At 37.3% G+C, this 57,671-nt stretch carries 51 protein-coding genes, 3 pseudogenes and 1 riboswitch (1 of these 55 running past the window's edge); of the genes and pseudogenes, 31 read left to right on the top strand and 23 right to left on the bottom strand.

All coding sequences use genetic code 11. The annotated features are described in order from the left end of the window. From KNP94_RS14275 to KNP94_RS14255, 5 genes are all read right to left on the bottom strand, one after another. Nucleotides 1-16, bottom strand: the beginning of a protein-coding gene (locus tag KNP94_RS14275) for a hypothetical protein (RefSeq protein ID WP_215115879.1). 1,076 nt of this gene lie to the left of the window's left edge; only the first 16 of its 1,092 coding nucleotides appear in the window; its start codon is at nt 14-16; the stop codon falls past the left edge of the window. Nucleotides 17-108: 92 nt separating this feature from the next. Continuing rightward, nucleotides 109-333, bottom strand: coding sequence for a hypothetical protein (locus tag KNP94_RS14270; protein ID WP_050678812.1), 225 nt, complete (start codon nt 331-333; stop codon nt 109-111). A gap of 14 nt (nt 334-347) precedes the next feature. Continuing rightward, entirely contained in the window at nt 348-536 is a 189-nt protein-coding gene (locus KNP94_RS14265) for a hypothetical protein (protein WP_050678811.1), read from the bottom strand. 350 nt (nt 537-886) lie between these two features. Next, nucleotides 887-1,375 (bottom strand): helix-turn-helix domain-containing protein, encoded by a 489-nt coding sequence (locus KNP94_RS14260; protein WP_215115878.1) that lies wholly within the window; start codon nt 1,373-1,375, stop codon nt 887-889. A 608-nt stretch (nt 1,376-1,983) separates the two neighbouring features. Continuing rightward, a complete protein-coding gene (locus tag KNP94_RS14255; protein WP_215115877.1) occupies nt 1,984-5,499 on the bottom strand; it encodes a tetratricopeptide repeat protein in 3,516 nt (1,171 codons plus the stop codon). 1,095 nt (nt 5,500-6,594) lie between these two features. Here KNP94_RS14255 and KNP94_RS14250 point away from each other — a divergent pair. Continuing rightward, nucleotides 6,595-7,746: a hypothetical protein gene (locus tag KNP94_RS14250; protein ID WP_215115876.1), complete on the top strand. Its 1,152-nt coding sequence runs from the start codon at nt 6,595-6,597 to the stop codon at nt 7,744-7,746. Between the two features lie 353 nt (nt 7,747-8,099). Here the strand turns inward: KNP94_RS14250 and KNP94_RS14245 are convergent, their stop codons facing one another. Then, a complete protein-coding gene (locus tag KNP94_RS14245; protein WP_215115875.1) occupies nt 8,100-8,366 on the bottom strand; it encodes a hypothetical protein in 267 nt (88 codons plus the stop codon). Continuing rightward, nucleotides 8,363-8,695: a hypothetical protein gene (locus tag KNP94_RS14240; RefSeq protein ID WP_215115874.1), complete on the bottom strand. Its 333-nt coding sequence runs from the start codon at nt 8,693-8,695 to the stop codon at nt 8,363-8,365. Before KNP94_RS14240 ends, KNP94_RS14245 begins: the two co-directional genes overlap by 4 nt. Before the next feature lie 2,318 nt (nt 8,696-11,013). Between KNP94_RS14240 and KNP94_RS14235 the strand changes: the two genes are divergently transcribed. The 5 genes and pseudogenes from KNP94_RS14235 (at nt 11,014) to KNP94_RS16005 (ending at nt 15,647) form a co-directional block, all read left to right on the top strand. Further along, nucleotides 11,014-11,325: a YolD-like family protein gene (locus tag KNP94_RS14235; protein ID WP_215115873.1), complete on the top strand. Its 312-nt coding sequence runs from the start codon at nt 11,014-11,016 to the stop codon at nt 11,323-11,325. A 374-nt stretch (nt 11,326-11,699) separates the two neighbouring features. Further along, entirely contained in the window at nt 11,700-12,278 is a 579-nt protein-coding gene (locus KNP94_RS14230; RefSeq protein WP_215115872.1) for a PBECR4 domain-containing protein, read from the top strand. 1,130 nt (nt 12,279-13,408) lie between these two features. Continuing rightward, nucleotides 13,409-14,428, top strand: coding sequence for a tyrosine-type recombinase/integrase (locus KNP94_RS14225; protein WP_214892461.1), 1,020 nt, complete (start codon nt 13,409-13,411; stop codon nt 14,426-14,428). A 390-nt stretch (nt 14,429-14,818) separates the two neighbouring features. Continuing rightward, nucleotides 14,819-15,157: pseudogene (locus tag KNP94_RS14220) on the top strand (IS30 family transposase); the annotation flags it as partial. Further along, a pseudogene (locus KNP94_RS16005) lies at nt 15,129-15,647 on the top strand (transposase). The pseudogenes KNP94_RS14220 and KNP94_RS16005, both read left to right, overlap by 29 nt. A gap of 9 nt (nt 15,648-15,656) precedes the next feature. On the opposite strand, the gene KNP94_RS14205 reads toward KNP94_RS16005, so the two are convergent. From KNP94_RS14205 to KNP94_RS14195, 3 genes are all read right to left on the bottom strand, one after another. Beyond that, entirely contained in the window at nt 15,657-15,953 is a 297-nt protein-coding gene (locus KNP94_RS14205) for a hypothetical protein (RefSeq protein WP_055966374.1), read from the bottom strand. Nucleotides 15,954-16,283: 330 nt separating this feature from the next. Then, complete coding sequence (locus KNP94_RS14200) at nt 16,284-17,588, bottom strand: LLM class flavin-dependent oxidoreductase (RefSeq protein ID WP_215115871.1); 1,305 nt, start codon at nt 17,586-17,588, stop codon at nt 16,284-16,286. A gap of 55 nt (nt 17,589-17,643) precedes the next feature. Further along, the gene (locus KNP94_RS14195; protein ID WP_214892469.1) at nt 17,644-18,396 is read right to left on the bottom strand and encodes a 3-oxoacyl-ACP reductase; all 753 of its coding nucleotides are present in this window, start codon (nt 18,394-18,396) and stop codon (nt 17,644-17,646) included. Between the two features lie 134 nt (nt 18,397-18,530). Beyond that, nucleotides 18,531-18,631: riboswitch (TPP riboswitch) on the bottom strand. 811 nt (nt 18,632-19,442) lie between these two features. On the opposite strand from KNP94_RS14195, the gene KNP94_RS14190 reads away from it, so the two are divergent. Continuing rightward, entirely contained in the window at nt 19,443-20,207 is a 765-nt protein-coding gene (locus KNP94_RS14190; RefSeq protein ID WP_215115870.1) for a hypothetical protein, read from the top strand. Between the two features lie 751 nt (nt 20,208-20,958). Here KNP94_RS14190 and KNP94_RS14185 read toward each other — a convergent pair. Continuing rightward, on the bottom strand, nt 20,959-21,795 hold the full coding sequence (locus tag KNP94_RS14185) for a LysR family transcriptional regulator (RefSeq protein ID WP_215115869.1): 837 nt from the start codon (nt 21,793-21,795) through the stop codon (nt 20,959-20,961). Between the two features lie 138 nt (nt 21,796-21,933). Between KNP94_RS14185 and KNP94_RS14180 the strand changes: the two genes are divergently transcribed. The 7 genes from KNP94_RS14180 to KNP94_RS14150 all read left to right on the top strand — a co-directional run bounded on the left by KNP94_RS14180 (nt 21,934) and on the right by KNP94_RS14150 (nt 30,123). Then, on the top strand, nt 21,934-22,674 hold the full coding sequence (locus KNP94_RS14180) for an SDR family NAD(P)-dependent oxidoreductase (protein WP_214892477.1): 741 nt from the start codon (nt 21,934-21,936) through the stop codon (nt 22,672-22,674). 136 nt (nt 22,675-22,810) lie between these two features. After that, complete coding sequence (locus tag KNP94_RS14175) at nt 22,811-24,244, top strand: hypothetical protein (protein WP_215115868.1); 1,434 nt, start codon at nt 22,811-22,813, stop codon at nt 24,242-24,244. A gap of 1,125 nt (nt 24,245-25,369) precedes the next feature. After that, entirely contained in the window at nt 25,370-26,446 is a 1,077-nt protein-coding gene (locus tag KNP94_RS14170) for a hypothetical protein (RefSeq protein WP_215115867.1), read from the top strand. Between the two features lie 642 nt (nt 26,447-27,088). Beyond that, nucleotides 27,089-27,877, top strand: a complete 789-nt coding sequence (locus KNP94_RS14165) for a ParA family protein (protein WP_215115866.1) — start codon at nt 27,089-27,091, stop codon at nt 27,875-27,877. Then, on the top strand, nt 27,861-28,547 hold the full coding sequence (locus tag KNP94_RS14160) for a DUF3102 domain-containing protein (protein ID WP_214892483.1): 687 nt from the start codon (nt 27,861-27,863) through the stop codon (nt 28,545-28,547). The genes KNP94_RS14165 and KNP94_RS14160 overlap by 17 nt, the downstream gene beginning before the upstream one ends. Next, the gene (locus KNP94_RS14155) at nt 28,544-29,323 is read left to right on the top strand and encodes a ParA family protein (protein ID WP_214892484.1); all 780 of its coding nucleotides are present in this window, start codon (nt 28,544-28,546) and stop codon (nt 29,321-29,323) included. Before KNP94_RS14160 ends, KNP94_RS14155 begins: the two co-directional genes overlap by 4 nt. Beyond that, nucleotides 29,320-30,123 carry a hypothetical protein gene (locus tag KNP94_RS14150; protein WP_055966320.1) on the top strand — a complete coding sequence of 268 codons (804 nt, stop codon included), beginning with the start codon at nt 29,320-29,322 and terminating at the stop codon, nt 30,121-30,123. Before KNP94_RS14155 ends, KNP94_RS14150 begins: the two co-directional genes overlap by 4 nt. 64 nt (nt 30,124-30,187) lie before the next feature. Here the strand turns inward: KNP94_RS14150 and KNP94_RS14145 are convergent, their stop codons facing one another. Beyond that, a complete protein-coding gene (locus KNP94_RS14145) occupies nt 30,188-30,943 on the bottom strand; it encodes a coiled-coil domain-containing protein (RefSeq protein ID WP_055966318.1) in 756 nt (251 codons plus the stop codon). Between the two features lie 451 nt (nt 30,944-31,394). Between KNP94_RS14145 and KNP94_RS14140 the strand changes: the two genes are divergently transcribed. The 4 genes from KNP94_RS14140 (at nt 31,395) to KNP94_RS14125 (ending at nt 36,010) form a co-directional block, all read left to right on the top strand. Next, the gene (locus tag KNP94_RS14140) at nt 31,395-32,168 is read left to right on the top strand and encodes a hypothetical protein (protein WP_055966315.1); all 774 of its coding nucleotides are present in this window, start codon (nt 31,395-31,397) and stop codon (nt 32,166-32,168) included. A gap of 87 nt (nt 32,169-32,255) precedes the next feature. Then, nucleotides 32,256-33,476: an HNH endonuclease gene (locus KNP94_RS14135; RefSeq protein ID WP_055966311.1), complete on the top strand. Its 1,221-nt coding sequence runs from the start codon at nt 32,256-32,258 to the stop codon at nt 33,474-33,476. A gap of 87 nt (nt 33,477-33,563) precedes the next feature. Next, the gene (locus KNP94_RS14130; protein ID WP_055966306.1) at nt 33,564-34,232 is read left to right on the top strand and encodes a DUF1643 domain-containing protein; all 669 of its coding nucleotides are present in this window, start codon (nt 33,564-33,566) and stop codon (nt 34,230-34,232) included. 674 nt (nt 34,233-34,906) lie between these two features. Further along, entirely contained in the window at nt 34,907-36,010 is a 1,104-nt protein-coding gene (locus tag KNP94_RS14125) for an Abi family protein (protein ID WP_055966303.1), read from the top strand. 65 nt (nt 36,011-36,075) lie between these two features. On the opposite strand, the gene KNP94_RS14120 is transcribed toward KNP94_RS14125, so the two are convergent. Further along, entirely contained in the window at nt 36,076-36,315 is a 240-nt protein-coding gene (locus KNP94_RS14120; RefSeq protein ID WP_055966300.1) for a DUF1883 domain-containing protein, read from the bottom strand. A 234-nt stretch (nt 36,316-36,549) separates the two neighbouring features. Continuing rightward, a complete protein-coding gene (locus KNP94_RS14115; protein ID WP_215115865.1) occupies nt 36,550-36,921 on the bottom strand; it encodes a hypothetical protein in 372 nt (123 codons plus the stop codon). A 177-nt stretch (nt 36,922-37,098) separates the two neighbouring features. Between KNP94_RS14115 and KNP94_RS16210 the strand changes: the two genes are divergently transcribed. The 6 genes from KNP94_RS16210 to KNP94_RS14090 all read left to right on the top strand — a co-directional run bounded on the left by KNP94_RS16210 (nt 37,099) and on the right by KNP94_RS14090 (nt 42,991). Next, nucleotides 37,099-37,311, top strand: a complete 213-nt coding sequence (locus KNP94_RS16210) for a DUF6198 family protein (protein WP_479723700.1) — start codon at nt 37,099-37,101, stop codon at nt 37,309-37,311. A gap of 784 nt (nt 37,312-38,095) precedes the next feature. Next, nucleotides 38,096-38,827 carry a hypothetical protein gene (locus tag KNP94_RS14110; RefSeq protein WP_055966296.1) on the top strand — a complete coding sequence of 244 codons (732 nt, stop codon included), beginning with the start codon at nt 38,096-38,098 and terminating at the stop codon, nt 38,825-38,827. 117 nt (nt 38,828-38,944) lie between these two features. After that, the gene (locus tag KNP94_RS14105) at nt 38,945-39,337 is read left to right on the top strand and encodes a hypothetical protein (protein ID WP_055966292.1); all 393 of its coding nucleotides are present in this window, start codon (nt 38,945-38,947) and stop codon (nt 39,335-39,337) included. A gap of 252 nt (nt 39,338-39,589) precedes the next feature. Continuing rightward, entirely contained in the window at nt 39,590-41,482 is a 1,893-nt protein-coding gene (locus KNP94_RS14100) for a hypothetical protein (RefSeq protein ID WP_156357168.1), read from the top strand. Then, the gene (locus KNP94_RS14095; RefSeq protein ID WP_055966285.1) at nt 41,479-42,381 is read left to right on the top strand and encodes an ATP-binding cassette domain-containing protein; all 903 of its coding nucleotides are present in this window, start codon (nt 41,479-41,481) and stop codon (nt 42,379-42,381) included. The genes KNP94_RS14100 and KNP94_RS14095 overlap by 4 nt, the downstream gene beginning before the upstream one ends. Then, nucleotides 42,365-42,991, top strand: a complete 627-nt coding sequence (locus tag KNP94_RS14090) for a hypothetical protein (protein ID WP_055966281.1) — start codon at nt 42,365-42,367, stop codon at nt 42,989-42,991. The genes KNP94_RS14095 and KNP94_RS14090 overlap by 17 nt, the downstream gene beginning before the upstream one ends. Before the next feature lie 83 nt (nt 42,992-43,074). On the opposite strand, the pseudogene KNP94_RS14085 reads toward KNP94_RS14090, so the two are convergent. Beyond that, a pseudogene (locus KNP94_RS14085) lies at nt 43,075-44,398 on the bottom strand (IS3 family transposase). Between the two features lie 322 nt (nt 44,399-44,720). Here KNP94_RS14085 and KNP94_RS14080 point away from each other — a divergent pair. Both KNP94_RS14080 and KNP94_RS14075 read left to right on the top strand, forming a co-directional pair. After that, nucleotides 44,721-45,470, top strand: a complete 750-nt coding sequence (locus tag KNP94_RS14080; protein WP_055966276.1) for a phospholipase A2 family protein — start codon at nt 44,721-44,723, stop codon at nt 45,468-45,470. A gap of 27 nt (nt 45,471-45,497) precedes the next feature. Then, entirely contained in the window at nt 45,498-45,824 is a 327-nt protein-coding gene (locus KNP94_RS14075) for a hypothetical protein (protein ID WP_055966274.1), read from the top strand. 99 nt (nt 45,825-45,923) lie between these two features. Here the strand turns inward: KNP94_RS14075 and KNP94_RS14070 are convergent, their stop codons facing one another. Then, complete coding sequence (locus KNP94_RS14070) at nt 45,924-46,163, bottom strand: hypothetical protein (protein WP_055966271.1); 240 nt, start codon at nt 46,161-46,163, stop codon at nt 45,924-45,926. Between the two features lie 1,769 nt (nt 46,164-47,932). On the opposite strand from KNP94_RS14070, the gene KNP94_RS14065 reads away from it, so the two are divergent. From KNP94_RS14065 to KNP94_RS14045, 5 genes are all read left to right on the top strand, one after another. Continuing rightward, complete coding sequence (locus tag KNP94_RS14065) at nt 47,933-48,811, top strand: S8 family peptidase (RefSeq protein WP_055966269.1); 879 nt, start codon at nt 47,933-47,935, stop codon at nt 48,809-48,811. Between the two features lie 246 nt (nt 48,812-49,057). Beyond that, the gene (locus KNP94_RS14060; protein ID WP_055966266.1) at nt 49,058-49,678 is read left to right on the top strand and encodes a sigma-70 family RNA polymerase sigma factor; all 621 of its coding nucleotides are present in this window, start codon (nt 49,058-49,060) and stop codon (nt 49,676-49,678) included. Further along, complete coding sequence (locus KNP94_RS14055; RefSeq protein ID WP_075643114.1) at nt 49,675-49,839, top strand: YvrJ family protein; 165 nt, start codon at nt 49,675-49,677, stop codon at nt 49,837-49,839. The genes KNP94_RS14060 and KNP94_RS14055 overlap by 4 nt, the downstream gene beginning before the upstream one ends. A gap of 5 nt (nt 49,840-49,844) precedes the next feature. Then, complete coding sequence (locus KNP94_RS14050; protein ID WP_214892375.1) at nt 49,845-50,081, top strand: helix-turn-helix domain-containing protein; 237 nt, start codon at nt 49,845-49,847, stop codon at nt 50,079-50,081. Between the two features lie 21 nt (nt 50,082-50,102). Next, the gene (locus KNP94_RS14045; protein ID WP_215115864.1) at nt 50,103-50,357 is read left to right on the top strand and encodes a glutaredoxin family protein; all 255 of its coding nucleotides are present in this window, start codon (nt 50,103-50,105) and stop codon (nt 50,355-50,357) included. 999 nt (nt 50,358-51,356) lie between these two features. Here the strand turns inward: KNP94_RS14045 and KNP94_RS14040 are convergent. The 7 genes from KNP94_RS14040 to KNP94_RS14010 all read right to left on the bottom strand — a co-directional run bounded on the left by KNP94_RS14040 (nt 51,357) and on the right by KNP94_RS14010 (nt 57,452). Next, on the bottom strand, nt 51,357-53,099 hold the full coding sequence (locus KNP94_RS14040; protein ID WP_055966258.1) for a methyl-accepting chemotaxis protein: 1,743 nt from the start codon (nt 53,097-53,099) through the stop codon (nt 51,357-51,359). 708 nt (nt 53,100-53,807) lie between these two features. After that, complete coding sequence (locus KNP94_RS14035; RefSeq protein ID WP_055966256.1) at nt 53,808-54,017, bottom strand: hypothetical protein; 210 nt, start codon at nt 54,015-54,017, stop codon at nt 53,808-53,810. A gap of 498 nt (nt 54,018-54,515) precedes the next feature. Next, nucleotides 54,516-55,139, bottom strand: coding sequence for an HNH endonuclease family protein (locus tag KNP94_RS14030; RefSeq protein WP_251132675.1), 624 nt, complete (start codon nt 55,137-55,139; stop codon nt 54,516-54,518). 96 nt (nt 55,140-55,235) lie between these two features. After that, nucleotides 55,236-55,505, bottom strand: a complete 270-nt coding sequence (locus KNP94_RS14025; protein ID WP_058266059.1) for a type II toxin-antitoxin system RelE family toxin — start codon at nt 55,503-55,505, stop codon at nt 55,236-55,238. Further along, complete coding sequence (relB, locus tag KNP94_RS14020) at nt 55,502-55,726, bottom strand: type II toxin-antitoxin system RelB family antitoxin (protein WP_069940640.1); 225 nt, start codon at nt 55,724-55,726, stop codon at nt 55,502-55,504. The genes KNP94_RS14025 and relB overlap by 4 nt, the downstream gene beginning before the upstream one ends. A gap of 219 nt (nt 55,727-55,945) precedes the next feature. Next, nucleotides 55,946-56,281: a YolD-like family protein gene (locus KNP94_RS14015; protein ID WP_214892377.1), complete on the bottom strand. Its 336-nt coding sequence runs from the start codon at nt 56,279-56,281 to the stop codon at nt 55,946-55,948. A gap of 178 nt (nt 56,282-56,459) precedes the next feature. Continuing rightward, nucleotides 56,460-57,452 (bottom strand): DNA/RNA non-specific endonuclease, encoded by a 993-nt coding sequence (locus KNP94_RS14010; protein WP_214892379.1) that lies wholly within the window; start codon nt 57,450-57,452, stop codon nt 56,460-56,462. Nucleotides 57,453-57,671: the final 219 nt, after the last annotated feature.

The following is a 57,671-nucleotide window of genomic DNA, read 5'->3' as shown; positions in this document are numbered from 1 at the left end:
AACGGACGAAGAGCATACATTCTCCTCCTTTGAAGCGAGACATCGTAACGAGGGCAATAAAAAAAGCCATCCAATTTGGAATGACGGTCTGTGCAATCACTTGTTCAATTAGAATTTGATATTGTCGTTGACCATCTCCGCCAATGTAAAGGCACCCATGACGATGATCAGACCGACGGCACCACCGACGAGCCAACCGACGGCTTTCGAGCGCCCACGATCTCCCCCGAAGATGAAGTAGAAGCCTCCAACTGCGAAGGCGATGGCTGCCGCGATGACAGCGAGTCCTTGAAAGAACTGGAGTAAGCTGAGTCCTGTTTCATTCAACCCCATTTGTTTTCCTCCTCTCAATCCCGTGACGCGGATGCAGGCGATGTGAAGTTCAGTTTCGAGTCGAGTGCTTCTAAGATCAGTTCCTGGTTCTCTTGGATGACGAGTTGATGCTGGGTGTCGAGCCACTCCTCATAGTCTTTCCCTTGGATCCGGAGCAACTTCTCGGCAAAGGTCTTGTTCTGCTTCTGTTCACGTGTCGGCATAACGTACACTCCTTCCTTGAGGTCGATGCGCAGCAGCACATCCTTAAGGACAGTCGGAGTCGATCAGGGCGGTGGGTTTGGAGCACGTTCCCCCACGAACTCTGACATCCGATATTGGACGTCTGTTTAGGGTTTCTCGATGACCCTCAACGAATGCGTGACCTGTGGGCGAGTTTTAGGCGACTCTCGCCAAACCATTTCTGCGTATATCCCGCTCACCCGGTCACTCGTGAGGGACACGCCAATATGTGTTTGGAAGGACTGTCCTTAGCGATATGCTGCTACGGTCATTAATTTCTTTTATCATTGCTTCATGTTATTTCATAAGTAAATACGTAATCATAGATGGTTTACTGATGAACGAGTTTACGGCGTGAGACATGAATTAATTCGTCATCCGGATGCTTCCGTTTTGCGATGACTTGATTTTCTCCAACAACGGTCCGAATACGGTAATAGAGTTGCGAAATTTCTCTCGTCTCCTTACTCTCTTGTTCGATGGCAATACGACCATGTAGTTGATAGATCTTACCGTCAAACGTGCGAACGGAATCCGCAAGCGGAAGTTCAGCCAAATCGAAGCGTTCTTGCTTCAGGTTCGACCAATTTCGTTTCTTTTCCGTCCTCAAGTCGAACTCATCCCAAGGGATGGATCCAAGCGTCTGTTCACAGGCTGTCGCAAGGATTTGGACATCGAGGATGGAAGGAAGTGAACGATTCCGCTCATAGGCGCTGATTGCCGCCTGTGAGATTTCTCCATCTGTCTTTTCAGCCAACTCTACTTGACTCCAACCATGCTCTAGACGTTCACGTCGTAGCCATTCTCCGAATAGGTACATAGTATATGCTCCTTTCCTTAGATAAACACTATATGACAATGTCTTCCTGGTGATAGTTAGAATATAGCAGATTATTCTGTTAATTCAACTTATATTTTAATATGTCAACTTTATTACATATGTCGAATAATGACGACTTTAACTACATCAAGGTCGCTATTATAAAAAGATATAAGATATAGTGGTTATGTATTGAAATTGTAAAATAGTCTAAGTAAGAAAATGTATTAATTATGATTTTTCATCACACATACGAAAAGGCATTATGAGTGTTCACTCATAATGCCTGAGGAATAGCATGCAAGATTGATTAAAGATTCATTTAATTCAAAAACAAATCGATTATTATCATAATTGATGATTTTCTATTTTAACTTAATTAGATCATTAGTGGAAAAAATCAATCAAATGAGGGTACTACTACTTAAATCATAGTATTGTAACAAAAACTACTGAATGACCTGAATCCAGTTAAAAACCATACCTAATCTGTAAATGTTTTTTTGGTACAGATTTTTAGTTTAACATTTTTCATTCAAATATTGGATTTATAAAGTGAAAACTTGTAGTTATTGGTCTTATGAAATTAAATATCATATCTTATTTAGTTACTCTTCTTTTATAAAATGTAAAATAAATTCTTTCATTTTTACCCATTGTTTTTCAGAAGTATTATCAAAGTAAGATTTACTTTGATATATTAATTTTTGTAAACAATTTATGTCTTTGTTTTTTAGTGAGTCAATAATAAATTTTGTCAAAGTGTGCTTTTTTGGAGTAGATATGTCTTTAATAATCCAAACCTCGTACAGTAGTTCTCCAAATAATTTATTTAAATAATTTTCATTAATTCCATCTAATTTAAAGTAATTAAAAAGAGTAGAGATTTCTTGAGATATTTCAAAATCATTTTTGTTCAAAAAATGAATAAGTACTTCTGCTTTAACAGGAATAAAAGCGTAGCCCATCATTAAAAATTTCCCCAGATATTCGTTTTTTCTTTCATTATCAATTTTATTGGTTATCGAGAGAAAATTAACAAAATCTAATGAAGAAAAACAGTTTAATCCAAACTCTTGTTCAGCGTATTCTTGTGTAAGCAAGCTATCAACTAGCATAGTTAGATTTTTTTCTTTACATATTTTAAGCGGATTATTTAAGAAGTTTAAATTATCGCTTAAAAGATTTTCATTGTAATGATCATCAATTTCATTTCCTATAAATGTACAGTTATTTTTAATCCAATTCATTAACTGTTCTTGATATTTTAAAGTATCTTTTATCTGATCAGATGTGTATTCAATTAGTTTTAATCCTTCGTTGTTACGAGATAATAATTTTAAGCCTTTTTCTAAATAAGTTTTGTTTTTTGTATACTCCTGAAAAGCTAAATCAAATTGTTGCTGATGTATAAATAAATGGAAATTTTCATTTAAAGTCTCAAGTAAACTTAGATTTTGCAGAGTAAGTAAAGTAGTAAAATCACATAAGATATCACCAGAAAACAATGCGGTTGCAGTCCCTTTCTTTAAATGATTGACAGTACCATCAGTTATCCATAAATAAGTACTATTTTCGTTTACTACATGCCCCCAACTTTCAAAAGGTCCTTTATTCATTAAATTAACAATAACACTAATAGGAAATCTTTGTTTTGTAAGTGTGGTTTTTATATGCGAAATTAAATCATCGCTTTTTAATACTTCTGCCAATAATTCATCAGGTAATGTACCTTCTTCTGATAATGTAAATGATTTAAAAAACGACTGTTCATTAGGAAATTTCTTTTGAAAGTTACTAGTAACATTTTTATATTCATCCATCCACTCTTTTTCCGGATTATCAACTAGTTCAATTAGCTCAGTCATTCTTATAAAAAAGAATTTCCAAATTTCCGGATTGTCGTTTTCATACAAAAAGGCTAAAAAGGCAAATTCCATTGATTTTCGATATTCTTTAGCATCGAAAAAAGCTGAGCTTAATAACTGATAATCTTCAATCTCACCAGATTTTTTAACTTTTAATTCTGCCGAAAATAGTATCTCTACACACTCATTAATATCTCCTGAGCGATACAAACAATTTGCATAGCGTAATAAATGATCTAAAGATCCTGAACGTTGATATAAGGATAAGTAACGCTTTTGTGCAGTCTCATACCAATGAGTTCTATAATAAATTAAAGCTACAATATTTAAGAAAAATATTGACTTGGAAGATATTTTTTTTTCAAGTTCAATAATTGATTTATATTCCCCTAATTTATATAATGCTTCTACATATCTATCGGATAAGAATTCAAATTGGACCCAATGAGTAATGCTTAAAATTATTTTTTTCAATTTAACTAGATTTTCTTTGGTACCTAAATTGATATAAGCGGTAGTTAAACAATTTTGACATTCTAACAACTCATCTTTTTCTAATCTCTCAATAGTAGGTTCCATGTATTTTACTACATTATCCCACTCATGATTTTTATACGAATAAAATCCCTTTAATATATTTAATGATTCAGTACTAATTTCTTTTTCCTCTAAATCTTTAAATAAAGATTTAATTTCTTGATGTTTTAAAAGTGAAATAAGAGCATTGATATAAGAAAAATAATAATTATAAGGAAATTTTATTTTTTCATAAAAAGAAGGCTCATTAGCTTCTAAAAGTTCTATAGCTTTTTCTCCTTTTCCTGTTCGAATGTAAACATCAGCTAATGTAAGAATATCAAATTGTGAAAGCTCTTCTGTTAACTGTTTTTCTTGTAACAAATTGATTGCTTTTCCCCAGTCATTACTGTATAAGCAATTTAATAGAAGATTATTAAAAAGAGTACTTGAAAAATTCTTTTTTGATTTAAAAATTTCCTCTAAAAGGACTTTAGCCTCTGAATATTGAGAATTTCTGAATAACAAGCTCGCTTTTAATTCTTTTACTCTATCTGTAATAGCACTATTTTCACTTTCAATTTTTTCGAGTATAGGCATAACAATATTTATATTTTTTTCGGAATTAAAAATGTTGTTAGATTCTATATCATATTCAAATTTCAAAATAAATGCCTCAGCTTTAGTAATCAACCACTCGACATTTAGTGGATCTGTTTTTAACATCTTATTAGCCATTTCAATAGTTTCATCAAAATTATTTAAATTAAGCAGTACGTTAGCTCTCAACAAATTAAATTCGACTTTTGGATTATTTACTAACAATTGATGTGCTTCATTTATTTTACCTTGTTCAATAAATATATTGATTTGTATATTTAAACTTTCATTAGAAAATCCATCAACTTTAATAGCTTCTTTAATAAATTTATTAGCCTGTTCGAAGTTTTTTTGAAATAAATATATTACAGCTTTTAGTCTATTTCGTTTAGGTTCACTATCGCAATTTGTAATTGCGGTATATAAATACTCTACAGCATATTCATTATTTCTACTTTCAATATAAGTATTTGCTATTATTAAATTTAACTGCATAATCTCGCTGCGTTTTAAATTAGGCTTTTTTAGTCTTTCAAGAGCTTTTTCCCGTGTAGAAACTACTTTTCCTAATTTCATTAAGTCATTCAAGTCACTAAATTCGACCGGTGTTAAAATTTCTTGTAAAAGTAAATTATTTTCTTTTGTAACGTCTAGTGTCATTTTTTGAGTAAAATTTATTGTTTCAAGTTTTTCTTCTAAACCGTCAATTTTGTTGATTATTTCCAAAAACTCTGGGTCCCAATGTTTTTCTTTATAGTCATATAAACTTAAAAATATAACCTCAAAAAAAGGCTTTATTAAATCCTGATATCTAGGAAAATTCTCTATATAGGGTTCGAAATTTAGATTTTTTTCGTCAAAATCATCAGATGTATTCTTTAGGATCCATCGGAATACTTCTTCTCTATTAATTGGATCATCTAATAATCGAAACACTAACTCATCAGGTAATTCAATCGAAGATTTCGCATCGTCAACAGCAGCTTTAAACATCATTGTTGTTTTTTCAGCATAATTATCTCTTCTCCACTTTTCTTGTAAATCTCGAAAATATTTTGAATTTTTTACTTTAGGTAACATGAAAGAAAAAAACCTACTTCCAAACATTTTTATTAAAGTACTCAACTCAATTGTTCCCATCAAAAGTCACCTGCTCGCTATATTATCGTTAAAGCTAATTTAAAAATAAAACCATAGATAGTGCTACATCTATGATTTTATCACACCTATAAGTTACATCTTGAGTACTTAATTTATAGAATTTTCTTCAACTAAAAATAAGATACTTGAACAACACTAATCTTTTAGTTGATTAAAAAATATTAATAAGTTAATCTGAAGTCTTATTATTTTTGAAATTATAAAATCACTTTAGTAATTTATGATAGGTAACTCAGTGACTTGAAGATACGTAATTTATAATCACTGAAGTTGATCTGGTGTCCCAGGATGTTTTTCCAACACTCAGACCTACGACTTATTGATTGCTCTGGTACATACGTACAGAGACGAACCCGGTTATAGGCAAACCTTCAGCGCATTGTTCGCGAGGTGATTGCATAAGATGGAAGCCTTCGCGAGGTGCTTCTTTTTATTTAAGGAGACCTTCTTGTCAAGTGTTTTTAGATACATTTTAAAAATATGTCCAAAGTACGTAATAGAATATACACGATATAAAAAAAGACCATAATTATAGAATATGTAGGGCGATTATGGGTGTCATTGTCTTATTTAGGGGAGAGAGGGTTGATTTGGATGACGGATTTAAGTCGGAGAGTGACTTGAAAGATTTGGGGTAAGATGATTGAATAGTCCGATAGAGATAAAACGGGGGAAGACGTGTCGTTTTGAACGAAGGTGGTACGGCTCGTGGTTGATTCAATCGATGGAATTAAGAAGGTCGTCGATTAGAATAAAAATATTATGAGTAATCTACAACGCGAAGAGATGTTTATCACCTGGTCGTTGAGTACGGAGATTTCGCCGAAGATTGTAAAGACGTTGTTCTACGTTAGACTTGCTATGACGATGGGGATCTTCGTAACGACGCATTAAGAAAACATGGGTACGATCTCATCATGTACGAACGAGTGGGATGGAAGTAAGTACGGAAATTCAAATTAAGAGAAGGCAGTAATTAAATTAGAGAAAAAATGAAACGATGGCACCCGTCATCTTTTTTATGGGAATTTTCGGTCGTTTGGTATGATTAGTAAAAAAACAGAGGTGTCTTATTTGGAAAAAGATCAAAACATGAACAACTCATTCAACATTTCCATTGTCGTTCTCAGTATTATTATCATCATTGCGACAGCAATGCTTCTTTATATGTTCCCGTCAAACTTCGAGCTTATTTTCGGGAGCGGGACCGTTTTATTTGTTTCGGTCGGTATTTATGTCAGTTTGCAGTCCTTGAGCACGGCGAAGTCCGCACGAGAAGATTCTCAGCGATCTGCTACATCGGCCGAAGAGTCTGTTGTGGTAGCGCGCGACGCTTTAGAAATCGCCAAAACAGAAGCCGAGGCGAACATCTTAAGGTACCGAGTGGAAAAAGGTTCTTTTTTGACTTTGAAAAAAAGGGACTTTTATGTCCCGTTGTTTGGTCCACTTTCCTATAATGCAAAATTTCATACGACGGAAGACTTGAACGCAAGGCACAATCCGAGCAGTTTTCTTTTAGTGAACAAAGGGATGGGTACGGCAACGAACGTCGCCTTTAGCTTCCAACTTTTAAATGCACGTGACTATCACAACTTGAAATTCGAATCAGATGAGGACGCCGATTTCTCTACACTGGACGAAAGCTTTTACAATTCGCACCATAGGGGATTCCCAAGGTATTCTTTAACTAGCAAGATAATCACGCACAATCCGAGCAGACGAGATGGCCTGTTACTGATGTGTATAGACAATCATGGGAAGCTAGCGGAAGAACCTGGACCTAAAGAAAAACGTGCAATACAAAGACCGCTCTCAACCCAAGCGACTCATATAGGTTATCTGGACAAAGAAGAAGATGCATGGATCCGCTTGCCGGAAATCTTCCGAGTCTTGAGTCATCAGTTCTTCCTAGAACGAAGTATGTTGAAAGAAGAGAATTGGAAAACCAACAATCCTGAGCTATTGGTGCGGGTCGAGTACACAGAAGAAGTTTCGGAACACATGAATCGATTTGATGAGGCAAAACGTGTGAAGGAATTCAGGGTCACTTGTTCAAATAACATAACCGTTGTCCATGAACCTTCCGATACGCCCCACTTTCGTACGAGAAAACTCTTACTTTGCCAGTACGTAATCGAGGCGTTAAGGGACAAACCACTTACGAATGGAGAGATTGCAGATACTGAAGTGACGACCGATGGAAGCGTTGGATCGATTGAAGGATGACCTGGCGATCAGTACCGATTGGAACGTGACGATCACTGTCAGCAAGAAAGACCTGGAGAAGCTCGTTGCAACCTACGAAACATTGCGAGATGAAAAGGACGAAAAAAGAAATAAGAGGAAACGCCCTCCGATTATGAACTGCCCCATAAAAGTTGGACATAAAAATCCAATTTTTATGGGGTGTTTTTTATGGTCAAATATACAAAGTCGTTGAAAGTCCAGGTTGCTGAGCGTTATCTGACGGGACGAGATGGATACCGAGGTGTGGCGAAAGAATTCGGAATAGCGCGTAACCTGGTCCGTGAGTGGTCACGTCTCTATGAGCGTTGGGGGAAAACGATCTTCGATCCTTCCTATACAACACACTCACTGACATTTAAACTGGAGGTATTAATCGACATGGCGACCAATAAGCTGTCCAATAGAGAGACGGCCGTAAAATTCCGAATTGCCTCCTCGGGAATGATCTCGAGATGGCGATCGACGTCTGATAAGAAGACACGCGGATGTTCATCGTCGATGACCGTGTTCGACGTGATGAAGGCACCGTATCTCCACTTTCTGGTCTTGACACATTTGCCACGCAACGGCAACACGCTCGGGTGATGGACGGTTTTCATGCATGCACCTCGGCGTAATGTGGCGTATAGATCTTGAACATCATGTCGTATCGATCGGCGAACGCGAAGCCGGCCATCTCATCGGATACCTCGTTTCCTTCATATAAGGTCAGCTCGTTCGGATGGACGAGACTCGTCAAATTGTCCGGTCCGAAATAGACGACGAAATGATTGATGAACAGGTTGTAACCAACGACCTTGCCGATTTCCTCGATCTCCGTCTCCTCGGACGAGTTCAGCTGGTAGATCATCATCTTGTAGGAGACAAAGTCCTCATGTTGAATCGGGCTGCGAACGAGTGCCGGAAAACTGCGGAGTGATTCGATCATGTCGGCGCGGATTTTCTCGACCGCTTCCTTTGCCGCGGGAGTGGAGCTTTGCCTTGAGTGCTTCGAGCAGACAATTGCTGTGCTTCGTGTTGTTCATGATGCTTCCTCCTTTTAGTGTGATTCACATTTCCAATCACAGTTAACGAGACGAATCACGGAACGGTCACAAAGTCTATCCGAGTGTCGCGAACACCAAGGGACGTACGACGAAAAATCGGGCATCGAACAAAAGATATCGCTCCCAATACATTATTTCGTCAACGAATGTCCTTTTTATCGCGTTTTTCGCAAGTACGGGTGTAGGGGGAGAAACACGCTCGCCGTTTAAATCGTTCAGCATCGGCATCAATTTCTCTAGTAATATCAACGTTTCATTTTTCGGCATCTCTCCTAATGAAGTAGCGCTTTTTCGAATATCATGACACAATGACGTACACGAGGAGAGCATGCTTCAAAAAAGTCGACGCTCCCGTTGCATCTGCTCATTTTCCCAAAAATAGATATCATATAAGAGGAATTTTTTCAGGGTGGCGATGTATAGAATACAGGGAGAAAAGGGAGTGCTCTTTTGGGAAATCACCAGACACCTTTTCCCAACTGCTCGAACGTCTGAGCGGAATTTTCATAAAGTTTGCGAAGTATATTGACTTTGAAACTTCTAATGGTTTCGATGAGGTAGTATCGGGGGTGACAAGCCATTTTGGTCACGCGGCGGCCTTTTGTTTCGAGTTCCCAGTCCAGCATCTGCATACGTTTCGAAACACAATTCGCACCTGACCGGCTGACGAACAAGCAACGAATACCGCTAAATGGGTTCGTTAAAGCCGCAGAACCACTTTGCTACAAATCGGGAGATTCTTCGATTTCGTCACAATCATACAACTCTTACACTGTGAATCGCATTTCGAGCCGTTCGCGGTCACAGTTCTCATATATGCTCTAAATGTTTCTTGTGGAGGCGCCATCGGTTCAGCTGACCGGTAGCGGATTCTTCCACATCATGATACTGATTTTTTGGGTTTCTTTTATATGGTGATATATGAAGTAAACGGGTTAAACAACAACGGATTCCAGGTAAAGAACTCATAGATAAGACGAACTGGAAAGCCAAGTACTTGTTCCAATTCGGATACCATATTTCCTTGCCATACCAACGAATTCATCGTTTTTGATCTCGGCGCCAAAACAGAATGTTCGAGCTGAATTTTAGACCCTGTGACACAATAAGAGTCATGAAGGGCACACGGCAAGCGATAACTCGTGTTGAGGATGTTCGGTCAAGCCGGTTACTTCGTTTTTTCGATGATGTCAGCAATACCAACGAAACGCAATGCGGATCACCTCTTCTTTACTCGACGTCGTTCATCAATGAGTCGAACTCCGGTCGCGAACCTGTCATAATTCAATCTATGATGTACACATGATGGATTCTTCAGGGGAACGGTTAATGGATTGCGTTAACTCGACTTGGTTGGAGTATTTGTTTTACTTCGAGACGGATCAATTCGTCCGTACGATGACCGTTGAAAGATGTCTTTTTTTGAACATAAGAGGACGTAATTCCGCCATTTGATGCATTCCGTTATCTATTCGCAAGACATTGTCCGACATCCACAAAATTATTGTATGTAGTACAATAAAAAACATGTTCCAACTGGAGTGATTTTTTCAGAATTTAAGGATGGCATGACGTCGTCATCCGCTGTCTGAAATGTGAGACCTTTTTGTCGGATAAGCAGTACGTTTTGAAATCGAAGTAGTACAACACTGTTTCAGGCAATTTGCTTCATGTCGTCTGAAATGAACACATCATTCGTTACAGAGGTGAAACGTCTGGATCGGCCATCCGTCGAATCACCGCAAGATCTACTTTCAAAGTAGATCTTGCGACAACCGAGCTCACCCCTCATGCTTAAATATAAGGTGAACTCACTTAAAAAATCGTATCTTTTACTATATGTTACGGTGTAGCGGCGAAACGCCGATACGCAACACTCGGACCATCCTGATCAAATGGTCCGAGTCATCCTATTCGAACGAAGTTCGTTCGGAACAGACGCAAAAAACGAAAAAATCAATAAAATGTGACGCTGGGAGCATCAAACCGTATGCAGAGCCTTGTTAGCAGTCTCTTGAAAACGTTCTAGTCATTAGCTTTCACTTTTTTAATCCTTCATAATGTAAGTACAAGGTAACGCAGTGCTGACGCCATTCCCGACGAGGTACCCGTTGTGAAGAGCGAGATTGCGGATCATGAATCCAGGGCATGAAATAGGAACGTAAGTTCCTTTTTTCAAAACCCAGAGGAGTGATTCATAATGACGCGATACGTCGACCGCGGCAACTTAAAATGGATACCGTTTCTCACGCTTGAACACAAGACGATACTCAAACAGTATTACCGGGAAGTACATCAATTGGATGTCCCGAATTACGACGAGCGATTAGATCCACAAATTGAGAATGTGTTGAATGATGCCATCTTTAATAGAGGGCTCCTCCGGATCGTCGCGCATCACAACGGAATCGAATTCAAATTCGATGCCTATGTTGAGAAACTCGACTACAAGACGGATACCATCACGCTACGCAAGACTAACTACCAAGAAGAAAAAGTAAGGTTCGATTAGATGATCGGAGTATCGAAAGTATTCTGAGTATATGTCCGTCACGCACGGTGATTTCCGCACAACGCGCGGATTCGTCGAAAGCGAATACGACACGAAAACGTCCGATTTAGACAGAAAATTGTCGAAAATGGACAGAAAATGAGCGAATTCGCTTGTTTTGATGTTCGTATTCGGGGTAATATACTTGTAGAAGGATACAGGTACTATCCGGACCCGCCCAGGGGCAGCACGTCTAACGCGCTGATAAAACATACTGAGGACCATCCCGGCTGGTGATTGTCCAGTCGTACCTTACGTTTAATTCTCGGGAGTGACTCTGCTGATGCGGAGTCACTCTTTTTGCGTAGAATTTAAATGAATTGAGGTCATTGATCATGACTAATGATAAATATTCGACGTTCAAAACGGACGTCACATTGCAAGAGCTGACGCAGATGTTCCGCGATATGCTCGTTAAAAAAATCTTGCATCTCGACGTGGCACATAAAGGCACGCCGATTCGCATCAAGTTCGACGAAGGTCATCTGAAGCATCTGCTTGGTCTGCAACACATCATCAAGTCGAAAGATAAGAAGTATCGAGCGGAGAACTTGTACCGCAGCATGCTCGATGGCAGCTTCACGATGGAGATGCTCGAAGAAATGAACCCGCAAGAATTTCGTAAACGATGGATGCGGATCCAGTGCTTCCAGCTCTTACCGGAGTTGCTGGAGAACGGGAAGTGCGGTGAAGGTACTGCTCAGGGTGACATGCGCAACATTAAGTTCTTCATTTATGATGAAGCGCTTGGTCGATACATTTACATTGGTATCGTGAAAGAAAAGACATCTGATTTTTACGTACCCGTGACGTTTGTCGAGGATGATAGCAACTATCCTCGATATGCGAACCGGAAACAGGCACCGATCAAAGGAGTTACAATCTATGATCAAAACTCGGTGCTCGATCAATAGACACGCAATGAGGGACGTCGTCATGACGTCCTTTTACTTAACGATGGAGCGATACTATCAAATACATTGTGCCTCTGTTATTGTGAAGTGGGAACTATCCAATTATAAAAGTTGAACGACAAATCTTACGTCTGAACATTATGCAGATGTCTTTGAACGGAATAATCATCGTCATTTTACCAAATATCGGCGAATTCTTTCTCCCGCATATGGATGGAAGACGGTCTGACACAAATTTGACTAACCATACATAAATGAAAAGAGGATGACAATACATCTTCTCCCCATTCAGCCTTAGATTCAGTGATTCTTAGCCCTGATTTTCCGGTTAAATGATTTTGTTCAGAGGTCTTGAAGACCGTCGTGAATCACGTCCATGAACGAATCTAGGCATGCCTTAGTCGGTGTCGATTGACAATAAGTTCGTCGCATATAGATAGACGGATTCCTTCAATATCTTACTACTGTCAATAGCACCTTACACATATCGATGGCATTAAAAAGGATAATCAAAACACATACGCTAGGAAGATATAGAACAAGAGGATACAAGACAAGAAGCTGGAAACTTTTTTAGAGCAAAAGAAATCTTGACATTATTACATCTCTAGTTCGTAAGTTCAATCACTTCAGAAGCAGGCGAGAGACCCCTTCTTTTCTTGAGAAGGAAAGGTCATCTGTATATCCCCTCCCCTATACGTCTGCCTCGTTTATCCAAAGGATCAGTCATGTCTATACTATACATCCATCTCAATAAAAGAAGAAATCTATAAATTATGAGACAATAAATACATCAGGACGGGAATAGTAGCTGAGGGAATGAAGTCACCCTATCTCGCCCTCCTGAAGTACTCTCCCACTACATCTGACCAATAAACGTGTTATGTCACCTTAAAATATTCTTTCTAATTCACTTGTGATAATTACCTGTTATCACAAGTAGTTATTTGTTATACTGAATATGGATAAATAATGTAATACAATTACTAATTACTCGATTACATTTTAAATACGCATGTATATCAGTCATAATTGAATGTAATACGTAAATAATCGGTGTTTTACTTAGCAAATGAACAAAAAAGGTGTCAAAAGAGGAAGCGTTGAGCAGAGAGATCGGAGGATAGTTGATGAACGAAGAAGAAATGAACGAAATCGTGATTAAAGAAGAAGCAGCACTGGCATTTGCCGATAGCCGGGAAAAGCTACTCGCAGTGCTTGAGAACGATCATTTAAATATGGAAGCACTGAGCGATCTTGAGATCTTCGAACTGTTCTGGGCGACGGAGTTGTTTCCGATTTATAGTCAAAAAAGCCCGCATACGAAGCGGGCCTACAAACAAGATCTCGATTATATTCTCCGCTTCTTTGTGACGAAGACACAGGGCGTCAAGCAGCTGACGATCCTCAACCTGCACGAGTACTTAAAAGACGTCCATGACCAATATGCACCGCGGACCGTCAAACGACGCAACGCCATGTTGCGGCGTTTCCTGCGCTTTCTACACGTTAATGATTATCACGCGCGTGATCTGTCAGTACAGGTGAAGGACCAGATGAAGCCGGAGCCGCTCCGTCGCGAGATCGATTTCGATGAGATGGAAGCGATCGCTCTCGCCTTCCGTCACACGGTAAAACAGAAAAAGCATCGCGAGCTTTTGCAGCTGCGGAATGAGACAATGGGCTATCTGTTGTTGACGACAGGGATGCGTGCCAGTGAATTACTAGCACTGCAATTCAGCCAGGTTCAAGAACACTCCACTAATAACTACATTGAATTTAAGGGGAAGCGTGGTAAGTGGCGACGCATCCCGTTATCCCAAAAATCAATCCATCTCATCGACCGGCTAAGGAAATTAATGCAAATTGAAGGAGTAATGAATCCTTATATTTGTTTTAATATTCGTTCTAAAGATTCTTCTATCTCGTACGAAGCATTAAGACTTATTGCCCAGTTATCCTCAACACAATTGACATCACAAAAAAATTCACCGCACTGGTTTCGACGTTCTTTTATCACAAATCTGTTAACGAATGGTATTCCTTTATATGAAGTCATGAACCTTTCCGGTCACGAATCTATCACGACTACGAATGCGTATCTTCAACAGTTAAAAAAAGCTGACGTTAAAGCATTACCATACGATTGAAGTTTTGAAAACTGTACAGATTTATTTTAAGGTAATGCAATCAATCCCAGTCCTCTTTTATCAGCATTCTTTGAAACACTGTTGATAAAAATAGGTATGAGCAAATATTGAAAAAAGATATTAATAGAACCAATTGAACAAAGATGTAATAGCTGATAGTCGAATACACCTTCATAACATGTATTATAAAAAAATTATCTTTAGGTTCATAATTCGCTCGATGCTTGCATATGTTCAAACTAAGTCTGCTACCGAATACGTAATTCAATCAAGAATTTGCACATACCACAAAATTAACTCCATAAATCAGTAAGAACAACATCATCACTATTAGGTCTTAGATTTATTTCTTTAGGTATTTTAACAAACACAGGAACTTGCATCGAACTCCCATCGGGGACGTTCTTAACCATGACGACGGACGGGGGTAAGGAGTTCAGCTGTCATGAAAGGATACGGGATTTTCTGGGAATCCCGATGTACTTCGCGGATCCCTATTCTTCATGGAAACGTGGCAGCAACGAGAATGACAATGGTCTTCTCTGTGAGTCCTTCTCAAAGGGAAGCAACTTCGGAATGATCAACAAGACAGAATTAAATCACGCACTTTCTAGAATTAACAATCGACTAAGAAAATGTTTGGATTGCTCATCATCTTCTCAAACAAGTTATTTATACGCGCCCCAGAGGGGTGAAAGGAATGTTAAAAACAAAAGACTTTTACTATGACGAACATTATGACTGTTATTTATGTGAAAACAATCAAGTTCTCCGTTACCGAACGACGTCGCGAGACGGGTACCGTGAATATGTCTCGAATCCTTTTGTATACGAGACATGTCCTCTTCTCTCCAAATGTACACAGTGTCGCGACCACAGAAAAGTCATCCATCGCCATCTCTGGCAAGAGGCGATGGATGAAGTGGAGCACCTCAGACATACAGTTGTGAATCGTGAGTTGTATCGAAAACGCTAGGAAACAATTGAACGTGTATTCACAGACACCCAAGAGAAGCATGGCATGCGTTGGAGCCGCTATCGAGGGCTGAAAAAAACGACGCTTCAAGCGATGCTTACTTTCATTGCCTTGAACCTCAAAAAGCTTGCGAATTGGTCCTGGGATTCCCTTGGGAATCCATGTCTTCAATACGTTTTAATAGGGAGTACATACAACAAACCCTCATTCCGATCACGAAATGAGGGTTTGTCTACAATCTGAGCGAAGAACTTAAGAGTTCTTCACTTTTTTGTTTTTAAGACCTAATGGAATTGCAATAATAACAAGAATTCCAATGATAATAGTTAAATAAAATGGCACGCTTGATCCATCTTTATTTAGATCATCAGTTAAAGAACCCGCTTTGAAAAACAACATGATTGAAATGACGGCGAGGACTACTGTATTAAATGATATGTATACAAAAGACGAAATTTTAGATGGAATAACCAAGAAGATTACATTTAATAAAACCAGAAAAACTAACAAGTAAAAAATTGAATTCAAAGAGTCAAAAGTACCAGCCAAACAAAACTCCCCCTTTAATTAGTATAAGAAAAATATAGCATTTTAATTTTAAAAATTGTGATTATCATATTACAAATGTCGCTTTTTAACATTTAAATCAGTGTGATTATATTTTTACAGCGCGATAATCGCGCCTCTGAGATTTCACGATATAATTCAATATCCTCTGGATGCTGAGCTTCCCATTTGAGATTTTGCAACACTGAGATTTGTATCGTTCCTTTCATCTAAATCTTAAAGTTCGTAAATCTTAAGTCACGCCGATTCATATTTGATCTTCAAGGCTTTCTTCGAAATCTTTTCGGAATTTAACTAAACTTTTCATCTAATTTAATCGATTAAACCTAGATGCTCTCTAAATGTAGTACTTTGATAGGACACTTTAAACAATCCTCTTTTTTGTAATTCAGGAATGATCATGTCTACAAAATCTTCTAAACTTGACGGTAGTGACGGCGGCATCAAGTTGAAGCCATCTGCTACTCCCTCGTTAAACCAAAATTCCAACTGATCCACAATTTCTTCCGGAGTACCAATCAATGTCAGGTGTCCTCCTCCTGCTGCTAAATAGCCTAATAGTTCTTTGAGCGTCGGATCTGTATCATCGATAATCTCTAGAATCGTTCGGTAGCGTCCGATGGGTCCGGAAAATTCCTCGATCGATGGTAAGGTCGGAATCTTTGCTTCGAGATCCCATGTGGAGCAATCTTGCTGCAAAAAGAAACTCAATTGTTTCAACGCATTTTCAACCGGTAATTTTTCATCTAGTTCGGCTTTTTTGGCTAGTGCCTCTTCTCTTGTTTTACCAACATACGTTACTAAGCCTGGGTATATCTTAATCTTTCGATCTGGTGATTCAGTTTGTGTAATTTTCTTATGGAGTTTTTCACGAAAAGCATGGGCTTGTCTAAAATTCCATGACACAGAATATACGGCATCCGCATGTTTGGCTGCAAGGGCAATCCCTTCTTCAGAAGCCCCCGCTTGCATCGCTACTGGCTTTCCTTGGGGACTACGCGGCGTAGACAAAGGACCTTTTACGCTGAAATAGGCTTCAGAATGATCGATAACTTGTATACGTTCAGGATCAATCAATTGGTTATCTGATCGATTCGCAAGAAAAGCCGCTTGATCCCAAGATAAAAATAGCTTCTCCATCAATGCTGCGAATTCGTTCGCCTTGTTATACCGTTCCTCCCTCGGTGGAAGTGCATCCATCCCGTGGTTTAACGCTTCCCAATCCGTCATCGAGGTCACTAAGTTCCAGCCTACCCTCCCCTTCGTCACGTGATCTAGGCTTAGAAGTTGCCTTGCTGCTGTATACGGATTGGAGAACGTGCTCGATACCGTAGAAACTAATCCGATATGATCCGTCACTTGAGAAATAGCCGTTAGATTAATTAAAGGATCCAACCAAAAGGCAGGTAAATCAGTTGCATTATTAGCCGGAAAAGATTGATTATCCGCAAAAAATACTGCATCTAAACATCCAGCTTCCGCTATTTGAGACAAACGCTGATAATAGCGGCTCTCTCCGATCTCTTTAATCGCAGAATCAGGCATTAACCATGCGGCTTGATGATGACCACAACCATATAACAAAACGCCGATATTTAACTGATTTCTATTCGTCATCTTCTATTCACGAATCCCTTCTCTTACAAGCTGAGAATTTTTTAAAACGCTCGCTTTAATTCATCGTTAACCCACCATCGACTGTTACGTTTTGACCGGTAATCCCAGATGCTGCTTCTGATGCCAAAAAGGCAACCAGTTGAGCCACTTCTTCTGGGCTCGTCACTTTTTTCAATGGTGTCGATTGAGCAATAAGATTAAATACTTCAGCGGATGTCACAGCACTCGCATCTGTGACTTTCAATAACCCACCGGAGACGACATTCACGTTTATACCGTATTGACCTAGTTCTGCGGCCAGGTTGCGTGTGAAACCAATTAAACCTGCTTTTGCTGTTGTGTATTCATGATAAGGAACGACGGGGTTTTGATAGAGGTTTGTTCCAATGCTGATGATACTACCGCTCTTTCGTTCCATAAATTGTGGTAGGACACTTTGGATGGTGTGAAAAGCAGCTTTTAGCGTTCCATCCAGTTGCTTTTGATAATCTTCCCACTCTAAATCGATGAACGATTTTTGAGCAACCGGATCAAATTTAAAATCTACTAATGCATTATTGACGACAACATCGATTTGACCGTAATGTGCTGTTGCGGATTGCATCATGCTCTCAACATCTTCCCGCTTCGTAACATCGGCATACAAGGCAAGTGCATTCTCTGCTCCTAGTTCGCTCACAAGTTTTTCTGCCGCCTCTTTGCTTTTGTAGTAATTAATCACCACTTTAAATCCATTGTTCACTAACACCCTTGCAATCGTCGCCCCAAGTCCTCGGCTACTTCCTGTCACTAATACTGTTCTGCTCATTCTTGTCCACTCCCTCATCCATTTTTGCAACTTAAATAGCGAAGTAGTAAACAAAAAACGCAACTCTCCAAAAGGAAAGTTGCGCACGTCTAAATAACCACATAGCAAAGAGCGACATCATCGTCTCCGCTTGTTCATCAGAGTTTACACTTTCCTACGCTAGTACGACCTAGTTCAGGTTCAAAGGGTTTGAGTAGCTACTCATCTCAGTTTAATAACACCCCTAGTGATTCTATTTAAGTTACCTTCACTTTAGTAGTCTTGTGAACACCTGTCAATGATGATGAAAGCGATTCGTTAATAGTATTTCTTTAAAGATCGAGCGTAAAAATAGGATTATTATCTAATTCGGATTACTTTGTTACGGTCACATCTTATACTAGGCAATATTAATTATCATTTTTTCTTTCTTTAATGATGTCTTAATATACGAGCGATTCGATATTTCTGATCAATTACGTGATCTAGTAGTCCGAATCATTTATGTTTGCAATGTATAAAGCTTATCTTGCGTAATCATCTTATGAGGGCCATTAAGTAGTAAGTATGTCGTCTTCTCTCTTCAGTTTATATTTAATTTTTTTCGTCTTAAAGTATACGCACTCTATTTTACGTTTTTACTACTTTTTGAATAAAAACGTACCAATTCAATCAACGATTCATCTTCTTTCCCATACAAGCATTGGAGTTCTGCACAATTACGTAAGAGTTAAGTTCTTTGATAAGTTAGATGCCTTTCTCATTATCTAAGTTATGAATCATTTTTTCCTCTACCGAGTCATTCACAATTTCCTGATAGACAGTCCTTTGTGTATCGACTGCGAAATACAGCCTATTCTGATTACTTTTAAGTCACTTAGATTGATGTAAGTTTATTCTCTTAAAAGCTATCAACTATGTTTGATCAGTAATTGCTTATACTTTATTCAAGTTAGTATTCGAGCTTTACAAGCTTTTATTTTAGAAAAGAACTATAAATTCCTAATCTATTTTCCCTTGTAAATATGTACAATAAAACTACAAATATTCTTAAAGGAGCTGAACTTATGAATATCCGAAAAGTATTATTGCTCGTCGTGATTGCTATTGTCTATCTTTTACTCTTCACTATCACCTTTTGGAGTCTCATTGGCTTATTCATCTCAGCAATTGGTCTATACTTTTACTTTAAACCAAGGCTTCGAAATCCAGTGAAGTACCCAACCTTTATCGTTTGGCTAGGTGTATTCATTGCTTTTTCAATTTCTATCTATATGGTAGACCGAATAAATGAACCACGAAAAATTGAAGCCGGGTCTTCTACCAAGGAAACAAAGATGTTGGAATCAATAAAAATAGAGTCAAAAGAGTTAGAAACATCTTTAAAGGACACGCAACTTAAACTAAAAGAGCAGCAACAAGAAACGAAAAAATTGAAAGAGGAGTTAAAACGAGAAAAAGAATTACGTTTGCAAACCGTTGAAAGCTACAAGGAAGAAGCAGACAAACGTACTGCTTTAGAGAGTAAACTCAAAGAAGAAGAGGCGAAACACAGTGCTGCAAAAGAGAAAATCGACGAACTCGAAGCCTCTTTAGCAAGCAGCGAAATGATAAATGAAGATGAGAGTATATCTGATGAGGAATACGTTGATGAAACAGATACAGAAGTAGCAACTGATCTTGAATACGATCCTTCTGGAGCAGATCGCGACTGTGGTGATTTTTCCAGCGCCCAAGCCGCTCAAGATTTTTATCTAGCTGCCGGTGGTCCGGCAGTTGATCCCCATGATTTAGACCGCGATAACGATGGAAATGCATGTGATTGGAACTGACGTCAGTAACAAACTCTCCTTCGTATTTGAACTTCACAAATGCCTTTTTATTCTAATTTAACTTTATTTATGTACACAATTTAAAATTGATATACGATGAATAAAACCACAAAAGATATCAATCATACGTTCTCTATTGAAGAGGTTTCAGATCAAATCTCTACCTCTTTATCTCTATCAATTTGTTGTCTTATTCATTCCAAAAAGTGTGCGCCGGCGCACACTTTTTTATTACATAATTTATGGTAATTCTGAAAGACTCATGAATTATGTCTCAAGTAGCTAATCGGAGGACCCTTTCATTCACCTTCCATCAATCCACTTCGTTCTTCAAACGATCAAATCATCTCATTAAAAAATGTGTATTAGAGTTAATATTATCTTGTTTCACGTGAAACCTCTTTATCCATTCAAGGTTTTTGATTCATATGTACCGTCCTTGAACTTTTCTCATCATATTTTATGAACATCGTGATGATGATCTTTAACCTCTTCACTCCAGTCAATTAAAGAATAAATGATATATTAATGACTATTCGTTTCTTTTCGAAGGTTAAATTAAACATCAGCTATTCCTCGTGGTAAATCAATTTTTTATGTTTAATATGGTACGTGAAATAACAAAAAGTATGCGCCGGCGCATACTTTTTGTTATTTCACTTTCACTTTTGAGGAAGACTTACCTTTCTTATGCTTAGTTTTGAATTTCAATTTTAAATTGTTCTCTATGTTACATGATCATACCTTAGTCTCATACGTTCAGAGATAATGATTTTATAAAGCGAATGAACTTCTGCAGACTTTTGCTACGTTTCCTTTTCAGGCTAACTATAGATTCTATTCGAACAGGCGTAGATAAATCAGATTGGATGATTCCCTGTATCGTTTTTCGATTATCTAAAATCCGCTTCGGTACGACACTCATGCCCATTCCTGACTCTACAGCATTTAAAATGGATTCGAGTGTATCGAACTCTATTATTCTAGGATCTGTATATCCCTTGTCCTTCGCGACTTCAATTGTTTTGTTCCGGTACGTACACGTAGTATCACTATTGACGATGCGCGTCGGGCATCCATCTTCTTCAAATTTGAAGTCTTGATGTGACAAGATTACTATATCTTCAGTTAAACTATGTACGGACTCAAAGCGCTCTTCGTCGAATAATCCGTTGACAAACATGCCGTCAATTTCACCATAGAAGAGCATTTCTTGCAATTGTTGCTTATCTTGTGTCTTCATCGACATACCAATGTCATTGTTCTCTTTCATGAAGAGCAAAAAGAGTTTTGGAAGCAACGCCGCCGATACAGTCTGTGTTGCACCTATGACCAAGTATTCTCTCCATTTATTTTTATCGATTGCGGATTTCGCATCCTGCATCAACTTCAGGATATCCTCAGCATATTTGTACAGCGTAGTTCCTTCTTCTGTTAATTTCACTCCACGATTACTCCGAATCAGTAAACGAGCACCTAGCTCGTCTTCAAGAATCTTTATCCGCTGACTGACGTTCGATTGAACATAACCCAACTTCTCAGCTGCTTTCGAAATCGAATGTAGATCTGCTACATGCTTGAAAATCAATAAATCCTAGGTATTCAATAGCATCATTCCTTTCTGATATCACTCGTAGTGATATCCCGTTCATTATCAAGAATTATACTCTCGTCTCGAATAGAAGCATAATGATATCAATCACATAGGATGAGAGGAAGATTGTCAATGAATTTGAAAGATAAAGTAGCTATAGTGACAGGAGCTGGATCCGGTATAGGGCGTGCAACAGCGCTCCGTTTAGCCGCCGAAGGAGTAAATGTTATCGTCAATTACAGTCAGTCTGAAGAAGGGGCATTAGAGGTCGTAAAAAAAATTATGAACGATGGTGATGTGGCAATTCCTTATCGAGCAGATGTCTCATTAGAACACGAAGTTCAGGATATGGTCACTCATACCCTCATGGTGTTTGGAAAGATTGATTTTTTGGTGAACAATGCAAGCATCACGTCACAGATTCCAATGAATGAACTGGATGAAGTGACGGGAGAGGTATGGGATTCTCTCTTTGCTGTTAATGTAAAGGGCATGTTCCACTGTGTGAAAGCAGTCGTACCACATATGAAAAGACAATCCACAGGTGTAATCGTCAACCTTGGGAGCGTAGCGGGAGTGAACGGTATCGGTTCTTCCATTCCTTATGCAGCCACTAAGTCAGCCATTCATACGATGACACGCTCACTTGCTATCTCACTTGCACCTGACATTCGCGTTAATTGTATCTCTCCGGGAGCTGTCGCCACGCGTTGGTGGGCTGGGAATGAGGAACGGATGCATGGTTTAGCGGGTCAACTTCCATTGAAAAGAATTTCTACACTGGAGGATATCACAGATACTTTCTTATTTCAGTTAATACAATCGTTCATAACGGAAAAAGTCTTCGTGATGGATAACGACCAAACGCTCTAAAGTTTAAACACTGTAAGATAGATCTAAATCGATGTCTACTTTTAAAAAGTGTGCGCCGGCGCACACTTTTATCTAATTTCCCCACTCCTCTTCAGACATGCTATGCTAGCTATATCGAATTAAGGGGGCGTGCATTATGGACTCTACCTCATCCGTCCAACATAGACAACTTGTTGTCTCTCAAGCAGCAAAGACACTGCTCGAGAACGATGTTACCGAACAACTGATTTCCATCGATATCATTGATGTCGAATGCTATGTCAATCAACTTTATGAAGAATTTTATGAATTTCAAAATGAAGAAGATGTTTACAAAAAGCTACGTTATTATTCCTTTAAGAAATTAAAACGGCGCTGGGTACGGGCAGCCGTAAAAAACTATGTTGAGAACAAAGGTCCGATGAAAGAACTACGTGGCCTTCATAAAATGTACCTTGAGTATTGGGACATTGCGGGAAAAGAAGGCTTTCAAAGAAAGTTCTCCGCTGATAGTGTTGAGAAGTTGATGCAAGAACACATACAGGAACTTGAAGAATGGGCTGAAAATAATAACTTGCTGATTCATACGTATCCACATTGGAGACAAAAAACGAAGAACCAGCAAACGACAACGATGCGGACTGATATTCTAATGGTCATCGGAGAGGTTGCGAAAGAATTGAAACGTGCGCAGCCAAAGGCACATGTTGCCACTTCTACCTCGATTACGGTACCGTTCTTTGGAATCGCTGATCGCATGAAAAATACGACAGAAAAGTTTCATCAAGGAGAAGGTATGTTGACGGACTTATCTCTTGATCTCCACGACTTCTCTGCTGTCGTTCCTAAATACAAACAAGGTATCCCGGCGAATTTATCGGTTCTCGTCAGTAACGAGTTTCTTGCAGAACTCGACGGAAAAGTCCCGGATCTTGATGCTCGTGATTTTGAGGCCTTTAACGAGATTCTGTCATATCGCGATGTGACGTTTCAAACGAGTCGAAAGATCGTCTTCCCAATCTCAAAACTTGTTAAAAAGATTTATGGGAACGATAGCGGAAAAAGCTATACCCTCACAACCCAACGTCTTGTAAAACTCGGTTATTATCGCGTAGCTGTTAGAAATGAGGAAGGGGATCTCTCGATCTTCGGTCTCTTCTCCTCTGTTAAAATTAGTAATGCTTCTTCTGTTAAACGGGACACGCAAATTACTGTCACTGTCTCAGAGGAAGTCTATGATGATTTGTTAAAACAACAGATCATCAGTATCTATGGAGAACAGATTGAGCGATTAAAAGGAACGTTCGCTTATCATTTATCCTTTGTACTTCAAAAGGAACGACTTAACTCGTATCAGTTAAACGAAGCAATGCCCGCGAAACGGCATTGGCGCCAGTTTACACACTCGATTCGATTTAATAAGAGTCGAAAAGCAGAAAACTTGAAAGAGCTTGAAACTAACTTGGATCGTATCAAAGAACTTGATTTTATCATTCAAGATTGGCATCGGTCCGGTGACTACTATTTCTTATACTTCCATCCCTTGGAACGCTGGGAACATGATGATCGCCGCAATGCCCTTCTCCTATAAGGAATATCGAACAGATCAATAGAAAGTAGTCTTCTTCCATTCTTCATAAATTCAAATAAAAGAGCGTATGAGATCATGAATCTCGTACGCTCTTTTAAATACTAGTTATGATTTTCCTTGAAACTATATGATAGTAATAAGCGTTTTTTCTCATATGCCTAGCCTACATTGTCTTTGTCCTATTAAATCGAGATTAGCAATCGTGTCATGTTGCCATTGAAAAATATGGTCGCTTTATGATCGCTTTAACAGCAATACACTAATCAAAAATAAGTAGCATCAAGCACTCAGCCATGCTCATGTAAACTTCGACAATCACAATCATATATTTATACAAACGATCATTTCAAAAGATCTGTAATGTAGTACCAACATAGATGGTAGTATATGAAGTAGCAAACACAAAATAAGAACATTTGTTCTTATTAATTTTTCTACATTTTTCCTTGTTGTAAGAACTCACTTATTAATTGGATGTCTTATTCTCCAGAATATCTATTGATCGTACATGTCGAATCGTGTCGTAAAACGACCATTTTTCAAATTCAGAGGTTATTCACCGTACTGAAACAGCACTTTTTCTTATATTTTTAGCATTTTTGTCGGATTTGACCGTACTGAAACAACACTTTATGTATTTAGGTCGCCGATCACCGTACCAAAACAACAGTTTTGTAATTTTGGTCGTTGTTCCCCGTACCAGAATGACACTTCTGCACTTTAGAAGAATTTTTAAAAATTATTTTAAAGCGGTTATCTGATCCATTTGGTCGTCATATACCGTACTCAAACGACACTTTTGAACATTTTAGTCTCTTTATCCCGTACTGAAATGACACTTTTAATCATTTGGTCGTTATGTACCGTACCAGAATGACATATTGCATCGCTTCATGTATGAATTTACCCAAGAAAAACCTCTAGAAAGCGCATCATATAAGGATTTCAGAGATTCTGGTCGTTTTTGACCGTACTGAAATGACATCTTTTTTATACTTGAAAACGGCTTTATATCAACGTTTTTAGCACATTGGTCGTTTTTGACCGTACCGAAACCGCGTTTTGACAGTTCCTTTTCTGAACAGGATACTAGTAATAATAGTTCAGAGTAGGGGAGGTGTAGGTATGTCATTTCAACATGAAAATCGTCATGTATTGGTCGCTAATAAATTACTGATCGCGATGAGCGGTTTAACACGTTGGACAAAACGTCAAGACAGTTTCTTATATGAACAGCATCACTATAACATTCCAGGACCTTTCTTAGCATTGAAGTGGACAAAATCTCGTATTCGTCATTTATTGACGCTTTTATCTCATTGCGATGATCAAGGTGTTCTCTCATTAATGGAAAGTGAAGCATTGGCTCACTATGCGCGTACGTCAGTTCGATCGTTACACAATAACCTACGCCTTTTTGAATCAGTTGGACTTATTCGCTACTCGATTCATTTCTCTGGAGTCGTCACCATTGAACTCGTAGATTATCTCGAAAACTACCGTGATCTTTTTGAAGAAGGTGGTACGTATACATCGAAGACCGGTTATACGTCTCTTTGGTGTGAAATGGTGCGCCAACTGATGGATATTGAGCATGTGAATATCCTTCGCGTCGCGTTACGTGCTCTTGTACAAGTAGAGCGGGACGTGAATGTCCAGTCTCAGGAGAAAGCAACTTTAACCTATGATGAAGTACGCGGATTCCTACCGCGTTACTGTGGACATCGCTTGGCTGTAAAAGGGCTGCTCGATCAACTATCGCAGTTCTTTAATGTGCATTTGGTTGAGAACACGAAAGATTTCTTATCTGCTGTTAAAGAGAATGTCTCGCTTAAAAAGCGCATACATACCGTAACACGTCCTTTAATGTTTCACGTGAAACTCGAAGACCAGATCAACAGTAAGCGTATCCGGGAAGCGGAACGGGCGCGTACGTTGATCAGTTGGTTCGATCTTCGAGAAGTCGCTCGTGACTACGTAAATTTTGATGCACTGGAAGTTCCGCAAACATCGCTGCAGTCGTTGAGTGATACGTACGGATTTGCTGCCTGTGATGCAGTCATTCGTTCGATTCGAAACGATTTCTACCAATACGGGGACCGTCTTGAAGATGCAGAACTCTATCGCCTCTTCTTTGAATCACCAATTCTCTATCTAAATGAACGACTCCGAGTCGTATCGGAAAAATTGGCCATTGCATGATGGTCTATTTGTCATGCTTTTTTTTGAAAATAGTCGTGAAAAGATAACAAAACCGCGCCATTTTAAGTCTTTTTGATCGAATTCATCGTCATGCTACTCATTGTATTGATCCATCCAAGGACAATATCAATATGCCATACGATTTAGGAAAAAAAACAAATTCTATTGTTATAAAAACAGGTTGTTGAGTTGCTTATTCAATAGATTCTGAACGAAATCATTAAATGAATGCTTAAAAAACAATACTCTTTGAATTTCTACAAATTGTGCTGTTCGTTTCCCAAATTGCAAAATGTCTTGTTTTTGTTGGTATTAAAGGCTTGAGGTAGTGAAGTCTTTTTCTAATTCTTATTAATTCTTTATTAATCTTTTTAATCTCTTCCAATGTGTTGAATGATAATAATATGGTAGATCACGGATTATTATGATGAAGAATAAAACAGGGAGAAGCATTTTAAAAACATATATAAAAACATCTAAGTAGGAAAACTTAAATAAGCTGTAAACATTTCGATGTCGAAATGTTTACAGCTTATTTAATAATGTATACATAGGATTGCATTCATATTATCTTTTGATCATCGATAATCATTGAAATTATGATATTCATGTGCCATGATTAATGAAGAAAGGGGAGAGACGATGAATATTATGACGTTTTACATATCAAAAGGAGGATCCGGTAAGACAACCTGTTCGCTCAATATGGGTCATGCGCTTGGTGAACTAGGATATCGGACGCTTCTCGTTGACTTAGATCCGCAGGGATCATTAAGTAAGCTAATGCTGAAAGAGTCGGACACGATTCAATACATGACGCTGTACGACGTCCAAGCAAAAGGATTAGCGATTGAAGAAATCTTATTTGATGATGAAAAACACAACATTAGTCTTCTTCCCTCCAATGAACGAAATGCACGTTTAATCAATTTAATTTCTGAACAAGATAAGATTTTTCTATTAAAAGATTTACTATCTCCTCTTGCCCATGAGTTTGATTGGATCATTCTTGATTCAGTTCCTTCAATCAATGAATTATCTAAAGTCGTCTTATCATGCGCAGACGAGGTCGTTATCCCATTTATGCCGAAAAAGCTCGTTTTTGATCAGTTAGGAAGTACGGTTCGAACCATTCGACAAGTGAAGAAATATTATAATGCTTCGCTAGAGCTAACAGGCATTATGCCAGTCGCAATCGATCTTGGTTTAAAAGGGGATCGCGAATACGCAGAGGCGATGGAGCAGTTGGCAACAACAGAACAATTACATGTGCTGCCTTCTGTACGACGTGCTGCTTTTATTGAGAAGGCAGCAGATAGCGGAAAGAGTGTTTTACAGTACAAGTCGAAAGAAGGCATGGAACTGGCACAGCCGTTTCGTGAGCTAGCACTTTTGATGACAGGAGGTCCGAAACATGAAAGCGCGGAATAAACAAATTCATAAAGTAAGACCACAAGACCAACATCCTTATCGGAGTGGATTGACTGATCTGAGTTCTGTCGTTCAGAAGTTACCGGTTTCCCGCGATTTAGAAAATCTCGCAGTCGAGATTAAAGAATTAGCGAAGATTCAAACGATCTCTGTTTTCGAGATTGGTAAGCGCTTGTCGATTGCTAAATCTGAAATGCACGATCAACAAGAATGGCGCACGTTTTTAGAAGTCGTTAACATGTCAAATTCACTTGCCTCCCGATATGTTAAAGCGTTTGACACCCTAGAACCATTTGAAGAACAACTCCAAACGTTACCGGCTTCCAAAGTATTCGAACTGATGTATGTCGATGATCCAGAAGACGTTGTTTTAAATGGTTTACCTGTAGAAGAAGGTCGAAAGTCTTTAGAGAGTGCGACAGTACGAGAAATTCGTGCTACTCGATCAAAGGCAGCGAAAGTAAAAGTAAAATCATTTCACTCACTTGAAGCGACTTCGACTGTTCTTTCTACACGAGTCCCGACAGAAACATCAGAACAGATTCATGTGCTAGCGCGTGCTAAAGGACTTAGCATTAGTGAATACATTTCAAAAATGATTGAAGAGACCATTCAGCGGGATATTATAGAGGATCATAGTGAAATCGTGGAAGGAGAGAAGGAACAGTGAAGAAAATTGCCTTATATAATCGAAAAGGTGGCGTCGGTAAATCAACGACCACGATTAACCTCGCCCATGCGTATGCTCGACAAGGATTACGCGTTCTGGTCATTGATGCGGATGACCAAGCTTCGACAACGAATGGACTTGGCTTAACCGATGATTACGATGGGAAAGTATTGCTCGATTGTTTGATTGAAGAGCACGATCCCTCATATGCACCGATTGAACAAGTCATTGTCACTTGTGAATATGAACTAGGTATCATTCACCTCGTACCCACGCGCCGTTCTGCTTCTCCTACAGGACTGACGAGTCAGATGGGGTACGAATACCGCTTGATTGAAGAACTAACGCGACTGGAGGACTTATTTGATATTTGTTTAATTGACTGCCCGGGATCAACATCCGCTTTAAACCCGTACGCTCGTTGTGCTCTTGTTGCGCAGGACCGGATCGTCATGCCGGTACAGATGCAGAAGTTTTCGATGGATGCTGTGTACACAGCTCCAGAAGAATTGGAAGAAATGAGACACGGATACAAGGAAGATATTCATATCTCAGCGTTTATTCCAACAATGGTGAATGCGCGCTCTAAAGGAGATATGACGACTGTGGACGAGTTAAAGGAGTTAGGGGAAGAAGTTGGAATTCCTGTACTAACGACAATCCCATACATCGTAAAAATTCAATCCTTACAACGAGAAGCACGTCCTGTCCTTGACCATAAGAGTCCAGCGACAGATGCTTACTTACAGTTAGCAGAGGAGGTACTTGCCCTATGAGCAGTCGACGTAAAAAAGGACAAGCAACATTCAAAAGCTTTCAGAGCACAGTAGCTGAAACAACGGTTCAAGAACAGGGAACAGAAGCGTTACGGGAAGAGCAAGTCGAAGCGGTGAAGAAATTTGCTGCGCCTGCGATGTCAAATCCGTATCAGTCGCTTCCAGCTATCGGCTTATCACGCGTGCTATCAAAACGTCTTCCGGAAGACATGGAAGGTATTATTCAGTACTACAATCATATTGATACGATTCAAGCGACAAGTTTTGTTGAAAAGTGTCGTATTTTAGCACATGCGAATGAAGTATTCCGTGACGCTGACACTAAAGAAGCGTTTCAGCAGGAACAAGGAAGTTGGAAAGAATTTTTAAATCGAATCGGAATGTCTCATCCTCAAGTCAATCGCTTTATTTCATTTTGGAATGTATTTGGACCAACTATCTTAGACAAGGCGATTCAACAGGACTTTAGTGCTTCTAAATTAGCTGAACTATTAACATGGCCAGAGGATCCAAAAGTCGCCTTACTAGAAGAACGAAAGTATACGACGAACGATGGGGAGTTCACGGTCTATGAAATGACACGTGAGCAATTACGTGAAGTGAAAAAAATGCTGAATGAGCGTAAAGAACAAAGCGTGATTGATGCAACTCCTATACAGCCAAAACCAGCACGCGTACACGTAGATTTCTCCGATAAAAATGATCCATTGTACCAAACGCTAAAAAAGCGAGCGCAAGATCAAGGCATGAAACCGGATCAAATCATACGAGCAGCTTTAGAACAATACTTACGCACGTAATTAGATGAAAAAGACCGTCCTACATCTCAGTAGAACGGTCTTTTGATAATTTCAGCTTAATCGATTACTCATTTTCACTATCGAGAGATGATTGTGTACGCTCTCGTAATACAGCTAGCTCAACTTGTTCGTGAAGGCGTCGTTCGAATGATTCTTGATCCCGTTGCGCAATGGTTAGCGCTAACGACAGTTTTCGGTTTTCTTCTTCTAACTGTTCGGAACGCTCGGTACGTGCTTTTAATTCATCAATTCGATCAGTTAATGCTTTGTTCTGACGATACAATTGATCGCGTTCTTCTTCGAGTTTAGTAAGATTACCTTCTAAGTGAAATACTTCTCGTTTTAATGATGTGATTTCTTCTTTTTTAGATACTTCTATTTTTTCTTGTTGATCTCTTGCCTGAACTAATTCATTTTCTGTCTGTTCCAGTTTTGTTTTCATGTCTTGAAGTTCTTGATGATGATTAGAGACTTTTTCTACGTATTCTGCTTCTAAGTTTTCTTTTGCTTGGAGTACTTCTGACTCTAACTTAGTGACTGTCTCTAGATGACGAGATTGAATGCGTTGATTTTCGTGTTGGAACGCTTCAAGACGTGCTGCACGTTCTTGAAAGAGAAGCGTAATCTGTTTGAGCGATGCTTCTAATACAGCATCCTCTTCAGTGAGCTTTGGATCAATTTTCTTTTGTTCAGCGAGTACAATAAACTCTTCGAATAACTGATTGGTTGTAATTTGGCGTCCTTTTATTAATTCACCAATTTTGTCAGTAACGTCTTCAGAAAGACGGAACGATTTATTTTTCATTTCATTGGATGACATATGTATACCTCTTTCAACTTAAATGTTTATAGACAGTATATCATGTGCTAATTCAACATATTAACCTAAAAGAAATTATCATAAGAACGAGCTAAAAACTGACTATAAGAATAAGTAGCTGCATTTTGATTACTAAGGGCAGATTACATAAGTTCGTGTAATTAGTAGGTGTTATGTTCAATGGCGTTTCGAAATCGAACGTATACAAATCAATTTATTTTAAATGCGGAGCATCTACAGTTTAGAAGTAATTTCTTTGTTTATCGTAGAAATTACTTCTAGCACATTTTCATCGTGTTCTGAGCATTAATAAAACACAGCCTATAGCCAAAAAAGGCGAGGTGGAAGGATTATCCATACAAATTGCATAGTAATCGGTATACTAATGATTAAGAGATGAATTAGATAAATAATAATAAATTGTCTCTATATTTAAATTGAGGTGATATATATGGTATCCGTCACACAACGCATTAAAGATATAAAAAAAATTAACTCTGCTAAGCAACCCAGAGGTGGTTATATTCCTCCAAAAACATTTAATAGAAGATGTTTTGATGATGGAATTGAGCTGTCTTTAAATGAGAACATCCATCCATCACTGATTGGCATTGTCGTAGATTATTTGACTCGCTTTTGTCAAGGTGATCATAAAGCCTTTGCTTCCCCTATATCTGGAGCGTTGATGATAAAAGAGCTTGAATACGCAGGAGAACTACGATCGGAGATACACGGGTTAGATGAAGAATCGATTTTTAATGCGTGTAGATTATGTGGGTATGAGAGCGTAGCACGTGCTGGAAAACATACGTATGTACCTGTCCAAACGATTAATCCAGACGATGCAACGATTCAGAATATCAAAACAATGGTAGCGAGAAGCCTTCATTTTTTTGAAGAGTATGGACCGGTGAACCAAGAAAGAATTAGTTTTGAGGGTGGTTATACAGATATTATTACTAATGGGGATGCAGACTATTTAACTCCGCATGCTCTATGGGAAATGAAAGTTTTAAAAAGTAGCCCTACTACTGACCATACACTACAATTATTGATCTATTACTTAATGGGATGTCGTTCAAAACTTAAAGACCGCTTTGATGGACTATCCAAATTAGGAATATTTAATCCAAGACTAAATACAATGTACATTTTAGATATTGATTTAATTGACTTGGAAACGATTGAAGATGTGTCTAAGCATGTCATCGGTTATTCAAGCTAAGGTAGATGTCTAAGTTATCAATTTATTTTAATCTATATGGGTATTATAAGTGTATTAAAATACACGGTAAGTTGAGGTGAATAAGAATTGTCGAATGTAGACACACTGTTTCAATTGTTTTTGAGTAGTATTAAAGAAGACAAGCGATTATGGAAAAATGAATACCTAGTTTCAGAAATTGGAGAAAAACTTTTTGATTTAACTAGAGGGAGTTATAAGACCGCTTCTTTTAACTATGCAATGACTAGCTTATTTAGTAGACAAAAAAGTCAGAATTACTTTATTTTAAAGAATAAAAACCTGCATTCCGAATTTACACGTTTAGCTAACGATGCTAATAGAAATAACTCAAGTTGGAAAACCGTTTATGGAACAGAAAAAGTAAGGATTAATCCATACTATTTAATAAATCTTTTCCCGTATTCAAAAGGCGATAGCATTCGAATATTACCAATGTCTAATAAAGACTTAACATTTAGAGATAAAACTACTGCAGAAGTTCAAATATGGTTTCAACATACACTCCCTTCTGAACTGTATCAATTTAAAACTGGAATGAATATAGAACGGGGATCGCTTGTATTATTTCAGTGGAACTCTCACTTAATTGCTTCTGCCGTTTTAGAAGAAGTAATTAAATATTCTTCTCCAACCCAAAACGGTTATACGGGTAGCTATAGATTTTTCCCTTCTTCAATAGCTACATTTATTCCTATTAACCTTCAGGAGGTTCAACAATCTGGCATTCATCTAAACAAATTTAGTAATGCTAAAAGAATAATTAACACTTTGTATTTTTACAATATGATGTGCTTACTTTTATCCAAAGAAATCACATTTACATCCCTAGGCAAATTAGAGGATCAAGAGGCAATGGAACGTATTGAACTGCCACATCGTGATCCTGAAGATGAAGATATTCCAGTTCAACGGATCAGAATAAATAATATGAAATCAAATCAAAAGTGGGTCAGAAGTAAATCTATTGTCAAAAAGGCTTTAACTGCTTCCGACTATACTTGTGAATACGATGCATTACACCAGAACTTTATTTCTAAAGTGACAAATAAAAATTATGTCGAAGCACATCATCTAATACCAATGGAGTTTCAAGACGAATTCGAGTATAGCTTAGATGTAACTGCTAATATTGTAATGCTTTGCCCAGTTTGTCATAAACGAATTCATCACGAAAGCATTACTCAAAGCAAAGAAATAATAAAAAAACTATATGATCAAAGAATTGGCAGAATGAAGCAATGCGGAATTTCCATACCGTTAAAAAAGCTTCTTTTGTATTATAGGTAATCTCAAAGGGATTATTTAATCAAAAAATTCTTAAGGCAACTGAAATATTAATATATTATGATAGTTCGTAATCAAAGGAGAAAAATGATGAATCGGCTGCTATTAGAGGGTTCTGTTCGATTATCTAATAATATGACAGAAGCTAAATTTTACGAAGAGTTACAAAAATGGATTCATGAACAAGGAAGTACATTTGAAATAGACTTGCAAAGCAAGGATCAGGAGTTAAGCATTCAAAATGCGCAACATAAGGCTATTTTTAGTAAAGACGGGATAAAAAGATATAGTTTACATATTAAGTGGAAGACGAATGAGGAGTGTCAGAAAGTTAGCGTAGTTATGATGAATCCTAGTCATGCTAATGAAAGATTTAGCGATCCAACAGTAACATTTATGACAAAATATGCGCAAAAGTATTTTAAGGCGGGTAGTCTTACAATTGTCAATATGAGCCCAATTATCAATCCCGACTCTCAAGCTCTTAATGAAGATCACTTTATCAATGATACTATTAATGAGAAGGCAATCGAAGAAGCGATAGAGTGGGCTGATACTGTGTTTTTAGCTTGGGGCGATCTAGGTAGATATGGCGTTGAAGCAATGGGGAATAAATTCAGGAATTTACTGAATTCAAATCATCAGAAGTTATATTGCTTTGCACAAAGTCAAATGGGTCAGCCAAAACATCGAAATCAACGACCACCTTACCAACTAATTCATAGACCAATAAGAGTAAATCTAAATGCGATCTTTTAATTATTATGAGCTGTTTTTCAAATGATTTTTTTATCTTTGATAATATGGGGTACCGTGAGTCTTTCATATATTTGATAAAGGAAACAAGCACCGTTTCTTTAATGTTACTTGAATGATCGGTAGATGTATTATTGATACTAGACCAAAATTACTTATCTTCTATATGTGAATATATATTATAAAATTCCCCTTATCTGATAAATAGGTATCATAGTCTATTCATGAAAAGGGTTGTACATTTTTTGTGCATAAGAATCTTATTTATTTATACAAACAGAAATTAATAAAGAATACAAAGGCATATAAAATAGCATAATTCAAATATCTAATCAAAAAATGATAAGATAAATTAAAGTATACATTTCGATGTCAAAAAATTAAGCTATTTTTTATTTTCTAGAAGTTTAATAATAGTGTATGCTAATAAAAGGTTAGTTTAAAATAGCTGATTTTATTATGATCTCATGAACAGCTTAAAATTTTATGTACTTAGAAATAGTGTGATTTTAAATACACAATTTTTTGAACGTAAAAAGTATCTAACAAATAAAACAGTTGATTTTTGATTGAATAAAAGTATAATAAAAGTAACAGCAGTCAACTAACGCCTCTTAACAATGCGAAACACAGTTGGCCTTTTTTTATGTCAAAATTCAAGGCGGAGTTTTTTAAAGATGGATAATTCCAAAAAAATTAAATTTGTAGATGTTGAACAATTATTTTATACAGATGAGCTTTACGATGTAAGAGACATTGACAAAATTAATTTTTATTTTGATCAACCACAAAAAACAAAGCTTCTTATGAAATCTCCTTATTCAATAGAAGAAATGATTGAAAAATTGAAAAGAGATAATATGTCTTTCACATTGGAAGAAGAGAATGAATGTAAGGATTTTTTAAGAAAAGTAAATTATTACACGTTCAAATATTATTCAAATGATTTATTTGGTAAAGGCATTGAAAAAAGCTTTACTGCGGTGAAAGCAACTTATAGTTACGATCATTACTTAAGAAGTTGGCTACACGACTTGATTTCTAGACTAGAAGTATTCTTGCGGTCTTCCATTATCGATATATTAGCTCAAAATTATCAATCAGATAATTTTCAACCTGCTCAATTTTATTTAGATGAAGATATTTATTTCGAGGAGAAAGGGAAACGTTCTAGAACTAAGAAGGAGAGAGTAGTTAGAGTTAATAAATTATATGAAAATTTCTATAAAACGATCCAAGCTAATAAACAAAAGCATGAAGCGATTAAACATCATGAACAGAATTATGGTGCTACACCAGTCTGGTTATTGTTTGATTTAATGACTTTAGGTAGTCTTTCAACATTCTATAGCTTATTGATTCCTCAGTATAAAACTCTTGTGGCTCGAAAAATGACTTCGAATGCCAAAGAAAATAGGCTATTAGGCGATTTATTAGCAAGCTGGATTGATTCATTAAGACACTTAAGAAACGTAGTATCGCATACAGGTAAAATTTACGGTACTAATTTCAACTTGATTCCAAAAGAACATGAGAATGACAAACTGTACATAGAAGAACTAAGACGATTTCATTACGATAAGAGATTAATAATTCACTTATTATTTATGAGAAGACTTTTTATGGTGATGACTGATGAAGATCACACCATATGGAATGAGAAAATCGAAGAATTGTATTCAAAGTCTAATGAGAGTGATTCTGTTTTACTTTCCAAAATCGGATTTGTTGATGGAACGAAAGCGAAATTACTTATTAATGAAATACCAGAAAAATCATAGAAGTAGGCAGTTTTATTCGTTCGACTGTCTACTTCTATGAGAAAACCGTAGTTATAGATTATTTGTTAAAAGAACTGATAATTATACCTTGTATTTCCGTTGACGATTAAATACCACCTTCCAGCGCCTTGTACAGATATGGTTACTGGAGATTTTGTTTGGTGACCGCCAAAGTACTTAAAACGTCGGCCGCTTTTATAATGTTGATAGTTGATGCTATCTATTAAAAACACATCTGCTGCATGTTGCAATTCCACTCTAACAGTTAATGTAGAGTCTGTATCCACATAAGGAATTCGATCCATATTATCACCTCCTTTGAATGGTAATGAGCTTATGTTAATACTAATTCAGGATTAGAGGCTTTAAAGTGTGTTCTGATTTTAGTTTCATTTACAAAACTAAAAGGTATGATTTCTCGAGACTTTAATTGTTTCAAGTAGTGCGCTTCACGAAGTGAAACAAATGAAGTCAACTTCCAAATCTTTGAATCGTTGAAACCAATCGATCGAATGTTATGCATGAGGCGATCAATTGTATTAGGATCCTGCAGCCATATAACCTTTGCTTTGATACCATAAATTATTATCCTCATTTTTCTTCAGATTTTGACCACACATAGTAGCCGTATCAATTCGATCAATCATCGCAATGATATTACGAGCGCCAATCAACTTTCCTACTTTTCTTACAACTTCCAAATCTACATGTTCGCTATCAAAATTCATACAGATAGTGATATCTCCAGCAGCAGCAGCTTTAATCAACGTTCCCGGAACTTGTCTTACTTTCTCGCAAATATTATCAAGCGACCATTTTTGGATTTCTGAATCGTATAACTCATGTAGTCTGACTTTCTTTCCTTCTGATGTTCTCCACTCTCCACGTATACATAGCACCTTGAGATACACTGAATATCGCATTAGAGCGAAATATAGGAATGAGTATTGGTTTTTGAGTGTTCACAATAGGGAGTGAACTGATTTTTACCAATGGTCTAATTAAACAAGGTATATCTAATCTGTTAAGTTTTATACATATTTTCATTATTTGTTTGTTAGTAGATGGATTAAATATTCATATTACGAATGAGATTGATTCAGAGAATCGATCTACTAGCTGATTATTATTTTTTTATTGGGATATTGATAATAAGTTGTGGACTTGCTTTGTATATATGCTCTTCTTTACTTGCTGTTCTTAATGATGAATTTATGATTAAACTTAGCAAGCGAACAAGCTGGAAGCTGGCAATAAAAAAGACATGCGGAGAGTGTACAGTCTTTTGTATCGCGTTTTAAATGGATCAAGTGGTATCGGAACGTTATTCGTCCATTGTTTTTTAGATATTTTAATTGATATAGTGTCTCGCATTTTTGATATGATTAAAATACCAAAAAATTGACACGAGAAAGGGGTCTAATGGAAAAAATAACAAAAATTGATTGATTAACTATCGTATCACGATCCACTGTACCACGCGTACTAAATAATCATCTTTGTGTAACAGAGCAAAAAGAGAAGCTGTTTTAGAGGCCATTCGTTTGACCAATTACGATACAAACAAATTGATGGGCTAATGGTTGCTTCAATAGTGACTTCAGCATCAGCCTTGCCGGAAATCAGTAAATTCGGTTCGATAGTATCATGTGAGTGGTCGGAAGGAGATCATTCTCAAATATACATTGATCATTCCGATGGAATTGAACTAGCCATGAATCACCTTTAGGAGAGTAGATATCAAAGCGTAGCGCTTTGTTTAAGAAATTCAGATAGCAGTGTTGGAAAAAGTCGTAAAAATGTATTTTATAAGTATATCCATTAGAGTAATTTTAGTCGGAAACGATTATGTGGCAGCAGGAATCATTCACCAAGCGAGACTGTTAAAGATAAAGATTCCAAAAAAATGTGCTGTGACAGATTTGATAATCAATTGATTACTGAAGCAATCGATATTACCACTATCGATCAGCCGATTCATCAATTAGGAGTGCAAGTAGTCAGAATGATAGATGGTTTAATTAATCGTCAAACAATCTACTTAAATGTGAACTTAAAAATACATGTGCAAGGAGAGCTGATTAAATGCGAAAACTGATTATATTCCATCAAAATAATTACAATCCAAAGACTAAAGAGAGATTTAAAACGAAAGAGTTTTTATTTAGTATTCTTTTATTATGTGGTTTTTTAGTGAGCATTCTTCTTATCCCACTATTATCTAATTATTTTGTACTTCTTGTCTCATGGATACTACCAGCTGGTTTTGCGATAGGAACATATCGTTACTTTAATTATTTAGAAAGAGAAACAGATTTTTTTGTAAATAAGAATGAGGAATACAAAATAGCATTAAAAAAACAGTTAAATGAAGAAAGTATAGTTAACAGTGCTCAACTTGATGTACTTATAAAAACATTAACTGAAGAGCGAGATGGAAATCAGAAACAGTTAGGTGTCGCTTTTCCATTCGTCGTTCTAGGCGTCACCTTAATTTCGACTCTTTCCAATAAGGGGCAAGTCACTAATGAAACATTAGCTTTATATTTTGTAATCTATTTTTTTGCCGCCTTAGTGATACATGCTATCTTAAAAATTTGTGAGCCATTTTTTAATTTGTATGCAGATCGTGTGGCTACATTGATTAGTTTTTTAAGGGAAATTCAAATCGAGTGGCTAAATGATCGTTCAAGAGAAACTGTCACTATTTTAGATCAAGAGGAAAGAAAAAATGAGAAGAAACTTTCAGTTGAAATTGAATCTGCAATGACTAAAACTTCACCAGTAGATACTAAAGAAACAAATCCATTAGTTTAATGTAATAAAAAATTAAAAACGACATTTTAATCAGCAAGTTGTTATTATCGTATAAATTACCTCTTTTTAAGACATAAGACAACGTTCTTATAAAAACTAAAAGGAGGAAATAGACAAATGGTTAATTTAGCAGTTAGCAACAAAAAAACTGCACCTAAAATGTTAGCACTAGGTGCATTGGCAGTTTTACTAGCAACAACGAGTGTTTCAGCAGCAACATCTACAGCATCACTAAACTATACAGCAAGTGCTGAGGGCGGAAAAATTAATATTCACGATGGCTCGTCACGTATGACAGTAACTAATAGCGGTGGAGGACCATTCCAATTAATCGGATACGCTAAAAAAAGTATTGTAGTTTTACCTGATCCAACTGTTCATACTAGCTATGCTCGCCCTGTTACAGAGGTAAAATCATCATTTTCTCCAGCACCATCCACATATTACGCAGAAGCATGGGCAGAATATAGTTCTAAAGATATCCGCGGAACTGTAAAGATTACAGATTAATGATATAAGACCTTTCTAATAATTAGAAAGGTCTTATTATACTAATTTCATATAGAAGGTGTGAATAATTTGAAGAAAATCATAAATTCATTCGTATTTTATTCAAAGATTAATTACAAAAATCCATTATTTATCGTATCTTCACTTTTTGGCTTTATCTATCTATCAATAATGATCTATACATACACGTTGTCCGAGATCTCTAACCCCGGGAACTTTCTACAATTGTCGTCTTTCTTAATACAGGGGAGCATGCTAGTATTTGTTTTTTTAGGTTATCATGCTGCAATTACTGAAACAAAAGAAGATATTAATAACTTTTTTAGCTCGATACCTAATAGTATAAGTGTCAAAAGTATTTCAAATTATTTCTTTGTATTTGTAAATAACATCTTATTCTCAGTAGGATCTACACTGATAATATTGATGATATTCTATTTTTCAGGATACAGAGAATCAGAAATCTACGTTAACTCAATCAAATTTATTATGCTGTATTGGTTCTTCCCAAATTTAATTATTTCTTTAATTGGATTTTACATCGGACAAATTTCAAATAGTAAAATTAATTATTCCGTACTAATTTTAATATGGCTGGTCCTTTCTCCTACAAACGTTTATGTTTTAGAACCATTTTTTAATATACTCGGCGTGAAAGAGATCCCTGCCTTTATTCATCTTGGAATTGATAATCCTCAAATGTCTTACAACGCATTAAGCGGGTTTTTATTTCCGCAAGGAGATCTAACAAATAAATACGTTTGGACGTTAATGCTGTTTCTATTAATAGCAATCAAATTATTTAATAATTCGTATTCGTTTTTTAAATTCCAAAAAAGTTTAGCACTAACGCTCATTATACCGGTGTTAGTAGTAGGATTTTCAAATTTTCAAAAAAATGAAAAAATTACACCTGAAAAATTTAACAAAAGAAATATCAACGAGTTGGATTACTATTACAACTATACTCCTGAAAAAGTAAACTCGTTAAAGAACTTTGATTACGACATTAAACAATACGATATTCAATTGAGCATTGAGAATCAGTTAAAAAGCGAAGTGAAGATTTACTTTAAAGACGAAGAAAAGGGTGAAAAAGTTTTTTCTTTATATCATCAATTTTCTGTATCTTCTATAAAAGATGAGGAGAGAAAAGTAGTTAGATTTAAGCAAGATAAGGACTTTTTAAAAATTTACTTAGATAGACCGACAAAGTCCATTGTTATTAATTATAAAGGTAGTTCATCTCCGTTTATGGAAGCTAAAGCATCACATGCATACTTACCATTTTATTTCTCGTGGTACCCTGTAAAATCAGTAAATCCTGCAATGAAAAGTGTTTACAATTCAAATACGCGATTATCAGTGTATGATACATCAAAAATAAAGTTCAATTTAAAATTGAATGGCAACGTTCAATTAATGGATAGTCTTGGAGAAAAAAACAATAATACGTATCAAATAACAAGTGATAGCGGGATAAACATTATTTATGGTGAGCTCAAAGACAAAACCATTAATAATTATCGTGTTGTGTACCCGATTACTTGGGAAAATAATATTGAGACTATAGCTAAATACATTGACAAATTAAGAGAGACATTTAATCTTATAAATCAAGTTTTTCATAAAAAAGCTTATAAATTTCCTGAAAATATTTATATTGTACCTGGAAGAGGCGCAAATGATGTTTTACCTACAGAAACTATGTGGTACCAAAAAAACAAAAATCTATTTATTTTAGTAAGTCCTTATGAACATCACAATAAATTAACTTTTGATATCATGAGCAAAGATATTTCATATCAACTCGTAGGTGCTATGACATGGAAAATACAAAATAACTATACCGAAAATGACAATATTCCAATCATATTTAATGTCTTAACAACAAATTACATTAATAAAATGCATAAAATAGCAAAAGAAGAGTATTCGGAAGGTGATTTTTGGATCAGTGAAGTATATGACAATGAATCTAAAAAAAATAAAAAATATATTGAAGAAATAATCAACTTTATTAGCACAAGTGATGATGACAAAGCTGCAAGATTATTAAGAAGATGGAACGATTTAATGATGAACAAAGAACTCACATGGTATCAATTAAAAAATCAATTGATTAAATCAGGAGGTAACAAATGATTTATATTAAAAACATTTCAAAAATCAAAAATAAAAAAAGTATTTTAGATGATGTTTCACTAAATATTGAAGGAATATACGGGTTAATTGGACCAAACGGTGCTGGAAAAACAACATTGATGAGAGCTATTGCAGGCATTATTAGTGTTGATAATGGAACGATTGACTTAGAGCATTCAGATGATCTTAGTATAAAACCTAAGAAGATTAAAGACATTCGGAATCTGATTGGCTATCTTCCACAAGATTTTAATTTATACCCGAAAGCAACTGTACAAGATTGTTTAAATCATATTGCAATACTTAAAGGGTTAAAAAATAGTGATGAAAGAGCAAAGAGAATTGATTATGTACTAAAAAAAGTAAATTTACTTGAATCAAAAACTAAAAAAGTTGGAAATTTATCTGGTGGAATGAGAAAAAGACTTGGGATTGCACAATTATTTTTAACTGATCCTCAAATTATCATAGTTGACGAGCCGACATCTGGATTAGATATTTACGAAAGAATACGTTTTAGAAACTTATTGAAGGAACTTTCTAGAGAAAAAACTGTAATTATTTCTTCGCATATTGTAGAAGATATTGAATTTTTATGTACAAAAGTAGGGATCATTAAAGAGGGGAAATTACTTGTTGAATCAACCCCCCAAGCGCTTGCTAGCTATGCGAAAGGGTTAGTTTGGGAAATGAAAATAAATCATGATAGTTTAAATGAAATATTAAATAAATATATGGTTATTGAAGTTGATGAGATCAATATAGATACAATAAAAGTGAAAATTATTTCTACAGAAAATCCAGGAGGCGCGGTAGCAGTAAATCCTCGTTTTGTAGATGGTTATGTATCTATTATTAAAGAGCTAGGTGGTGAACAGTTTAGTGAAATTTCAAATTAAAAGTATTGGCTTTAATTTTTATATTCCTATTATTATAGCTTTATCATTAATGATTTATCTTTTAGGTTTCTATAACTCTAAATTTGATGCACAGTTCTTTTTAGTTCTTCAGATCATTTTTGTTCCGTCAATTTCATTATGGTCGTCACTTTTAGTGTACAGTCTCTATCATGAAAATTCAGAAGAAATAATGATTCAACTACCAAGTCAAAAAATTGCTAAATATAATGCTTATTTTATAAGCCTATTTTCACTATTGATCATTATTTTAGTTACTATATTTTGTATTAAGAGCGAAAGTTTTTCTTTTATCAGCTTATTTTTATTATTATTTACTCAGTCCTTGATACTATCAATTACTTCATTTTTAAGTAGTATACTTTTTAAAAGTGTTGAGGTGTCTTTACTAATAGTAATTATGTACTGTGGATCAGAGGGGTTGACGGGTGGGAAATTAATTCCATGGCCACATATTTTTTATTTTGATACTCAATTTACCATCAAAATAATTATTATAAATTTATTTGTTACTTTGATCTATTTAAGTATATGCACATGGATTTCTATAAAATATTTGAGAACGATTGAAAGAAGAATTCCATTTATTTAAATAAGTATAAATCAAAAATGACTTGTCCTTTTTAATGAACTGAGCCCCGTAAAATGGACAGTTTAATAAAAAGACCAAGTTTTCTACGCTGCGATCAGATGGTTCCGATATTGTTTCGGGGTCATCTTTTTTAGGTTCCATTGACCGCGCTCGCAGTTGTAATAGCTGATGTAGTCCCCGACTATCTCTCGGACCTCCTCGATTGATTCGCACGAACGGTTGGTGACATAGTCCTTCAAATGACCGAAGAACGATTCGATCGGTGCGTTGTCGAGACAGTTGCCCCGACGGGACATGGACTGAACCAGTCCGAGGTCGCCAATGAGTCGCTGGTAGCTCGGATGGGTGTAGTGAAAGCCTTGGTCTGAATGAATCATCGCCTCGGGATGTCGCTTCTCTTGGAGATGCTCTTCGAGCTTTTTCATCGTCTGAAAGACGAGGTCCATGTGAAGACTCGTGGACAATTGGTGTGCCACGATCCCGCGTGTGGCGACGTCCTTCACACAAGACAGATAGACGTTCTCGCCGGAGGCGATAGGGAGGTAGGTGATATCGGTCACGAATACCTTCCCGGGCTCGCTCTGCCGGGAACTCGCGGTTCAATCGGTTCGGCACGACGCGGCGTGCGTCGCCCGAGAGAGCTTGTGATAAGAGTTCATCCTCCGGATTTTGGTCACGGTGTTATATTTGCGCATCAGCCGAAGAATCCGTTTATGGTTGATCGGGAAACCGAGGGTAGCGAACACCTCCATGTACAGCCTCCGATAACCGACTTTGCCTTTGTGGCTATCATGGATTTTCTTGAGGAGTGTCGCATCTAGATAATCATGCTCTTCCCGAAGGGAATCCGCCTCGGCACGGTTCAACCAAGCGTAATAGCCACTGCGGTCACTCCGGCAATCTCACATAGTGGGCAGACGAGATTCTTAATCTGTGCGATGCGGATGACGGTGTTGATGGCCTGATATTTCTCTGCTGGTGTCAGTTCGTACGTTTCGCCTGCCCCTCTAACTGCTCTAGCTTTTTTAAGAGCTCGTTCTCTGCCGTCAGGTATTTGATCCGTGCCTCTGCCTTCGCCAACCGTCTCTCCATCGACTCGTCTGTCTTCGGGCGTCCGCCTCCCAGAGCCTTTCCACGTTTGTCGTTCCGGAGACCCTCCTCTCCGTCTTTTCGGAACGTTTGGCGCCAGCGAATCAACGCGGAATGCGCTTTTCGTTTCCCGATCACCGTCAGGTCGAATCCAGCCTCCGTGAAGATTTGTTGAGGTCCTTTTCCTTCCATATTCTCACGTACAGCTTTGACCTTGAACTCGGCCGTGTACTGGATTGAACGTTCTGATACGGAAGCGACGTTCGGATTTTCTTCGAGCTGGTTGATTTGAGTCATAGTGAAGGTGATTTTACTCATGGTTGTTTCTCCCGTCTGAATGAATAGGTTCATTATAGCGATTCGTATGCACACGAAAAACCCCGAATGATACACTTTTTTATAAGTGTTTATCATTCGGGGTTCAGTTCATAATCGGATTAAGTCATTTTTTGATTTATTTTGAATGAGAATAGCTTGGCTATATTTTTAATATGAGTACAAAAACTTGATCTGACATTTGTTGAAAGACTTTAAACATTAATAAATAAGAAAAAGTAGATGTAATAGGTTGTATATGTTCTACTATAAACTTCTTTCTATAATATCAGCTGATAATAAAATGAAGGGAAGATGTTAATTTATGCTTATCGGTAAACGGTTAGAAGAACAAGAAATTAAATTTATTCTACATGACATCAAAGAAAATAAGAAGTTAAAAAATCTAATTGAAGAAATGAATCATAAACAAAAATTTGAATTTAATCCTCAAGAAGTAAAAGTCATTCAAGCAATTGAGTTTGATGCGAAAAAAGAAGAAGATGTTGTAACTGCAAAATCGATTTATTTTGAAGTGGCCAGCAATGTAAAGATTCGTTATATTACTCGATATCGAAATAATGATTTATCGACTCAAAATGACTTTTTTGTAGGTGAATATTATAACGAAGATAATGATGAAGTTACATTGAATAATTATACTGCTCGAAGCGAAAATTATATTAAGTTTTCAGAATCGACTTTTGATCAAGAATTAATCGCCTTGTATAAAGAAAAAAATGATAAAGAAGAAAGTGAGTTTCCTTTTTATCAAGATTATGTACCTGGAATGTTAAATGGAGATGTAGAGGCAAATGGTGTTTTTGATGGCTGTTTAGCTGGAGGTTATATTTGGTGTGGTCAAGCTTGTGGTGGTTCGTCAGCTTGTACTTCAACTAAAAAAGGAATTAATGGACTAGATAATTGCTGTAAAACACATGATTGCTGTTATACAAAACGAGGTGTAAGTTACCCTAACTGTTACTGTGATCAAAGATTATGTGACTGTGCTCAAGCAGCAGGTAAAACATTTAATACACCTGTAGTAGAAGCAGTAATGTGCTTTGTTTGCTAATAAAAAAAAGGAGAAGGAGATAAAAAAATGGAAAAGAATAAAAATGATGTAGAGGCTTTAGTATCAAGTAACGGAATTTCTATCGCTATTGGAGATAGAGTGGTCAATGGAACAAAAATGAATTTTACAAACGGTCTGGCACGAATCTCTGCTAAGAATACAAGTTCAAATGCAGTAATGGGTGTTCATATTGTAGACGTGGCAGGATTCGATGAACCAGTTAAAGAGTGGTTTTTGCAACCAGGGCAATCGTTAAATCAGTCAAATATTAAAGTTAAAAAGGATTATTTGTATCTTCGATTGACAAGTTACAGTCAAAATGCGACAGGTCATGCTACATTGACTAAACTGTAAAAAATAAAAATTTCTCAAATTAATTAATCGAATGAATATAAATATAAATCCTAGTATTAGTGGTCATCTAATGTACTAGGATTTATATTTAATAAAATATTACAGGATTCCTAAAAATCCTAAAATTGATAATACAAATAGAAGTAAAAGAATACCCATTGCTATAAAAGCAAGATTTTTTCCGATACCTTTTTTACTAAACATAGCAGTTAATAAAGCTAACAGCATACCACCAATTAAATAATTTGTTCCCCAAAATCCGTTGACTGGAAGTACGCTAAATGTAATTAAAGTAAAAATAATTATCCCAATAGAAATCCACCCAAGATTTTTTGTCATGATGAAACCTCCTTTTATTACTAAATTAATTTTAGTATTTAGTATATAGTAACACATAAGTGTAAAAATAAAGGTTATACTATTTGAATTATTTAAGAAGATGATTATTTTTAACTAATTAATATTTCTTATGAATAGGACTAAAATATCGATATTCCATAAAAAAAGAATTTCGTGAAATGGTGCTTCTTTAAAAATTTTGATTAATGAGTAGAGTAAAAAAACCTTTAATTTACTAACACGACAATTTTATATAAATCCCAAATTTAGATTTTTTCGAAACACTTTTAAAATGTAGTAACTAAACTGAACTTTAGAGTTTAGAAAAAGTATTTGAATTGATTTAAGCTGCCATTAAGATGACTTCGGTATTGTACCGGAGTCATCTTTTGTCGTTTCCATTATTTTCGTTCGTTACTGTAATAATCAATAGATGCAACAATCATAGTTATACTTCATCGAGATTAGCTACTAATTACTAATCGAAACATCTTTAAAGCACCCAAAGAATACTTGGATCAGGACATTATTCAGTCAGTTTTCTGTATGCGACATGTATATAAACATTCCAACTCATGAATGCGTGATTAATAAGCAGGATAGGTATTTGAACTTCATTGGAATGTATTATGAATTGCGAGTAGCATATATTCTCGTGTAGTCATTCTACGAGTATATTCCTTGTATGATGCAGGTTTCATATAAAAGTTTGTAGATTCATAATATGCCATCATTTCAAGGGTGCGGAATCTTTCAAATAAGAGAGATAAACTACTTGGATAAAGTCAATACGAAGATAAGTGTTGTCTATAGCAAATATCTTACTATTTCTCTGATCGAGCTGACGGTTTGAGTCGTTTGATCCACTCTCAGTGTTATATGTCGCTATAGACATTTTATGCAAAATGCTCTGCCTACGGATCTTCATCGCATTCTTCAAGCAAGGAGAAATATGCTAGTGCCAAATAATTCTTGCGATTGACCTTAATGAGCATATACAGAGCCTTGGCAATCGGTTAAATGATTGCCTTCGTAAAAAATATAATGGTCATATAGTGATCACACGTCATTATTTTAAATTCTTCATTTCTCTTTTAAAACCATAAATTTGTTCTTTGCTGTAAGGTACTTAGTTCGTACTTCAGATTTCCCAAGGCTTCATCCGATGGAAGCTTCCTTTTTCGGTTAACGTCAAAGTTGAATCTTTCACATTTATCATTAAAACTCTTTTATCCATATATAAATTGTAGTGAACCATACTTTCACTACTTCGTTTGTTGTTTACTTAGCAATCATGTTACAGGGTAAAGAACAAATTGTATCGGCGCTTACCAACTGGATTCGAAAGTATCGCTCGAATTTTAAATTCTCCTTTGAAAATTTGCGATCTGATATGAAGGCGATGTGGAAAGTTGTTTGCGTTGATCTGTATTAATGATAAATCTGTTCATGGATAGTTCTCCTATTTAAACTGAGTAACTACAATATATCGATAACTTTAACTAACGTTTTAATCAAGGGGCCACTGCTCATTGATTAGTTTAACTTTACAGCTGATGTGTCACTTTTTACTTTTTGAGAGCTTAAATAATAAATTGAAGAAGATGATTATTTCTGCGAAGAATTTATTAACAAAAATTTTCATATCATAAAAAACATAAATAAAATAAAAATACATAATTATTTAATTTAATTCCAATAAAAAGTTGTTATAAGGCTTCTTAATACCTCTTTATAGGTTATTAAAGGCAATTTATGGAGGTTATTAATTGGCTAAAAAAGATTATGTGTCACCAAGTGTGTTGTCTGTAGGAATCGAAACAAAATGGCAAAAAGGATTCTACGGAGAAGGAATAGTCATTGCAGTTTTAGATACCGGTTGTGACGTGATGAACTTAGATCTGAAAGACAGAGTGATTGATGGATATAATTTCACCGAAGAGTTCAATGGAGATACAAATAATTATGGAGATACAAATGGTCATGGATCACATGTAGCTGGAATAATTGCAGGATCTAACAATAATTATGGCATTCAAGGTATTGCTCCCAAAGTATCTTTACTGATAGTAAAGGTGTTAAATGGTAGTGGAAAAGGTTCACTTGAACTTCTTTCTGAAGGACTAAAATATGCAATGAATTGGCGAGGTGATAATAATGAACGTGTCAAGATTATTTCTCTATCATTAGGAGTTCGAAAGTACGATAAAAAGCTACATGATCTTATCAAACAAGTTGATAAAAAAGGAATAACTGTTGTTGCAGCAGCTGGAAACGATGGTGATGGAGATTTGACTACGATGGAATATCGGTATCCAGCTTCTTTTAAAGAAGTGATTTCAGTTGGTGCAATTGATGAATCAATTAAAAATATAGCTGATTTTTCAAATTCAAATGAATTCGTAGATGTATATGCTCCAGGGGTAAATATTTATTCAAACTCCTTGAATAATGAGTTTATCGAAATGAGTGGTACTTCAATGGCAGTTCCTTTTGTAGCTGGATCCTTAGCAATTTTAATTGAGGAATATGAGAAAAAAGCTACTAGAACTATTTCTACAAAAGAAGTATTCGAAATTTTGATAAATCATACAACTATAGAGTTTATTGAGAAGACAATGATTAAATCTTTATATTTAGAAAAGTAATAAGTTGGAGGTGGCTTTGTGAAAGAGACAAGTGAATTGATTTTAAAATGCTTTTGTGAAAGTCGAAAAACACAAGCTTTTTTCTCAAAATGCTTAAGTGAAAATTTAAGCGAGACCGAAAGAAGTTTCATCATTGAGCTCATAAAAGATTCAAGTAACTTATCTGAAAAAATTAGCAACTACTGTAAAGAATAATTTTTTTTCGTTAATATAAGAACATACGTTTTTATTTCTTTGGGGGAAACTATGGATAAAGATAGATTAAACAGTTTAGATGAGAAAATAGTTGAATTTTTTGATGCTAATCAAGAGTTTTTAAATAACAAAATTATTAAAAATTTTTTAAATAACATCGAAAATCAAGAGCTTTTACTAAATGTTATTGAGAATCCAAATGAGAATAATAAAAATAAAATTGATGAATCGTTCAAAAAATTTTATTTTAACGTTCGATTTATCTCATTTATATCTCAGACTATATACTTTAGTGCAATTAATTTTGATAAGAAAATAAGACTTGTAAATAGTAGATTTCCGTTGATCGCTGATTCTAATTTAAAAGAAGATGATCAATTATCAATTAAAGATTTAATAGTTGATGATAAGGCCCATATCAATATTGAACAAATAATAAATGATGAGAATTTAGAAAAATATGTCGGAGACGAGAAATTACTACAGGCAATTCTTCTACTAACAGAAACTCAAAAAAAAATCATTAGTTTATCCTACATTGATGGACTATCAGATACTGAAATCGCTAAAAAGCTCAACAAGTCTCAGCAGACTGTATCAAAAACTAGAAAAAAAGCGCTAGAAAACATACATTCTCATTTAAATTTAGTTGAAAGGAGAACACTTGAATGACGGTAATTGAGTTACCACAATGGATTTCAATACTTGGAAATTTTGGATTTCCTATAGTGATTACTATGTATCTATTCATGAGATTTGAAAAGAAAATTGAAAATCTTGAAGTCGTAATTAGTCAACTATCAAGCGTAATACAGACGCATAAAAAGGATTGATTAAAATGGATCTATACGAATTAGTATCGAAATCAAAAAATGATGATCTTGCTCTTGAAAAAATCATTACTATGTTTGAACCCAAAATAAAAAAATCTTTGTCACTCACGACAAATCAGAATAAAGATGATCTCTCACAAGAACTGAAGTATAAATTAATAACCTCGATTAAACAGTACGATGTAAATTCAACTCCAGGATTTTGGGAGATTTATAATAAATCAAAAAAAAAAGTAGTTTAATTAAAAAGGAGAAAAATAAAAATGAAAATTACAGTATATACATCTGAAAATTGTACGTTTTGTAAATTGCAAAAGGAATTTATGTTAGAGAAAGGATTAAATTACACTAATGTCAACATTTATGAGAGTAAAGAAAAGTTTGATGCATTTAAATCAGAGGATAGAATAGGTACTCCATTAACGATTGTTGAAAAAGACAATGGTGAGAAAGTAAAAATTCATGGATTTAATTTATTAGAAATCGAAAAGCAATTACAGCTGAGCGATAATAATTAATTTTCATACTTCGTGTAAGAAAAATCATGAAGGAGTTTCAGATTGAACTTTAGGTACTATATGAAATTGATGTGTGCTCGTTGATTATGATTTTATAAAATGATTCTGATTTTGTATAGAAATCATTTTAATTTTATAATTCATGTTTAGAGTTCCTATAAAAATGAGCTTCAAATAAGTCGTTCTCAAGAAAAAAATGTAAGTTCAATAAAAGCACCCTTAACGTTTCAAGCTGATATGAGATGGCTTCGGTATTGTACCGGAGTCATCTTTTGTAGTTTCCATTGTATTGTAATAATCAATGTAAGCATCGACCATGGCACAAACCTCATCGAGGTCAGATACTAATTAATAATCGACATAATCTTTCAAGTGCCCAAAGAACGACTTCATCTGGGCATTATCCAGGCAGTTTTTCTCTACGGGATATGGATTGAAGCATTCCCATCTTAACTTATACGTGTTTGATAAGCAGAATGCGTATAATGGAATCCTTGATTGGAGGGTATCATGGCTTCTAGCGAACATTCGCTTGGAGTCGTTCTGCGAATTTATTCGTTGTATGAAGGGCGGGTTCCGTATGGAAGCTTGTAGATACATGATGTGCCATCATTCCACGTCGCTCACTCCATAAATGCGATATATCTTCCACCACCGTTTTAACGCTTAGTTCTTCGTTTGCTTACCAATCATGTCCAGCCCAAAGCCGCTTTCCTCAAAGGTTTGTATCGGTCGCTTAACAGCTAAATTCTCCTTTATATTGAATTGTACGATCTAATACAGAGGCTATGTGAAGATCCATTTCAAGTTGTCTGGTTTGATCTGGATTAAAGTCGCGTTTGCTCATGAATAGTTCTCGCATCTAAATTGAATAGGCACAGTATATAGATACCTTTAAACACAAAAAACCCGAATGGGGTCTTTTATTAAGTGTCCACCATTCAGGATTCATTTCAAATTCTACGAAAGGGATGCTTTTTATATAGAAGTTAATAAAAATTAAATCTTAAATCGATTGGTTCCTTTTTCCAAAATATCAGTCGTTTTGTTCAGCGTGATAACTAAATCATGTAAGGATGTAATCGTACCAATCATCTGTTCCGATGCAGCAGCGACTTCTTCGTTTCCGGCAGTATGTTCCTCAGCGACCGATGCAATCTCACCTAACGCGTGACGGATGCGGTTCTCGGATTGCAGCACGTTCTGCATTTGAAGTGCCATGTGTTTCGTGGACTGAGAGACGACCTCGACGTGTTCCGTCAATCGACTGAAGGACTGATCTGTTTCGAGGATGGATTTTTTACCCGCTTCTGTCTCATTGACTGTTTCAGTGAAGCTTCTTTCCATTGAACGCGTACTGACGAGAACGTTGTTAACGATCGATGAGATTTGACTGACGTTATCCGCGACGTGCATGGAGAGGTTCTTTACCTCCGAGGCGACCACGGCGAATCCTTTCCCTTGTTCACCCGCGCGTGCTGCTTCGATCGCGGCGTTCAGGGCGAGCAGGTTCGTCTGCTCGGAGATATCACGGATGATGGAGATGAGACCTTGGATCTCTTCGGATTGTCGATTCAATTCCTGTACCTGATGCGTCGAATCTTGGACATGCTGATGGATGACGTTCATCCGCTCGACGGACCGATGCATGTGGGAACGGCCCTCTCGCGTCAGCTCGTCCATCTCAACCGTCGCCGTGTTGATGTCATGACTGACCTCGTCCGTGCTCCGGATCAGGTCGGCGAACGCGTTCATCTCCTCGTTGAGGGAGTGGGTGACGTGGGTCTGGCTCTCAGTACCGACGGCGATTTCCGTCATCGTGTGCGCGATCTGACGTGATCCATCGAGGACCTCCTGGGAGCTCGAGTCGATGGTCTCGCTGGTACGGGTGATCAACGTAGAGGTCTCCTTGATCTCGCCGATCATCGTACTCAGCATGTCATTCATGTCTTTCATCGATACGGCGAGGGCATGGATCTCGTCGTTCGCCCCCGCCTTCAGGTCGCGTAGGCGATGAGCGGCACTTTCCAGGTCACCTTCCGTGATGAATTGAGCGACCTCCTGCAGCGTACGGATCGGGTCGAGCTTACGCATAAGGATGAAGCGTAGGAAGATGAGCGTGATCCCGAAGAAGATGACAAGACCTAGGAAGAAGAGTGGGAAGTTTTGTTTGGCGAGTGCCATCGTTAACGCATGTACTTCGTCCGCCGAGATGTCGCTGCCGAGAATACCGATGACGTCACCGTTAGTAGCCTTGATTGGGACGAAGATGCTGATGTATTTTCCATATTTCTTATCTTCGATGATGTCGGTCGCATGTGTCTTCCCGGATAAAACATCCTTCACATCTTTGAGGGAGGCACCGGTCGCCACCTCACCAATGTTGCTCGCGCTCTCGGAAGAATTCCCGTCGACCATGAGCTTGACCTGACCGTCCTCTACGAGTGCTGTGTATGTGTAGAGAAGACCGTTTTGCTGGCGGAGTTTGTCTAGTTGAGAACGAAGCACGTCGTAGTCCTTCCCTTTTTCAGGTCGAGCGAGAAAACGCTCATATGCTGTAGGGTCAATCTGGCCAGCGATGCGTTGTGCATCCAGGGTGGCTGTCTTTTTGAGTGTGGAGAGGGCAGTTTGAGTAGTGTTGAGGTAGAGTGCAATGTTACTGAACAAGAAAAATAGAAGTAGAATGATACCGATGATGAGGGAGAGTCTGTTCCTTAATGAATGCTTACGTTTGCTGTGCATAAGAATCCTCCTGAGTTTTTTTCATACAGCTAGTAGTATCGGTACCTGCTGCCATTTGTTTAGGTTTTGATCAGAAGTAAAAATTTTCAGAAAGTAAATAAATGTAAAGTCTTCTGTATATACAATCTGTAATTGGTAAACGTTCATCTGACAACACTCGACATCTCAGTAAGTCGTTTTATGTCCTCTATGTGACGTTTGATAGGACCATGTCTTTCTGGCATAAGCGGGGACCGGAATGCTTTGGACTTGAGGAGCTGCAGCAGGATTAAAGTATATAAGGATGCAATATCATACTTCCAGTCGGCATACATCATGCTTATATCCAGAGATTAGGATTGTATACGTTTCGACGTCGAAATCCGTTTGAGTATCATTAAAAGAGATCGTAATGCAAAATAATAAGATTGAATTACGAAGAAAAAAATATCATTTTTCAGTTCAGGTATCTAAGCGTCTGTCGAATTCGAATTATCTAAAGAACAAGATCTATTATTTTGATGAATGAGAGACGACATGACGCTGAAAACATGGATCAATCGCAAATGGTTTTCCTAACTCTCTGTACTATAAGTAGTAGTCGATGAGCAAATTCTTGAATAGAATACCGGTGAGAGAGGTACAAGGGACAAAGAGATTTGGAACAGGAAAGAACAAAAAATGTCCATCAATCCGATTAGGACGATGGACATGATGATCAATGGAACATTATGTACAGCATTTAACAGCTTTCTTTTGATCTGATTTCGGTATGTACATGATATCGTTTTTAACTTGTACCTCAATATCATTTTCTTTCAGTCTTTCGACGTTTGATTTGTTATATTCGCCCCACTTGATCATTTCCTGAGTATTATGTTGACTTCCGCACCCGGCTAAAATGCTTACGAATGCAATCGCGACGAGATTTTTCATCATGTTTCATCTCCCCCTTAAAAATTTTATAGTCTTCTAAACTGATATTTATGAAACTAAAGCTATTATATCTTGTATACATAATAAAATTCAAAGAAGTATTTATCGGGAAAAATGTTATGTGCTACTTCGTTACTGCTCGGCCAATTCTATCTTTGGGATCAAAGAGACTAGGTCCATGCCTTCGGAGAGCAAGAACGGAATCAAATCAAATATAATCAAATGATGAATCAGGTACGGAAAGAGATCGACTCCATGGATCTTGATGCATCGGTCGTGGACGAGATATCTTCTGAAAATGTCGAATCGACATATCATCACGTTGGATATGAACCAACGCGTGTGATATATGGAAAGCGTCTTTGATATTGATCTACTGGAAAAGCAATTATCGTTGGTGTAACTCGTATCAGATTATATCCGTCAGTCAGAGATACATCTTATTTATATATATATAGAATGCACGTACTAAAGTTGGACCGAGAATTATCATCGGCTTGCTCAAAAAGAAGCGGCGAATTCGATAGTAGGTTTCCAACGAAATCCACCCGTCAAAGAAATACTCAAGTTATACATTAGTTGTAGATACTTGATACGTGCATCAGTAGAGACACCAGTCTGATTGAGCAGAGTCTCGCGCAAGGGATGATGACTCTCGATGAAAAATTCGTTTCTTCGATGAAGGCGCTCCAAATATTCCAGTGATGGAATACGTGCGAACTTACCATTCGATCCTCGATTACAACTTTGGCATGCCAATACTAAGTTCCAGACGCCATTCAAATCCTGCTCGAACTCGGTGCCTAAGATATGAGGAATGAAATGATCGACATCAGCTAAGTTCAGGTCGCCTGATTGAATGCTGATGTCACGGAAACAGTAAAAACATTTGCCTTTTTGGTAACCATTCAGGGCGTCTCTGGAAGAAGTGATGTCGATTCGTCGATTTCGATCCGTCTCTTGGATGAAGAATTGTTCTTTGATGGCATCGTGTTTCACGTTTAGTAGGGAAGGGGCGATGTTCAGACCCCAAGCTGTCTCAACTAGGCGCCATCTGGCCTCCACTTCGAGTGAGAAGTTCTCCATTTGAACAGATTGTAAGATATTGTACATATCGTCGGTCAAGACGATACCCTTCGTATTCCCATGTTTTTGTACTTGACGATTTGTCAAACAAAAAAGAAAACTCACATATTTCCTCAGATGTGAGTTCTACCTGTCTTATTTATAGATATCACGACGATGCCCGATCTCGAGAATCAAAATCACGACTTTTTCATCTTGAATGTCAGCAATCAGACGATAGTCGCCAATGCGATAACGCCATTCACCCGATCTGTTCGAGACGAGCCCTCTACCATGACGACGCGGATCATCCGTCCCGACCAGATTCTTCTTGATCCAGGACATGATAATCCGCGCTTGTTGGGGATCCATCTTCTTGAGAGACTTTTGGGCTCCGCGCTCAAACTCCACCGTATATGCTGTCATTCTAAATCAAGTTCCTTCATCATATCGCCGAAAGAGATCGCTTCTGATTTTTTACGGTGTGCTGCCATCGAATCATGATAGAGTTGTAAATCGATTTCGTCTTCGATGCGGTCGAGGACAGCATCGCGAACGAGTGTAGAAATCGTGATGTTCTTTGCTTTCGCATATTCCTTGATGAGTCGTGTATCCTGATCATCCAGACGTACGGAAATGGTACTCATGATTATCAGCTCCTTTGTAATACATTGTAATACAAATTGAGCTTTTAGTACATAGAATTGATGATGATTCAGAATGAACATTCTCTGCGAGATGAAACCCGGCTACTGAATATCTTGAATGAGTACGATTGAGTAGATTGAATCATGTTCAAATTGTTCTAAACATAGTCATTCTATCTTATTTTGACTATGTTTAGGCAATCGATGACCATGATTTTTTCAGCCCGATAGAGTGACGCTCAATATTTGCTTGAAAGGAACAATCTCGACGTCGAGATTTCGTTTGACTAGGTAGACCTCCTCCTGCACATAGTCGAGCTTCTCGACGAAGGCATCGAAACGATGCGTCAACGGACCGTTCATCGCCGTCACCGTGACGATGTCACCGCTGAAGATGGCGTCGTTCAACGCGTTCTCGATCGTCCCGTCGATCGGTCCCTCCGTATCCTCGAACTTGAGATGATGGACCTCTTGGTAATAGCGTTTCAGCAATCCTTTGTGTTCGGGCATGAGGAACGGGATCCACTTCTTATTGCCTCGGTCTTCATAACTCATTAAAACCACTCCTTTTCATAATAAGAACATTTGTTCTTATTATGTTCCTCGTTTCTCCTGTTTTCAATCCGCTTTTTCGACGTCTCATCAATGCCTCCGTTTTTGGGAACGAAAAAAGGCGCGACGAGTATCTCGTCACTGCCCTAATATGTTTCGCCTATTCGATTGGGTGGAGAATTCATTCTCCGACCATGCCGTCATGGTCATTGTCCCGCATATATTGGTACAACCAGTGCTTCTCCGTGATTGGCATCGCAAAGCCTGCGTCCTTCGCTTCCTGGATCGTCACTTGACCATTGCCGTCGGTATCGACGCTCGAGACATCCTCGGTCGCTGCAGTATCGGGAGTCGACTTCGCTGTCGTTTCTTGTTTTGTCTCCTTTTTCTTAGTTAAACCGAGTGCCGCATTCGTCTCGTCCGGATTGTCGTTCTTGAACCGGTCGACGACAGTGTTTCCACGGACCGTATAGGTATACTGATACGCGGATGGAATCATCGTCGACGTATCCGGATAGGTAATCTGAGCTTCGAAGTCCGTCGCGCCACCTGCCTTGCGGATGACGTACTCCATGTACGCCTGATCACCATGACGGTTCAAGGTGCTGTCCTGCGGAGTGATGTTGTAGGCGTTTGAGACGCCACCGAGCGAGTCGGCGATGATATGTCCTTCATCGAGATCCGCGCGTTCGACGCCTGGCACTTTCGCCTCATCAGAGTAGTAGCGTCCGTCATGCGTGACGTCTTCCGTCGCATCATTCTGAAGCACGATCTTCTTCGCGATGACGCGGACCAGCTGACCGTGCTCATTCGTGAACGCCCAGTACTTCCGGTCACCGAATCCGATGTCGACGACGACGTTCGCCTGCCGACTACCGGACAGGTCTCCGCCATCGACCGTAATCTTTTTATATCCTGTGAAAGAATCCTGCGGAGTCGTCGTATTTGATTCTGCCGATGGATTCGTCTCCTTTGGTTGCTTGGTTGTACTCGTATCAGCCTCTTTTTCTGGATGTTGATTAGAGTCCTTCTTCGCATCGGTCTTTTGTGTAGTCGTGTCGTCCTGTTGCGTCACTTGCTCTGTTTGATCGGGTGGAGTTGAGGTTGTCTCCGTATCTGTACATCCTGCCATCAATAAGACGGCAAGGGGAATCGCTATGTAAGAAATCTTCATGAGTGTACTCCTTTACTGTTCAGTCTGTCATTGCGTCCTTCATTATAACGCTACTTCACCGTTCTTGCTGTCTTATTCGGTATTAGTAAGGCGATAAAATGATTCTTTCAAAGGCATGGAACAGAGCGATCCCGCTCTGTCTGATGGAAAGAGACCGCAAGCCGTCCTGTTTCCGTACTCTAGCTCGCTCCTCGTCGGCGCAAGGGTCATCAAAAAAAG

Source organism: Exiguobacterium sp. s80, from assembly GCF_018618725.1.
Lineage (GTDB): Bacteria > Bacillota > Bacilli > Exiguobacteriales > Exiguobacteriaceae > Exiguobacterium_A > Exiguobacterium_A oxidotolerans.
Note: the sequence above shows the minus strand (reverse complement) of the source record. Positions and strands in the feature narration are given on the sequence as shown.

Bases quoted from the DNA above. Each gene is read 5' to 3' on its own strand.
- KNP94_RS14270 (WP_050678812.1), bottom strand. From the start codon at position 333: ATGGGGTTGAATGAAACAGGACTCAGCTTACTCCAGTTCTTTCAAGGA.
- KNP94_RS14265 (WP_050678811.1), bottom strand. From the start codon at position 536: ATGCCGACACGTGAACAGAAGCAGAACAAGACCTTTGCCGAGAAGTTG.
- KNP94_RS14260 (WP_215115878.1), bottom strand. From the start codon at position 1,375: ATGTACCTATTCGGAGAATGGCTACGACGTGAACGTCTAGAGCATGGT.
- KNP94_RS14255 (WP_215115877.1), bottom strand. From the start codon at position 5,499: ATGGGAACAATTGAGTTGAGTACTTTAATAAAAATGTTTGGAAGTAGG.
- KNP94_RS14245 (WP_215115875.1), bottom strand. From the start codon at position 8,366: ATGAAAACCGTCCATCACCCGAGCGTGTTGCCGTTGCGTGGCAAATGT.
- KNP94_RS14240 (WP_215115874.1), bottom strand. From the start codon at position 8,695: ATGATCGAATCACTCCGCAGTTTTCCGGCACTCGTTCGCAGCCCGATT.
- KNP94_RS14235 (WP_215115873.1), top strand. From the start codon at position 11,014: ATGACGCGATACGTCGACCGCGGCAACTTAAAATGGATACCGTTTCTC.
- KNP94_RS14230 (WP_215115872.1), top strand. From the start codon at position 11,700: ATGACTAATGATAAATATTCGACGTTCAAAACGGACGTCACATTGCAA.
- KNP94_RS14225 (WP_214892461.1), top strand. From the start codon at position 13,409: ATGAACGAAGAAGAAATGAACGAAATCGTGATTAAAGAAGAAGCAGCA.
- KNP94_RS14200 (WP_215115871.1), bottom strand. From the start codon at position 17,588: ATGACGAATAGAAATCAGTTAAATATCGGCGTTTTGTTATATGGTTGT.
- KNP94_RS14195 (WP_214892469.1), bottom strand. From the start codon at position 18,396: ATGAGCAGAACAGTATTAGTGACAGGAAGTAGCCGAGGACTTGGGGCG.
- KNP94_RS14190 (WP_215115870.1), top strand. From the start codon at position 19,443: ATGAATATCCGAAAAGTATTATTGCTCGTCGTGATTGCTATTGTCTAT.
- KNP94_RS14180 (WP_214892477.1), top strand. From the start codon at position 21,934: ATGAATTTGAAAGATAAAGTAGCTATAGTGACAGGAGCTGGATCCGGT.
- KNP94_RS14175 (WP_215115868.1), top strand. From the start codon at position 22,811: ATGGACTCTACCTCATCCGTCCAACATAGACAACTTGTTGTCTCTCAA.
- KNP94_RS14170 (WP_215115867.1), top strand. From the start codon at position 25,370: ATGTCATTTCAACATGAAAATCGTCATGTATTGGTCGCTAATAAATTA.
- KNP94_RS14165 (WP_215115866.1), top strand. From the start codon at position 27,089: ATGAATATTATGACGTTTTACATATCAAAAGGAGGATCCGGTAAGACA.
- KNP94_RS14160 (WP_214892483.1), top strand. From the start codon at position 27,861: ATGAAAGCGCGGAATAAACAAATTCATAAAGTAAGACCACAAGACCAA.
- KNP94_RS14150 (WP_055966320.1), top strand. From the start codon at position 29,320: ATGAGCAGTCGACGTAAAAAAGGACAAGCAACATTCAAAAGCTTTCAG.
- KNP94_RS14145 (WP_055966318.1), bottom strand. From the start codon at position 30,943: ATGTCATCCAATGAAATGAAAAATAAATCGTTCCGTCTTTCTGAAGAC.
- KNP94_RS14140 (WP_055966315.1), top strand. From the start codon at position 31,395: ATGGTATCCGTCACACAACGCATTAAAGATATAAAAAAAATTAACTCT.
- KNP94_RS14130 (WP_055966306.1), top strand. From the start codon at position 33,564: ATGAATCGGCTGCTATTAGAGGGTTCTGTTCGATTATCTAATAATATG.
- KNP94_RS14125 (WP_055966303.1), top strand. From the start codon at position 34,907: ATGGATAATTCCAAAAAAATTAAATTTGTAGATGTTGAACAATTATTT.
- KNP94_RS14120 (WP_055966300.1), bottom strand. From the start codon at position 36,315: ATGGATCGAATTCCTTATGTGGATACAGACTCTACATTAACTGTTAGA.
- KNP94_RS16210 (WP_479723700.1), top strand. From the start codon at position 37,099: ATGAGATTGATTCAGAGAATCGATCTACTAGCTGATTATTATTTTTTT.
- KNP94_RS14110 (WP_055966296.1), top strand. From the start codon at position 38,096: ATGCGAAAACTGATTATATTCCATCAAAATAATTACAATCCAAAGACT.
- KNP94_RS14105 (WP_055966292.1), top strand. From the start codon at position 38,945: ATGGTTAATTTAGCAGTTAGCAACAAAAAAACTGCACCTAAAATGTTA.
- KNP94_RS14100 (WP_156357168.1), top strand. From the start codon at position 39,590: ATGCTAGTATTTGTTTTTTTAGGTTATCATGCTGCAATTACTGAAACA.
- KNP94_RS14095 (WP_055966285.1), top strand. From the start codon at position 41,479: ATGATTTATATTAAAAACATTTCAAAAATCAAAAATAAAAAAAGTATT.
- KNP94_RS14080 (WP_055966276.1), top strand. From the start codon at position 44,721: ATGCTTATCGGTAAACGGTTAGAAGAACAAGAAATTAAATTTATTCTA.
- KNP94_RS14075 (WP_055966274.1), top strand. From the start codon at position 45,498: ATGGAAAAGAATAAAAATGATGTAGAGGCTTTAGTATCAAGTAACGGA.
- KNP94_RS14070 (WP_055966271.1), bottom strand. From the start codon at position 46,163: ATGACAAAAAATCTTGGGTGGATTTCTATTGGGATAATTATTTTTACT.
- KNP94_RS14060 (WP_055966266.1), top strand. From the start codon at position 49,058: ATGGATAAAGATAGATTAAACAGTTTAGATGAGAAAATAGTTGAATTT.
- KNP94_RS14055 (WP_075643114.1), top strand. From the start codon at position 49,675: ATGACGGTAATTGAGTTACCACAATGGATTTCAATACTTGGAAATTTT.
- KNP94_RS14050 (WP_214892375.1), top strand. From the start codon at position 49,845: ATGGATCTATACGAATTAGTATCGAAATCAAAAAATGATGATCTTGCT.
- KNP94_RS14045 (WP_215115864.1), top strand. From the start codon at position 50,103: ATGAAAATTACAGTATATACATCTGAAAATTGTACGTTTTGTAAATTG.
- KNP94_RS14040 (WP_055966258.1), bottom strand. From the start codon at position 53,099: ATGCACAGCAAACGTAAGCATTCATTAAGGAACAGACTCTCCCTCATC.
- KNP94_RS14035 (WP_055966256.1), bottom strand. From the start codon at position 54,017: ATGATGAAAAATCTCGTCGCGATTGCATTCGTAAGCATTTTAGCCGGG.
- KNP94_RS14025 (WP_058266059.1), bottom strand. From the start codon at position 55,505: ATGACAGCATATACGGTGGAGTTTGAGCGCGGAGCCCAAAAGTCTCTC.
- relB (WP_069940640.1), bottom strand. From the start codon at position 55,726: ATGAGTACCATTTCCGTACGTCTGGATGATCAGGATACACGACTCATC.
- KNP94_RS14015 (WP_214892377.1), bottom strand. From the start codon at position 56,281: ATGAGTTATGAAGACCGAGGCAATAAGAAGTGGATCCCGTTCCTCATG.
- KNP94_RS14010 (WP_214892379.1), bottom strand. From the start codon at position 57,452: ATGAAGATTTCTTACATAGCGATTCCCCTTGCCGTCTTATTGATGGCA.